Origin of the sequence: Pseudomonas sp. NPDC087803 (genome assembly GCF_044742995.1) — a bacterium.
Taxonomy (GTDB): Bacteria; Pseudomonadota; Gammaproteobacteria; order Pseudomonadales; family Pseudomonadaceae; genus Aquipseudomonas.
Genome location: NZ_JBIUVO010000011.1, coordinates 13,321 through 69,269 on the forward strand (window position 1 = coordinate 13,321; position 55,949 = coordinate 69,269).

The 55,949-nt window shown below is 61.9% G+C and carries 57 protein-coding genes and 1 pseudogene (1 of these 58 running past the window's edge); 29 read left to right on the plus strand and 29 right to left on the minus strand.

Annotated features, from left to right (window positions below):
* The 4 genes from ACIOUG_RS09460 to ACIOUG_RS09475 all read left to right on the plus strand — a co-directional run.
* A partial coding sequence (locus ACIOUG_RS09460) for an adenosylhomocysteinase (RefSeq protein WP_401064679.1) occupies positions 1-725 on the plus strand: 725 nt, incomplete at its 5' end.
* Positions 726-883: 158 nt separating this feature from the next.
* Entirely contained in the window at positions 884-1,729 is an 846-nt protein-coding gene (gene metF, locus ACIOUG_RS09465; protein ID WP_401064681.1) for a methylenetetrahydrofolate reductase [NAD(P)H], read from the plus strand.
* A gap of 168 nt (positions 1,730-1,897) precedes the next feature.
* On the plus strand, positions 1,898-2,710 hold the full coding sequence (locus ACIOUG_RS09470) for a substrate-binding periplasmic protein (protein WP_401064683.1): 813 nt from the start codon (positions 1,898-1,900) through the stop codon (positions 2,708-2,710).
* A gap of 221 nt (positions 2,711-2,931) precedes the next feature.
* Positions 2,932-4,803: a DEAD/DEAH box helicase gene (locus ACIOUG_RS09475; RefSeq protein WP_401064686.1), complete on the plus strand. Its 1,872-nt coding sequence runs from the start codon at positions 2,932-2,934 to the stop codon at positions 4,801-4,803.
* 234 nt (positions 4,804-5,037) lie between these two features.
* Here ACIOUG_RS09475 and ACIOUG_RS09480 read toward each other — a convergent pair whose 3' ends face one another.
* The gene (locus ACIOUG_RS09480; RefSeq protein WP_047596554.1) at positions 5,038-5,631 is read right to left on the minus strand and encodes a YceI family protein; all 594 of its coding nucleotides are present in this window, start codon (positions 5,629-5,631) and stop codon (positions 5,038-5,040) included.
* 31 nt (positions 5,632-5,662) lie between these two features.
* On the minus strand, positions 5,663-6,214 hold the full coding sequence (locus ACIOUG_RS09485; protein ID WP_401064688.1) for a cytochrome b: 552 nt from the start codon (positions 6,212-6,214) through the stop codon (positions 5,663-5,665).
* Between the two features lie 252 nt (positions 6,215-6,466).
* Between ACIOUG_RS09485 and ACIOUG_RS09490 the strand changes: the two genes are divergently transcribed.
* Positions 6,467-7,873, plus strand: a complete 1,407-nt coding sequence (locus ACIOUG_RS09490; RefSeq protein WP_401064691.1) for an adenosylmethionine--8-amino-7-oxononanoate transaminase — start codon at positions 6,467-6,469, stop codon at positions 7,871-7,873.
* A 213-nt stretch (positions 7,874-8,086) separates the two neighbouring features.
* Complete coding sequence (locus tag ACIOUG_RS09495) at positions 8,087-8,806, plus strand: 16S rRNA (uracil(1498)-N(3))-methyltransferase (protein ID WP_401064692.1); 720 nt, start codon at positions 8,087-8,089, stop codon at positions 8,804-8,806.
* A 182-nt stretch (positions 8,807-8,988) separates the two neighbouring features.
* Here the strand turns inward: ACIOUG_RS09495 and ACIOUG_RS09500 are convergent, their stop codons facing one another.
* Positions 8,989-9,606, minus strand: coding sequence for a hemolysin III family protein (locus ACIOUG_RS09500; RefSeq protein ID WP_007964065.1), 618 nt, complete (start codon positions 9,604-9,606; stop codon positions 8,989-8,991).
* Between the two features lie 211 nt (positions 9,607-9,817).
* On the opposite strand from ACIOUG_RS09500, the gene ACIOUG_RS09505 reads away from it, so the two are divergent.
* A complete protein-coding gene (locus ACIOUG_RS09505) occupies positions 9,818-10,732 on the plus strand; it encodes a LysR substrate-binding domain-containing protein (RefSeq protein WP_338800219.1) in 915 nt (304 codons plus the stop codon).
* A 137-nt stretch (positions 10,733-10,869) separates the two neighbouring features.
* Here the strand turns inward: ACIOUG_RS09505 and madM are convergent, their stop codons facing one another.
* From madM to pilG, 16 genes are all read right to left on the minus strand, one after another.
* Complete coding sequence (gene madM / locus ACIOUG_RS09510; protein ID WP_401064694.1) at positions 10,870-11,634, minus strand: malonate transporter subunit MadM; 765 nt, start codon at positions 11,632-11,634, stop codon at positions 10,870-10,872.
* Between the two features lies 1 nt (position 11,635).
* Positions 11,636-12,052: a malonate transporter subunit MadL gene (gene madL, locus ACIOUG_RS09515; RefSeq protein ID WP_003229065.1), complete on the minus strand. Its 417-nt coding sequence runs from the start codon at positions 12,050-12,052 to the stop codon at positions 11,636-11,638.
* 66 nt (positions 12,053-12,118) lie between these two features.
* The gene (gene mdcH / locus ACIOUG_RS09520) at positions 12,119-13,039 is read right to left on the minus strand and encodes a malonate decarboxylase subunit epsilon (RefSeq protein ID WP_401064696.1); all 921 of its coding nucleotides are present in this window, start codon (positions 13,037-13,039) and stop codon (positions 12,119-12,121) included.
* Entirely contained in the window at positions 13,036-13,656 is a 621-nt protein-coding gene (locus ACIOUG_RS09525) for a malonate decarboxylase holo-ACP synthase (protein ID WP_401064699.1), read from the minus strand. The genes mdcH and ACIOUG_RS09525 overlap by 4 nt, the downstream gene beginning before the upstream one ends.
* Positions 13,650-14,435 (minus strand): biotin-independent malonate decarboxylase subunit gamma, encoded by a 786-nt coding sequence (mdcE, locus tag ACIOUG_RS09530; protein ID WP_401064701.1) that lies wholly within the window; start codon positions 14,433-14,435, stop codon positions 13,650-13,652. The genes ACIOUG_RS09525 and mdcE overlap by 7 nt, the downstream gene beginning before the upstream one ends.
* Positions 14,432-15,283, minus strand: a complete 852-nt coding sequence (locus tag ACIOUG_RS09535) for a biotin-independent malonate decarboxylase subunit beta (RefSeq protein ID WP_401064704.1) — start codon at positions 15,281-15,283, stop codon at positions 14,432-14,434. Before ACIOUG_RS09535 ends, mdcE begins: the two co-directional genes overlap by 4 nt.
* Positions 15,276-15,575, minus strand: a complete 300-nt coding sequence (locus tag ACIOUG_RS09540; RefSeq protein ID WP_047297125.1) for a malonate decarboxylase subunit delta — start codon at positions 15,573-15,575, stop codon at positions 15,276-15,278. The genes ACIOUG_RS09535 and ACIOUG_RS09540 overlap by 8 nt, the downstream gene beginning before the upstream one ends.
* Positions 15,575-16,447, minus strand: coding sequence for a triphosphoribosyl-dephospho-CoA synthase (locus tag ACIOUG_RS09545; protein ID WP_401064707.1), 873 nt, complete (start codon positions 16,445-16,447; stop codon positions 15,575-15,577). Before ACIOUG_RS09545 ends, ACIOUG_RS09540 begins: the two co-directional genes overlap by 1 nt.
* Positions 16,447-18,117, minus strand: coding sequence for a malonate decarboxylase subunit alpha (gene mdcA, locus ACIOUG_RS09550; protein ID WP_400497374.1), 1,671 nt, complete (start codon positions 18,115-18,117; stop codon positions 16,447-16,449). Before mdcA ends, ACIOUG_RS09545 begins: the two co-directional genes overlap by 1 nt.
* Positions 18,118-18,347: 230 nt before the next feature.
* Positions 18,348-18,713 (minus strand): DUF6124 family protein, encoded by a 366-nt coding sequence (locus ACIOUG_RS09555; RefSeq protein WP_401064710.1) that lies wholly within the window; start codon positions 18,711-18,713, stop codon positions 18,348-18,350.
* Positions 18,714-19,221: 508 nt separating this feature from the next.
* Entirely contained in the window at positions 19,222-19,692 is a 471-nt protein-coding gene (locus ACIOUG_RS09560) for a chemotaxis protein CheW (RefSeq protein ID WP_003229084.1), read from the minus strand.
* The gene (locus ACIOUG_RS09565) at positions 19,685-25,585 is read right to left on the minus strand and encodes an Hpt domain-containing protein (RefSeq protein WP_401064714.1); all 5,901 of its coding nucleotides are present in this window, start codon (positions 25,583-25,585) and stop codon (positions 19,685-19,687) included. Before ACIOUG_RS09565 ends, ACIOUG_RS09560 begins: the two co-directional genes overlap by 8 nt.
* An 11-nt stretch (positions 25,586-25,596) precedes the next feature.
* Positions 25,597-27,651 carry a methyl-accepting chemotaxis protein gene (locus ACIOUG_RS09570; protein WP_401064717.1) on the minus strand — a complete coding sequence of 685 codons (2,055 nt, stop codon included), beginning with the start codon at positions 27,649-27,651 and terminating at the stop codon, positions 25,597-25,599.
* 219 nt (positions 27,652-27,870) lie between these two features.
* Positions 27,871-28,410 (minus strand): chemotaxis protein CheW, encoded by a 540-nt coding sequence (locus ACIOUG_RS09575; protein ID WP_401064719.1) that lies wholly within the window; start codon positions 28,408-28,410, stop codon positions 27,871-27,873.
* Between the two features lie 10 nt (positions 28,411-28,420).
* Positions 28,421-28,786 (minus strand): twitching motility response regulator PilH, encoded by a 366-nt coding sequence (gene pilH, locus ACIOUG_RS09580; RefSeq protein WP_007953328.1) that lies wholly within the window; start codon positions 28,784-28,786, stop codon positions 28,421-28,423.
* Between the two features lie 60 nt (positions 28,787-28,846).
* Positions 28,847-29,251: a twitching motility response regulator PilG gene (gene pilG / locus ACIOUG_RS09585; protein ID WP_003229093.1), complete on the minus strand. Its 405-nt coding sequence runs from the start codon at positions 29,249-29,251 to the stop codon at positions 28,847-28,849.
* A gap of 225 nt (positions 29,252-29,476) precedes the next feature.
* On the opposite strand from pilG, the gene gshB reads away from it, so the two are divergent.
* The 7 genes from gshB (at position 29,477) to ACIOUG_RS09620 (ending at position 35,567) form a co-directional block, all read left to right on the plus strand.
* Complete coding sequence (gshB, locus tag ACIOUG_RS09590; RefSeq protein ID WP_401064723.1) at positions 29,477-30,448, plus strand: glutathione synthase; 972 nt, start codon at positions 29,477-29,479, stop codon at positions 30,446-30,448.
* A gap of 107 nt (positions 30,449-30,555) precedes the next feature.
* A complete protein-coding gene (locus ACIOUG_RS09595; protein ID WP_007964106.1) occupies positions 30,556-31,455 on the plus strand; it encodes an energy transducer TonB in 900 nt (299 codons plus the stop codon).
* A gap of 213 nt (positions 31,456-31,668) precedes the next feature.
* The gene (locus tag ACIOUG_RS09600; RefSeq protein WP_401064725.1) at positions 31,669-32,241 is read left to right on the plus strand and encodes a YqgE/AlgH family protein; all 573 of its coding nucleotides are present in this window, start codon (positions 31,669-31,671) and stop codon (positions 32,239-32,241) included.
* A complete protein-coding gene (ruvX, locus tag ACIOUG_RS09605; protein ID WP_064589634.1) occupies positions 32,241-32,678 on the plus strand; it encodes a Holliday junction resolvase RuvX in 438 nt (145 codons plus the stop codon). Before ACIOUG_RS09600 ends, ruvX begins: the two co-directional genes overlap by 1 nt.
* 81 nt (positions 32,679-32,759) lie before the next feature.
* Positions 32,760-33,266: a bifunctional pyr operon transcriptional regulator/uracil phosphoribosyltransferase PyrR gene (gene pyrR / locus ACIOUG_RS09610; protein ID WP_401064727.1), complete on the plus strand. Its 507-nt coding sequence runs from the start codon at positions 32,760-32,762 to the stop codon at positions 33,264-33,266.
* Between the two features lie 28 nt (positions 33,267-33,294).
* On the plus strand, positions 33,295-34,299 hold the full coding sequence (locus ACIOUG_RS09615; RefSeq protein ID WP_401064729.1) for an aspartate carbamoyltransferase catalytic subunit: 1,005 nt from the start codon (positions 33,295-33,297) through the stop codon (positions 34,297-34,299).
* Entirely contained in the window at positions 34,296-35,567 is a 1,272-nt protein-coding gene (locus ACIOUG_RS09620; protein ID WP_401064731.1) for a dihydroorotase, read from the plus strand. Before ACIOUG_RS09615 ends, ACIOUG_RS09620 begins: the two co-directional genes overlap by 4 nt.
* A 112-nt stretch (positions 35,568-35,679) precedes the next feature.
* Here ACIOUG_RS09620 and ACIOUG_RS09625 read toward each other — a convergent pair whose 3' ends face one another.
* A complete protein-coding gene (locus ACIOUG_RS09625; protein ID WP_401064732.1) occupies positions 35,680-36,111 on the minus strand; it encodes an NINE protein in 432 nt (143 codons plus the stop codon).
* A gap of 248 nt (positions 36,112-36,359) precedes the next feature.
* Between ACIOUG_RS09625 and ACIOUG_RS09630 the strand changes: the two genes are divergently transcribed.
* Positions 36,360-36,986, plus strand: coding sequence for a C40 family peptidase (locus tag ACIOUG_RS09630; protein ID WP_003229112.1), 627 nt, complete (start codon positions 36,360-36,362; stop codon positions 36,984-36,986).
* Between the two features lie 121 nt (positions 36,987-37,107).
* Here the strand turns inward: ACIOUG_RS09630 and ACIOUG_RS09635 are convergent, their stop codons facing one another.
* Positions 37,108-38,142, minus strand: coding sequence for a type IV pilus twitching motility protein PilT (locus ACIOUG_RS09635; protein ID WP_041063525.1), 1,035 nt, complete (start codon positions 38,140-38,142; stop codon positions 37,108-37,110).
* Between the two features lie 56 nt (positions 38,143-38,198).
* On the opposite strand from ACIOUG_RS09635, the gene ACIOUG_RS09640 reads away from it, so the two are divergent.
* The 10 genes from ACIOUG_RS09640 to ACIOUG_RS09685 all read left to right on the plus strand — a co-directional run bounded on the left by ACIOUG_RS09640 (position 38,199) and on the right by ACIOUG_RS09685 (position 45,229).
* On the plus strand, positions 38,199-38,885 hold the full coding sequence (locus ACIOUG_RS09640) for a YggS family pyridoxal phosphate-dependent enzyme (RefSeq protein WP_401064735.1): 687 nt from the start codon (positions 38,199-38,201) through the stop codon (positions 38,883-38,885).
* A gap of 28 nt (positions 38,886-38,913) precedes the next feature.
* A complete protein-coding gene (gene proC / locus ACIOUG_RS09645) occupies positions 38,914-39,732 on the plus strand; it encodes a pyrroline-5-carboxylate reductase (protein ID WP_401064737.1) in 819 nt (272 codons plus the stop codon).
* 10 nt (positions 39,733-39,742) lie between these two features.
* Entirely contained in the window at positions 39,743-40,333 is a 591-nt protein-coding gene (locus ACIOUG_RS09650) for a YggT family protein (RefSeq protein ID WP_027610578.1), read from the plus strand.
* On the plus strand, positions 40,330-40,623 hold the full coding sequence (locus ACIOUG_RS09655; RefSeq protein ID WP_401064739.1) for a DUF167 domain-containing protein: 294 nt from the start codon (positions 40,330-40,332) through the stop codon (positions 40,621-40,623). Before ACIOUG_RS09650 ends, ACIOUG_RS09655 begins: the two co-directional genes overlap by 4 nt.
* A gap of 230 nt (positions 40,624-40,853) precedes the next feature.
* Entirely contained in the window at positions 40,854-41,993 is a 1,140-nt protein-coding gene (locus ACIOUG_RS09660; RefSeq protein ID WP_258676957.1) for a homoserine O-acetyltransferase, read from the plus strand.
* Positions 41,994-42,000: 7 nt separating this feature from the next.
* Complete coding sequence (gene metW / locus ACIOUG_RS09665) at positions 42,001-42,621, plus strand: methionine biosynthesis protein MetW (protein ID WP_003229126.1); 621 nt, start codon at positions 42,001-42,003, stop codon at positions 42,619-42,621.
* Between the two features lie 26 nt (positions 42,622-42,647).
* Entirely contained in the window at positions 42,648-43,082 is a 435-nt protein-coding gene (locus tag ACIOUG_RS09670) for a DUF4426 domain-containing protein (protein WP_401064741.1), read from the plus strand.
* Positions 43,079-43,675 (plus strand): RdgB/HAM1 family non-canonical purine NTP pyrophosphatase, encoded by a 597-nt coding sequence (gene rdgB, locus ACIOUG_RS09675; RefSeq protein WP_401064743.1) that lies wholly within the window; start codon positions 43,079-43,081, stop codon positions 43,673-43,675. Before ACIOUG_RS09670 ends, rdgB begins: the two co-directional genes overlap by 4 nt.
* Entirely contained in the window at positions 43,672-44,877 is a 1,206-nt protein-coding gene (gene hemW, locus ACIOUG_RS09680) for a radical SAM family heme chaperone HemW (protein ID WP_401064746.1), read from the plus strand. The genes rdgB and hemW overlap by 4 nt, the downstream gene beginning before the upstream one ends.
* 28 nt (positions 44,878-44,905) lie before the next feature.
* Positions 44,906-45,229, plus strand: a complete 324-nt coding sequence (locus tag ACIOUG_RS09685) for a DUF3392 domain-containing protein (RefSeq protein WP_003229134.1) — start codon at positions 44,906-44,908, stop codon at positions 45,227-45,229.
* A 220-nt stretch (positions 45,230-45,449) separates the two neighbouring features.
* On the opposite strand, the gene trmB is transcribed toward ACIOUG_RS09685, so the two are convergent.
* From trmB to ACIOUG_RS09705, 4 genes are all read right to left on the minus strand, one after another.
* Complete coding sequence (gene trmB, locus ACIOUG_RS09690) at positions 45,450-46,175, minus strand: tRNA (guanosine(46)-N7)-methyltransferase TrmB (protein WP_047297147.1); 726 nt, start codon at positions 46,173-46,175, stop codon at positions 45,450-45,452.
* A gap of 9 nt (positions 46,176-46,184) precedes the next feature.
* On the minus strand, positions 46,185-46,979 hold the full coding sequence (locus ACIOUG_RS09695; RefSeq protein ID WP_007964131.1) for a thiazole synthase: 795 nt from the start codon (positions 46,977-46,979) through the stop codon (positions 46,185-46,187).
* Between the two features lie 189 nt (positions 46,980-47,168).
* Positions 47,169-47,369 (minus strand): sulfur carrier protein ThiS, encoded by a 201-nt coding sequence (gene thiS, locus ACIOUG_RS09700; RefSeq protein WP_401064750.1) that lies wholly within the window; start codon positions 47,367-47,369, stop codon positions 47,169-47,171.
* 196 nt (positions 47,370-47,565) lie between these two features.
* Positions 47,566-47,943, minus strand: a complete 378-nt coding sequence (locus ACIOUG_RS09705; protein ID WP_401064753.1) for a DUF423 domain-containing protein — start codon at positions 47,941-47,943, stop codon at positions 47,566-47,568.
* Between the two features lie 74 nt (positions 47,944-48,017).
* Between ACIOUG_RS09705 and mtgA the strand changes: the two genes are divergently transcribed.
* Entirely contained in the window at positions 48,018-48,740 is a 723-nt protein-coding gene (gene mtgA / locus ACIOUG_RS09710) for a monofunctional biosynthetic peptidoglycan transglycosylase (protein WP_025109130.1), read from the plus strand.
* A 198-nt stretch (positions 48,741-48,938) separates the two neighbouring features.
* Here the strand turns inward: mtgA and rpoH are convergent.
* The 4 genes and pseudogenes from rpoH to ftsY form a co-directional block, all read right to left on the minus strand.
* Positions 48,939-49,793, minus strand: a pseudogene (rpoH, locus tag ACIOUG_RS09715) (RNA polymerase sigma factor RpoH).
* Between the two features lie 115 nt (positions 49,794-49,908).
* Positions 49,909-50,934, minus strand: a complete 1,026-nt coding sequence (gene ftsX, locus ACIOUG_RS09720) for a permease-like cell division protein FtsX (RefSeq protein ID WP_401064756.1) — start codon at positions 50,932-50,934, stop codon at positions 49,909-49,911.
* A complete protein-coding gene (ftsE, locus tag ACIOUG_RS09725; protein ID WP_003229148.1) occupies positions 50,931-51,602 on the minus strand; it encodes a cell division ATP-binding protein FtsE in 672 nt (223 codons plus the stop codon). The genes ftsX and ftsE overlap by 4 nt, the downstream gene beginning before the upstream one ends.
* The gene (gene ftsY / locus ACIOUG_RS09730; protein ID WP_401064758.1) at positions 51,599-53,137 is read right to left on the minus strand and encodes a signal recognition particle-docking protein FtsY; all 1,539 of its coding nucleotides are present in this window, start codon (positions 53,135-53,137) and stop codon (positions 51,599-51,601) included. The genes ftsE and ftsY overlap by 4 nt, the downstream gene beginning before the upstream one ends.
* On the opposite strand from ftsY, the gene ACIOUG_RS09735 reads away from it, so the two are divergent.
* The 3 genes from ACIOUG_RS09735 to ACIOUG_RS09745 form a co-directional block, all read left to right on the plus strand.
* Entirely contained in the window at positions 53,136-53,330 is a 195-nt protein-coding gene (locus tag ACIOUG_RS09735; protein WP_204894107.1) for a hypothetical protein, read from the plus strand. The genes ftsY and ACIOUG_RS09735 overlap by 2 nt on opposite strands.
* Positions 53,331-53,482: 152 nt before the next feature.
* A complete protein-coding gene (locus ACIOUG_RS09740; RefSeq protein ID WP_401064760.1) occupies positions 53,483-54,838 on the plus strand; it encodes a M16 family metallopeptidase in 1,356 nt (451 codons plus the stop codon).
* Positions 54,831-55,949: the 5' portion of a M16 family metallopeptidase gene (locus ACIOUG_RS09745; protein ID WP_401064762.1), read on the plus strand. 369 nt of this gene lie beyond the right edge of the window; 1,119 of the gene's 1,488 nt are visible here — the first part of the coding sequence; the start codon lies at positions 54,831-54,833; its stop codon lies off the right edge, out of view. The genes ACIOUG_RS09740 and ACIOUG_RS09745 overlap by 8 nt, the downstream gene beginning before the upstream one ends.

Genomic DNA, 55,949 nt, shown 5'->3' on the forward strand with positions numbered 1-55,949 from the left:
ACGGTGACGTGGGCAAGGGTTCGGCCCAGTCCCTGCGTCAGGAAGGCATGATCGTCAAGGTTTCCGAAGTTGACCCGATCTGCGCCATGCAGGCCTGCATGGACGGTTTCGAACTGGTTTCGCCGTTCATCGACGGCATCAACGATGGCACCGAAGCGAGCATCGACAAAGCGCTGCTGGGCAAGATCGACCTGATCGTGACCACCACCGGTAATGTCAATGTTTGCGACGCGAACATGCTCAAAGCCCTGAAGAAGCGCGCTGTTGTCTGCAACATCGGCCACTTCGACAACGAAATCGACACCGCTTTCATGCGCAAGAACTGGGCATGGGAAGAAGTGAAGCCGCAGGTTCACAAGATCCACCGTACCGGCCCGGGCGCTTTCGACGCACAGAACGACGACTACCTGATCCTGCTGGCCGAAGGCCGTCTGGTGAACCTGGGCAACGCCACCGGTCACCCGAGCCGCATCATGGACGGTTCGTTCGCCAACCAGGTGCTGGCGCAGATCTTCCTGTTCGGCCAGAAGTACGCCGACCTGTCGCCAGCCGAGAAAGCCAAGCGTCTAACCGTTGAAGTACTGCCGAAGAAACTCGACGAAGAAGTGGCCCTGGAAATGGTGCGCGGCTTCGGCGGCGTGGTCACTCAACTGACCAAGCAACAGGCTGACTACATCGGCGTCACCGTCGAAGGCCCGTTCAAGCCGCACGCTTACCGCTACTGATTGACGCGGCGGCCTGCTCTCCCTGTGGGAGCGGGCTTGCTCGCGAAAGCGGTCTGTCATTCAGCATTGATGTTGCCTGACCCGCCGCTTTCGCGAGCAAGCCCGCTCCCACATGGGATTGCAGCGCCTCGAAGGTTCTTGTTTCCAAGGGTATGACCATGTCCCAAGACCGTCGCTACAGCTTCGAGTTCTTCCCGACCAAGACCGATGCTGGGCATGAAAAGCTGCTCAACGTTGCCCGTCAGTTGGCAACGTACAATCCCGATTTCTTCTCCTGCACCTATGGCGCTGGTGGTTCGACCCGTGATCGCACCCTCAACACCGTTCTGCAGCTGGAAAGCGAAGTCAAAGTACCGGCCGCGCCGCACCTGTCGTGCGTCGGCGACAGCAAGGACGACCTGCGCGGCCTGCTGAACGAGTACAAAGCGGCCGGCATCAAGCGCATCGTGGCCCTGCGCGGTGACCTGCCGTCCGGCATGGGCATGACCAGCGGCGAGCTGCGTCACGCCAATGAACTGGTGGAATTCATTCGTGAAGAAACCGGCGATCATTTCCACATCGAAGTTGCCGCTTACCCGGAGATGCATCCGCAAGCACGCAATTACGAAGACGATCTCGCCAACTTCGTGCGCAAGGCCCATGCCGGCGCTGACAGCGCGATCACCCAGTACTTCTTCAACGCCGACAGCTACTTCTACTTCGTCGACCGCTTGCAGGCGCTGGGTGTGGACATTCCGGTGGTGCCGGGGATCATGCCGATCACCAACTACAGCAAGCTGGCGCGGTTCTCCGATGCCTGCGGCGCGGAAATCCCGCGCTGGATCCGCAAGCAACTGGAAGCCTACGGCGATGACAGCCAGAGCATTCAGCGTTTTGGCGAGCAAGTTGTCAGCGAAATGTGCGAACGCCTGCTGCAGGGTGGCGCACCGGGGCTGCACTTCTATTCCATGAACCAGGCTGAGCCTAGTCTGGCGATCTGGAATAACCTGAAGTTGCCGCGCTAAGCACTAAAAGCAAGATCAAAAGATCGCAGCCTTCGGCAGCTCCTACAGGTGTAATTAATGCCCATGTAGAGCTGCCGAAGGCTGCGATCTTTTGCTTTTAAATGCCCGAAACAGAGCTTGTGCAGGCACTTTCTGGCTCTTTCGCGTTTCTCGTCGTAATCTCAAGCCATGCCTTTGATCGCGCAATTTTTCACGGTGCTGGTTTTTGCTTGCCTGAGCTTTGCCGCTCGGGGCGAGAAGCTGCGTATTGTCACCGAGCCGTGGGCGCCTTATGTCTACGAGGAGGGCGGCAAGAACCTCGGGCTGGACTACGAAACCACTGCCATTGTGTTCAAGCGCCTGGGGATTGAGGTCGAATGGCAGTTCCTGCCGTGGAAGCGCTGCCTGTCGATGCTCGAGACCGGCCAGGCCGACGGCGCACTGGACATCTTTCACAGCGACGAGCGCGATGCCACCCTGCTCTATCCCGTTGAACCGCTGTCGGACGTCGAATTCGTGATGTTCTACGCCAACGATCGACCACACCCGTTCCGCCAGCTCGAAGACCTCAAGGGCCTGACCATCGGCACCTCGCCAGGTTATCTGTACAGCCCGGACTTCAGCGAATCGACCCTGTTCACCCGCGAACCGGCGCCGACCCACGAAGCCAACTTCGGCAAGCTGCTGCGCGGGCGTATCGACTTGCTGATCACAGATCGGCGTGTCGGTCAGCATTTGCTCGATCAACTGAATATCCGCGATCAAATCACCGAAAACCCTACGGTCATCAGCCGTCAGAGCCAATATCTGGCCGTTCGCCGCAATGCCGGCATGGATCTGCTGGTGCAGCGTTTCGGCGCCGAACTCAAGCGTTTCAAGCGCGAACCGGCCTACGCCGAGCTCAGCGCTCGCTATGGCGCGGCCCCGGCCGATACCGCGCCGCTGGGCAACGCCTCGGCCAGCAGCCAAACCGTTGAGCAGCAGGAAAGCAGCGCGCAGTGATTGCTCTGTTATACTCCGGCGTTCCCGCCAGGCTCACGCCCGGACGCCCGGAACCGTAACAGGCCTCTCGACCCGCTACAGCGCAGCTTTCAGCCCGCGCGAGCGCTCCTGACGTGCCTTCGAGACCGCAGCTGGACCGGACGGGATCGCGTCCTCTTAAACGCGATTCGCGCCAGGCAAGACTCCCATTGGGCCAAGCCCTAACTAAAACAGGATTACTCATGTCCTTTGCTTCCCTCGGTCTCTCCGAGGCTTTAGTCCGTGCCATCGAAGATGCGGGCTATACCGAGCCTACTCCGGTGCAACAGCGGGCCATTCCCGCCGTGTTGCAAGGTCGCGACCTGATGGTTGCGGCACAGACAGGTACCGGTAAAACCGGCGGTTTCGCCCTTCCGATCCTGGAGCGGTTGTTCCCCAACGGTCACCCGGACAAATCCCAGCGTCATGGCCCGCGCCAACCGCGCGTACTGGTCCTGACCCCGACCCGCGAACTCGCGGCCCAGGTTCACGAGAGCTTCAAGATCTACGCCCGTGACCTGAAATTCGTCAGCGCCTGCATCTTCGGCGGCGTCGGCATGAACCCACAGGTCCAGGCCATGTCCCGTGGCGTTGACGTGTTGGTGGCCTGCCCGGGTCGTCTGCTCGACCTCGCCGGCCAAGGCAGCGTCGATCTGTCCCACGTCGAAATCCTCGTCCTCGACGAAGCCGACCGCATGCTCGACATGGGCTTCGTCCACGACGTGAAGAAAGTCCTCGCACGTCTGCCGGCCAAGCGGCAGAACCTGCTGTTCTCGGCGACGTTCTCCAAAGACATCACCGATCTTGCCGGCAAGCTGCTGCACAACCCGGAACGCATCGAAGTCACGCCGCCGAACACCACGGTCGAGCGCATCGAACAACGCGTGTTCCGTCTTCCGGCCAGCCACAAGCGTGCCCTGCTGGCGCACCTGATCACCGCCGGCGCCTGGGAACAGGTACTGGTGTTCACCCGTACCAAGCACGGCGCCAACCGTCTGGCCGAGTACCTGGACAAACACGGCCTGCCGGCTGTGGCGATCCACGGCAACAAGAGCCAGAACGCCCGCACCAAAGCCCTGGCCGATTTCAAGGCCGGTGAAGTGCGCATTCTGGTAGCGACCGACATCGCCGCGCGCGGTCTGGACATCGACCAGTTGCCACACGTGGTCAACTTCGAACTGCCGAACGTCGATGAAGACTACGTGCACCGTATCGGCCGTACTGGCCGTGCCGGTCGTTCGGGCGAAGCGATCTCGCTGGTGGCCCCGGACGAAGAAAAGCTGCTGAAAAGCATCGAACGCATGACCAAGCAGAAAATCGCCGACGGCGACCTGATGGGCTTCGATGCCAGCACCATCGAGGCCGAGAAGCCTGAAGTGCGTGAGCGTCCGGACATGCGCAACCCGCGCAATTCCCGTGGCCCGCGTGGCGACGGTCCGAATGGCGGCGGTGGTGGCGGCGGTCGCAAGGACAAAGGCAAAGACAAGGGCAAGGAAAAACCCGCCGGCGAACGCGGCGAGCGCCCTGCTCGTCAGCAGAAACCACGTGAAGGCACCCCGGCCCGCGAACAGCGTCCGAGCCAGCCACCACGCGCCGCGGCTGATCGCGCACCGGACGAGTTCCTTGACGACGATATCGACAACTTCGGTAACCGCGTTGACTACGTGCCGAAAGCGGCCCCTGCCGGTGGCCGTGGCCGTCGTCCGGGGGCTCCGGCACAAGGTGCAGGCGCTGGCGCTCCACGTGGCGGTCAGCCGCAAGGTCGCCAGAACGGTCCGCGCAACAGCAACGGTTCGAGCACCGGTACTCCGCCGGCCAAACGCAACGGCCCACGCAATGGTGCGCCGCGTGATGGCCAGCAGGGCCGTCGTGACGAGTCCGCGTCGCGCAACCGCCGCCCGGCACGCGACGATCAGCAACGCGCTGAACCGGCCGTGCAGAACCCGCGCAGCAACGGGCCGAAGATCATGCACAAGGAATCGAAAGCCGACCGCTTCCCGACGCCTGAGCAGCTTGATCAACTGCCGACCCGTCCGCGTGGCGAAAAACCAGCACTGCTGACCCGCAATCGCTGAGTTATCGCTGCAATGAAAAATGCCCCGGTTCGAAAGAGCCGGGGCATTTTTTATGAATGTCCCAGAACCCGCTTTCTGTAGGAGCTGCCGAAGGCTGCGATCTTTTGACCCTGGAAAAACCAACCTCAAAAGATCGCAGCCTTCGGCAGCTCCTACAGGGGATCCGGGTTGTGACGGGCAATAAAAAACGCCCCCGATCTTGCGACCGGGGGCGTTTTTGCATGGCGGCGAAAATTACTTCGCTTTCACACCTTCAAACGAGATGTACAGATCGACGTTGTCGGACTGTGGACCCAGATCCATCATCTTGCCGAAATCAGAGCGCTTGATGCTGGTGGTGCCTTCGAAGCCGGCACGGTAGCCGCCCCATGGATCCTTGCCTTCGCCCAGGAACACAGCCTTGACCACGATTGGCTTGGTCACGCCGTGCAGGGTCAGGTCGCCGGTCACGTCAGCAGTGTCTTTGCCAGCGGCATTCTTGCCGGTGGATTTGACGCTGGTTGAGACGAACTTGGCGTCAGCGTATTTGCCCACGTCCAGGAAGTCTTTGCTGGAGATGTGCTTGTCGCGCTCGGCGTGGTTGGTGAACACGCTGGCGGTTTTCACGTTGAATTCGATTTTGCTGTCTTCAGGCTTGGCGGCGTCAAAGCTGAACTTGCCGTCGATGTCCTTGAAGGTACCGGTGATGTAGCTGTAGCCCAGGTGGCTGATCTTGAAGTCGACGAAGGCGTGCTGGCCTTCCTTGTCGACAGTGTAATCAGCAGCCATCACGTTCGCGGACAGTACGGCAGAACCGATTGCCAGAGCGGCCAGAGTCTTTTTCAACATGCTTTCTTTTCCTTTGAGTCGAGGTTGAATTTCAGGCTTTGCGACCGAGCATTCGTGTCAGGGTCACATCACGATCAATAAAGTGGTGCTTCAATGCTGCCAACGCATGGAGGCCGGAAAAAATTACCAGCGCCCATGCCAGCCAGAGATGAATCACCCCGGCGGTATCTGCCTGATCCGGTAGCCCGGAAACCAGTGCAGGAACTTCAAACAGGCCAAACACCGGGATCCCGACACCGTCTGCGGTGGAAATCAGGTAACCGGCAAGCATCACAGCGAACAGCCCGACGTACAGAAACCCGTGGCCGAATTTGGCGCCGAGGCGGGTCATTCGGCTGTAGCTCTGCAGCGTTGGCGGCGGCGGGCTGATAAAACGCCAGAGCACTCGCAACACCATCACGCCCAGCAACACCAGGCCGATGCTCTTGTGCAGATCCGGCGCGTCTTTGCGCCAGCTGCTGTAGTAATCCAGCCCCACCATCCACAGACCCAGCGCGAACAGCCCGAAGACTGCCAGCGCCACGCCCCAGTGCATGAAGATGCTGACCCAACCATAGCGAGAAGCAGAGTTACGTAGCTGCATTGCCCAAATCCTGTGAGAACTGCGAACCAAGACTAGCGAGTTATCTATCGAATTAAAGCGGAAAATTTTGCTTTGAAATATCGAGAAATACGATCAAGAGTCTTGAGCATAGTGGTTAAGGAAAGATTAACGGGGCAAGTCGAGGCAAGAGGCGTGAAATCGACGCAATGGGTTGTCCCGGCGCGATGCATTGCATAGGCTTGCGCGATTGTTTGCCCGCGCCTGACGCGAGCCGCCTCGAGGAGACTGTAAATGGGCCTGAATAACCAGTGGATGCAACGCGACCTCGCGGTGCTGTGGCATCCCTGCACCCAGATGAAAGACCACGAACAGCTGCCGCTGATCCCGATCAAACGCGGTGAAGGCGTCTGGCTCGAAGACTTCGAAGGCAAGCGCTACCTCGACGCCGTCAGTTCCTGGTGGGTCAACGTGTTCGGCCACGCCAACCCGCGCATCAACCAGCGCATCAAGGATCAGGTCGATCAGCTGGAGCACGTGATCCTCGCCGGCTTCAGCCATCAACCGGTGATCGAGCTGTCCGAGCGCCTGGTGAAGATGACCCCGGAAGGTCTGAATCGGGTGTTCTACGCCGATAACGGTTCGTCCTGCATCGAAGTCGCGCTGAAAATGAGCTTTCACTACTGGCTCAATCGCGGTCAGCCGAACAAGAAGCGCTTCGTCACCCTGACCAACAGCTACCACGGTGAAACCATGGCGGCGATGGCGGTCGGCGACGTGCCGCTGTTCACCGAAACCTACAAAGCCCTGCTGATGGACACCATCAAGGTGCCAAGCCCGGACTGCTACCTGCGCCCCGAAGGCATGAGCTGGGAAGAACATTCGCGCAATATGTTTGCGGCCATGGAACAGACACTGGCCGAGCATCATGACAGCGTTGCGGCCGTGATCGTCGAACCGTTGATTCAGGGCGCCGGCGGCATGCGCATGTACCATCCGGTGTACCTCAAGCTGCTGCGCGAGGCCTGCGACCGCTATGGCGTGCACCTGATCCACGACGAAATCGCCGTTGGCTTTGGCCGCACCGGCACCATGTTCGCCTGTGAACAGGCCGGCATCCGCCCGGACTTCCTCTGCCTGTCCAAAGCCCTGACCGGCGGCTACCTGCCGCTGGCGGCGTGCCTGACCACCGATGAGGTCTACAGCGCGTTCTACGACGACTACCCGACTCTGCGCGCCTTCCTCCATTCGCACAGCTACACCGGCAACCCGCTGGCCTGTGCGGCGGCGCTGGCGACGCTGGATATCTTCGAGCAGGACAACGTCATCGAGAACAACCAGGCGCTGGCCCGGCGCATGGCCTCGGCCACTGCGCACCTGGTCGATCACCCGAACGTCTCGGAAGTGCGCCAGACCGGCATGGTGCTGGCCATCGAGATGGTCAAGGATAAAGCCACGAAAGAGGCCTACCCTTGGCAGGAACGCCGTGGCCTGAAGGTGTTCCAGCATGCGCTGGAGCGCGGCGCGCTGCTGCGGCCGCTGGGCAGCGTGGTGTATTTCCTGCCGCCGTACGTGATCACCCCGGAGCAGATCGACTTCCTCGCCGAAGTCGCCAGCGAAGGCATCGACATCGCCACCCGTGACAGCGTCAGCGTGGCGGTGCCGAAGGATTTCCACCCGGGCTTTCGCGATCCGGGCTGATTGTCCGACTGTTTCAAACATCACCCCTGTGGCGAGGGAGCTTGCTCCCGCTGGAGGCCGAAGGACTCCCAAAACCGGCCAATGCAATGCAGCAGAAATACCGCGTCGACCGGTTTTACGACTGCTGCGCAGCCGAGCGGGAGCAAGCTCCCTCGCCACAAAAGCAAGACACCAGTAAGCCGCAACTCTGAGCCAATTTTCTAGAGACCCGAAATGAGACTGTCCCGCTTCTTTATCGACGCCCCCCTGAGCACTGGCGAACACGAACTGCCGGAAGCCCAGGCGCATTACATCAGCCGCGTGCTGCGCATGGCCGAGGGCGATGCGGTGCAGTTGTTCGACGGTTCCGGCCATGAGTTTCGCGGCGCGCTGGTGGAAGTCGGCAAGAAACGCGTCGTCGTGCAGATCGACGAGCAACTGGCCGGGCAGATCGAATCGCCGCTGCAGATCCACCTCGGCCAGGGCCTGTCCCGGGGCGAACGGATGGACTGGGCGATCCAGAAAGCCACCGAACTCGGCGTGACGGAAATCACCCCGATCTTCAGCGACCGCTGCGAAGTGCGCCTGAAGGACGAACGCGCCGACAAACGCCTGCTGCACTGGCGTCAGGTGGCGATCAGCGCCTGCGAGCAATGCGGTCGTTCGCGGGTGCCGGTGATTCATCCGCCGCTGCTGCTGGCCGACTGGCTGAAGCAGACCAAGGCCGAATTGAAACTGGTGCTGCACCCGGTGGCCGAGCCGCTGGTGAGTCATGCCAAACCGGCGACGCTGGCGTTTCTGATCGGGCCGGAGGGTGGCTTGTCGGATGCCGAGGTCGAGCAGGCCAAGGGCAACGGCTTCCATGCGGCACGCCTCGGGCCACGGGTGTTGCGCACCGAGACCGCGCCGGTGGTGGCGCTGGCGGTGGCCCAGCAGTTGTGGGGTGACTTCTAGGGCCTCTTCGCGAGCAAGCCCGCTCCCACGGTAGTTCTTGGGTGTACACAGCATTTGTGTTCACTGCAAATCCACTGTGGGAGCGGGCTTGCTCGCGAATGCGGTGTGTCATTCAACAAAGATGTTGGCTGACTTGACGCCATCGCGAGCAGGCTCACTCCTACAGGGGGACGGTGGCGTGTCTAGAGGACATAAAACAGAATCGCCACAAAGTGCAGCAGGCTCCCGGCGATCACGAACAGATGCCAGATCCCGTGCGCATGCCGCAACCGGTGATCCAGGGCAAAGAAGATGATGCCCACGGTGTACAAGACCCCACCCGACGCCAGCCAGGCAAAGCCAGCCGTGCCCAGCGCCGCAATCAACGGCTTGACCGCCACCAGTACGATCCAGCCCATCACCGCATAGATCACGATCGACAGGATCCGTGCCTCCGAGCGTGGCTTGATCTCCTGCAAGATGCCGATCAGCGCCAGCCCCCAGACAATCCCGAACAGCGTCCAGCCCCAAGGCCCGCGCAGCGTCACCAGACAGAACGGCGTGTAGCTGCCGGCGATCAGCAGGTAGATCGAAAAGTGATCGACCTTCTTCATGATCGCTTTCTTGCGCCCGCGCACGCTGTGGTACACGGTCGAGGCGCTGTAGAGCACCAGCAAGGTAAAGGCGTAGATCGCCACGCTGACAATCTTCCACGGACTGCCGTCGAGGCTGGCAATCACCAGCATCCACACGCCGCCGATAAACGCTGCCACTGCCCCGACCAAGTGCGTCCAGGCGTTGAGTTTTTCCCCGTGATACATGTGTCACTCACCTCGTTATTCGTTACCGCAACGCGCAAGGCTCGGGCCTTGAGCGTAAAAGCGCAATGTTTCCATTCAAAGCCAGGATCAAAAGATCGCAGCCTGCGGCAGCTTCTACAGGAGAATCGCATTCCAAAGGTAGGAGCTGCCGAAGGCTGCGATCTTTTGCTCTTCAAGGCACAATCGACGCATTCGAAAAAGAGTCCGCGCCATGCTGATCGACGAAGAATTGACCCTGAAAAAACTCGAGGTGTTCCTCGCCTTCATGCGCACCGGCAATCTGGCGCGCGCCGCTGCCGAGTTGCAGACCAGCAATGTCAGCGTGCACCGGGCGATCCATTCGCTGGAAAGCGCCCTGCGCTGCCCGCTGTTCAAGCACGAAGGCCGCAACCTGACGCCACTGGAAAGCGCCTACGTGCTCGAAGAACGCGCGCAGAAGCTGATCCAGGACGTGGTCGAAAGCGTACGCCTGACTCGCGAGGCTGCCGGATTCTCCGCTGAACGCTTCAAACTCGGCTCGCTGTATTCGCTGACGGTGAAAACCGTACCGCAACTGATCATGGGCCTGAAGATCCGCCGTAGCGAACTCAACATCGACCTGATCCTCGGCTCGAACATCGACCTGCTGTACAAGCTGAAGAACATGGAAGTCGACGCGATTCTGGTGTCGCTGGACGACACGGTCAGCGACCCGGACTGCGAGCAGATCCCGCTGTTCTCCGACGACATTTTCCTCGCCACGCCGGCAGATTCAAGATTCGCCCAGCGTCAGGAAGTCGATCTGGCGGAAGTGCGCGACGAAACCTTCATCACCCTGACCCAAGGCTTCGCCACCCATCAGGACGGCATCCGGGTGTTCAAGCAGGCGGGGTTCGAGCCGAAGGTGGCGATGCAGGTCAACGACATCTTCACCCTGCTGAGCATGGTCAGCTCGGGGGTCGGTTATGCGTTGCTGCCTGGGCGGATTGCGGCGGTGTACGAGAACCGCGTGAAGCTGATTGCGTTGCAGGAGAAGTACCGCTTGCAGCAGCACATTGGCGTGGTGTTTCTCAAGGCCAAGGAGCGCGATCCGAATCTGCTGGCGTTGCTGGCGGAATGTCGGATGTATGCCAATCGCCAGACTTGAGACCGAGTCGCCTGCATCGCTGGCAAGCCAGCTCCCACAGGGTTTTGTGCTGATTCGGAAATCTTCTTACAACACAAAACCTGTGGGAGCTGGCTTGCCAGCGATGGCGTTAGACCCGACAACACAGAATCCGAAAGTCAGCCCACAATCCCGCGAACAATAAAGAACAACAGTGAAGGCCCGAGCAAACAGCCAAGCCCAGTATGGAACGTAGCGGTCAACGCCCCATAAGGCACCAACCGCCGATCCGTCGCCGCCAGCCCCGCGGTCACCCCGCTCACCGTCCCGGCCAGACCTCCGAACACCATCGCCGAACGAGGGTTATCCAGGCCCATCCAGCGCGCCGCGACCGGCGTGCCGACCATCACCAGAATCGCCTTGATCAATCCGGTGGCAATCGACAACGCCATCACATCCGAGGTCGCACCAATCGCCGCGCCGGTCACCGGCCCGACGATGTAGGTCACCGCACCGGCGCCGATGGTGGTCATGCTCACCGCATCGCGATAGCCGAAGGCCCAGGCCATGCACGCGCCGACAATGAACGGCAGGATGGTCCCGAGCAGCAGCGCGATCACGCCGATCAACCCGGCCTTCTTCGCCTCGGTCGCCTGCACTTCGAACGCCGTCGCCACAATCGCGAAATCACGCAGCATCGCGCCGCCCATCAAGCCGATGCCGGAGAACAACGTCAGATCCGCCAGGCCTTTCTGGCCGCCCGTCATAGTGCCACCAACCCAGGCCAGCACCAGACCGATGACGATGGCAATCGCCGAGCCGTGAATGCGCCCGAACGTCAGGCGTTTCGAGAGAACCACCGAGACCCACATGATCACGCCGACGAAAGCGAAGGCAGTGACCAGACCGTTGTGTTCCAGACCGTTTTCAATGAGTGCCCACATGTCAGCGGCCTCCTACCGGGGTGCCGACCGGAGTGACTTCCACCGGTTCGTCGGGCAACGGTTCGCCTTTATGGGTGCGGCTGATCAAGGCAATCGTGCAACCACACACCACCACCGAACCGATTGCCGCCAGCACCGCCACCGGGCCACCGTGCAGGGCGGTGACGACGTTCTGTTGCGCGGCCATCGCCACCACCACCGGAATGTACATCGCGCCCCAGAAGCCGACGCCCATTTCGCAATCCTTGGTCATGCCGCCGCGTTTCTGCATCCACAACCGCGCGCAGATCAACAGGATCATGGCGATGCCGACCCCGCCGACGTTGGATTTGACGCCCAGCAACACGCCGAGCATGTCACCCATGATCACCCCTGCCAGCGTACAGATCGCCAGCAGCGCCACACCGTAAATAATCATTGTTGTAGTCCTCAAAGTGCATCGTCGAATGTTGTTTTTGTTGTTCGAAGCCTGAGTCGCGGCGGTTTATGGTCGGCGGCCACCCTCCTCTCGCAACAGCGCCTGCAAGGTGTCCAGACGCGCACTGTCGAAGGCAGTGACCGTGCCCGATTCAAACACCCGGCGCGCCAGCCCGGTCAGCACCGCACCGGGCGGCAGTTCGATCTGTAGCCGCACGCCGCGTTCGTAAGCGCTTTGCACGGTGCCACGCCAGTCCACCACGCGGCACATGTTGAAGGCGAGGTCGTCACGCAGAGCATCAGGCTTGATCAGCGGACGCGCGCGACTGCCGCTCAGGTAAGCGATTTTCGGGGCCTTCAGTGCAACCTTGGCGAAGGCTTCGGCGAGGGTTTGCGCAGGTTTTTCCAGCAACGGACAGTGCGACGGCACGCTCACCGCCAGGCGTTTCGCCAGACCGGCACCTCGACTGCGCGCCAGTTCCGCCACCGCGTGCATCGCCGCGTCGCTGCCGGCAATCACCACTTGGTTATCGGCGTTGATGTTGGCCAGGTACACCGGCGACTCCGCGCCGTGCACCTGCGCCAGCAGCGTTTCGACTGTGGATAATTGCAGACCGATGATGGCGGTCATGCCATAGCCCTGTGGATAAGCCTGCTGCATCAACTTGCCACGCAGGCTGACCAGATGCAGCGCATCGCTGAAGCTCAGCGCCCCGGCGACCACTGCTGCCGGGTATGCGCCGATGGACAGGCCGGCGACGTAATCCGCTTCCAATTCGTCTTGCAGCAACTGCCGCGAGGCAGCGACCCCGGCGATCAACAGGCACAGCTGAACCGCCCGGGTGCTGCGCAACGCATCGGCAGAATCGAGCAGCGCGACATCTTCACCGAGCACATCGCTGGCCTCGGTCAGGGTTGCTCGAGGCAAACGCTGAAGCATGCCCGGTTGCTGCGCGCCCTGGCCGGGGAACACCAACAGACTGCTCACGCTGCCTGCTCCTGGGGGTTCCACGGGTCAGCGACCAGACAGGCTTGATGGGCGTTTTTCAGCAGCACCCGTGCAGACCCGCTGGCCCATTCGCGCAAGGCGACTGCACCGAACGGCGTCTGCAATTGCATGTCCACTCGGCACACGGTTTGATCAAAGAGTTCGACCAGTTTGCGTGCCTGATTACGCGTGATCAGCTGCGGGGTACGCAGAATCAGATCGAGATCGCTGGCCGCGTGCATCGCGGTAAAACCACTGGCCAACTCAAACCCGACACTGCCGCTGACACCCCAGACCCAACCGCAGTCATCAAGCATTGGCCGTAGTTGTATGAGCGCCTGCATCACTGGCAGATCGCGCTCGCAATCGACATGACCAAGCGCTTCGGGGCTGACCCGACAGGCAATTGAATCGAGCGCCATGAACGCCGCCAGCCGCTGCTCACGCACCACACCGCGCACGCCCACCGCGACCCAACCTTCAGCGCTCAGCGCGCGCCGCACCACCACCGGTTGCCCGACAGCCAGCGACTCGATTGCCCACTGCGGCGCATCCGCCGGTAGCTGCGCCGGGGTCATGCCCCACAGCAGGTCGTGGGCCAGTGGCAGGTTCACCACTGCGCCCTCAGCAGTTCACGCACGCGGCTGGAGGCTTGGCGATTTTTCGCGCCGAGACGCTTGCTCAAGTCAGTGCTAACGACGTCGCTGATGGCCTGTTTCAGGCACTCGGTCACCCGCGCCAGATCCTCCGCCGTCGGCTGCTCGATCTGCTGCACCGACAAGGTTTCCCAGAGCAATCCAAGGCTGGCGTAGCTGTCGATGTCATAGGCCATCGGCGGCACGCTGGCGGCCAGCGCTTCCAGTTCCTCGACACTGCGCAGCGTCACCCGCGCCGCCGAGGCCTTGCCCATCGCATGCACCATCACGCCGGGATCGCGCAGGGCAATCAAACGGTTGGCCTGATAACCGTGGGCGAGAAACGCCCCGGACATCGCCTTGCCCACCAGCAGCGCAATCACCGCATGCCCGGCCAGACGGGCGCGGGCATAACTGTCCGCCGCACCGGCCAGGGCCTGATGAATGCCGAGGGCTTCTTCGCGACGACCGTAAGCCTGGCTCGGGACGTCGACGATGGCGATGATCGGGCGCTTCTGCGCTTTGTCGCGATCAGCCGTGATCACCTCATCCACAGCCTTGGCCAGACCCCAGCCTTCGAGCAAACCGACTTCGCCGTTGCGAGCCCGTGGGAAGCGGTTGTCCGGGTCAGCAACCACCGCAATAAAGCGCCCAAGTTCGCCGTCGGCGACCTTTAACGATGGCGGCAAACCTTCGACCGCTTTCGCCCCACCGGTCAGGGCATTGAACCAGTTCAAACCGCGCACGGAATAACCACTCATGAGCGCTCTCCTTGATACAGATCGCGAACCACCGAAGGCTCGATTTGCTTATCGGTGTCCAAGCTCGCCAGACGTTGCAGGAACCAATCAGCGCGCTGACTGCGCGGTTGTGCTGGCAAACCTTGCTGCAACAGTTCACCGATCTGCTGGCGAATCTGCGCCACATCATCGGCGACATAACGATCCACCAACCCACTGGCGAAACGCTGCTCGCCACCGGTCAGGCTCCAGATGAAGGGCCGGTCGCGGGAGTCGTACTCTTCGATCCCGGCTTCCTGCTCGATCACCTGTGGCCCGTTGAGGCCGAGGCGCGCTTCCTGGGTCACCAGCAAATAGCTGCACAGTGCGGCGGCAATCGACATGCCGCCGAAGCAACCGACGCTGCCCGCCACCACACCTACCACCGGTTGGTACTGCTGCAAATCGACAATCGCCGCGTGAATATCGGCAATCGCCGCCAGCCCGAGGTTGGCTTCCTGCAAACGCACGCCACCGGTTTCCAGCAGCAACACGGCGCGGGTCGGGATGCCTTTGCGGTTGTCTTCGGCGGCCAGTTCCAGCGCGCCGGCAATCTTCGCCCCGCCTACTTCGCCGAGGCTGCCGCCCTGGAACGCGCCTTCGATGGCGGCGATCACCACCGGCAAACCGTCGAGGCTGCCCTTGGCGATCACTACGCCGTCATCGGCTTGCGGCACCACGCCCTGGCGTTCGAGCCATGGCGACATGACGCGTTGAAACGGGTCGAGCAATTCGCGGAAGGTCCCGGCGTCGAGCAATGCTCTCGCCCGTTGCCGCGCACCGAGTTCGACGAAGCTGTGCTTGCGCAACAGCGCTGCGCTGTCAGTCATGGCCGATCTCCTCGAAACCTTGTTCCAGGCGCAAACGCACCACACCCGGCGTGGCGCCAAAATCGTGGATGTCGATGGCCATCGCCGGCGGTGTGGTGCCGTCAAACATCCGCGCAAACAGATGTTGCCAGCGCTGCTGCGCTCCGTTGACCGAGGTCTGCACATTGATCGTCAGCTTGCCGGCCAGCCCCGGTTCGATCAGCACTTCCAGATCGCCCGAGCCGACACAACCGACCAGCGCCCGCCCGCGTGGCGGCTGCCCGGCGGGGAATTCAAAGGATAAGATTTCCATCAAAACGCTCCCTGAAGGATGCCGTTGCGCTCGATACGGTCGAGCAGCAGCGTGGCGGCGAGCAAGTCGGCGGCGCCACCGGGCGAGGCATTCAATGCGATGAGTTGTTGATCCAGTTCGTGCAGGCGCCGACGTCCGCTGAGGCTGGCGCTGCCGCCAGCGTCGAGCACTGCTTGCGCACCTTGCTGCATAGCGTGCAGGCCCTGTTCACCGGCGCGGTAGAGCACGCAGGTGTCGGCCAGATCGGTCATGATCGCCAGCAGCGCATCGAGCCGGGCGTTCTGTTCGCCGTGGCCATTGGCGCGGCTGCGCTTGAGCTGCGGCAAGCCACGTTGCAGCACCGAAGGGAAGCCGAGTTGCGCTTCTTCGCGGGCACCGCGTGCGCCGTAGCGCAGGGCGACTTGCGCGCCGTGGCTCAATGGCTTCGGCGCGTAACGGTCCTCCAGCAACGCCAGACGCGCAGCGCGCAGGGTCACGGCATTGGCGCTGGAGGATTGCGGTTCCAGTGCAGCAGCCGTCACCAATAATCCCAGCGCCCAAATGGCACCGCGATGGGTATTCACCCCGTTGGTGGTCGTGAGCATGGCTTGCTCGCCTTCGCGACCGATGCGGCCAATCGCTTCGCGCAAGGGCAAACCGACTTCGCCTGTCGCGCTGGCGGCCTCGGCCATCTCCTTGAACGCCGGCCACAACGACAAAGCCGAAGCGTGCATCAGGCCCAGGTGCAGATCGGTGTGCGCGCCATTGCCACGCCGGTCGACCAGCGCCGGTTTCGGCGACAGATCGGCTTCGTCGATCAGCGCATCCACCGCCAGATCGGCCAGGCGTTCGCTCAGGCTCAGGGGTTTCGCTTGCAGGTTGAGTGCGTGCATCACCAACTCCTGAACTTGGCGGGCGGGTTGTACAGGCCGCCGGACCACTCGACCAGATCGGCCACGCTTTTCGCCGCCAGCAGTTCGCGGGTGGCGTCGGTGCGGCGGATGCCGAGGTCTTCGGGCAAGGCGATCAGGCCTTCGCGGCGCATGCGTTCGGTGTCTTTCGGGTTGTGGCGCAGACCGATGGCGGTGACGCCGGCCACCGCTGCGATCATCGCCTGACGCTCTTCCAGCGAGCGCGCCTTGTACAGGTAGGCGATGCCCTCTTCGGTGAGCAGATGAGTGACGTCGTCGCCGTAGATCATGATCGGCGCCAGCGGCATGCCGCTTTTCTTCGCCACTTCCACTGCGTCGAGGGTTTCGACGAAGGTTGGTTTGCCGCCCTCCTGGAAGGTCTCGACCATTTGCACCACGAGTTTCTTGCCGCGTTCGAGCATCGGTTGCTGCGCGTCGTCGTGGCGCATGTCGAGCCACGCCGGGGTGCCGTGACGCCGACCGCGCGGGTCGTGGCCCATGTTCGGCGCACCGCCGAAACCGGCGAGGCGGCCACGGGTCACGGTCGAGGAATGGCCGTCGCCATCGACCTGCAATGTCGCGCCGATAAACAGATCCACCGCGTACTGCCCGGCGAGTTGGCAGAACATCCGGTTGGAACGCAGCGAGCCGTCGCGGCCGGTGAAGAACACGTCCGGGCGCGCGGCGATGTAGTTTTCCATACCGAGTTCGGTGCCGAAGCAGTGCACGCTTTCGACCCAGCCGCTTTCGATCGCCGGGATCAGGGTCGGGTGCGGGTTGAGCGTCCAGTTACGGCAGATCTTGCCTTTGAGGCCGAGGGATTCGCCGTAGGTCGGCAGGATCAATTCGATGGCGGCGGTGTTGAAACCGATGCCGTGGTTGAGCGACTGCACGTTGTGTTTTTCGTAGATCCCGCGAATCGCCATCATCGCCATCAACACGTGCACCGGTTTGATGTGCCGTGGGTCGCGGGTGAACAGCGGTTCGATGTAGAACGGCTTGTCGGCCACCACGACGAAATCCACCCACGAGGCCGGGATATCCACGCGCGGCAATTCGCTGACGTCGTCCACCAACTGATTGACCTGAACGATGACGATGCCGTCGCTGAAGGCCGCCGGTTCAATCAGTGCCGGGGTGTCTTCGGTGCTGGGGCCGGTGTAGATATTGCCGGCGCGGTCGGCCATGAACCCGGCCGAGAGCACGACGTTGGGGATCAGGTCCACCACCAGCCGCGCGTAGAGTTCGATGTAAGTGTGGATCGCGCCGATTTCCAGCAAGCCGTCTTCAAGCAGCTGGCTGATGCGCAGGCTCTGGGTGCCGGCGAAGGAGAAATCGAGCTTGCGGGCGATGCCGCGTTCGAACAGATCAAGGTGCTCGGAGCGACCAACGCTGGGCATGATCATGTGCAAATCATGCAGCTTGGCCGGGTCAGCCTTGGCCAGCGAACGGGAAAGGAAATCCGCCTGCTTCTGGTTATTGCCCTCCAGCACCACCCGGTCGCCGGGATGGATCAGCGCTTCAAGCGCGGCGACGATCTTGTCGCTGGGCAACACCACACCGTCGGCCAGCCCGCGCACCTTGTCGAGACGCCGCTGCTTCTCGTCACGCCGCCGCGTCCAGCGCGAGTCGGGGGAAATTGTTGTTGTCATGCTCACTCCACGGGGTTCGCTGTCGTGGAGCCAAGGTAGGCGTGTGAGCGGGGCGCATCAATCAAGCGCAGCGGTGAATCATTACGCTGAGCGTAATGTTCACTGGCCTCATCGCTGGCAAGCCAGCTCCCACAGGTTTTTGGGTAATTATCAGAATCCGAAAACAACTCGGACACTGTGGGAGCTGGCTTGCCAGCGATAGGGCCGGTCAACACACCGCAACGGCTGGATCAGTCTGCGGGCACCAATTTGTCCAACACCCGATTCACCGCCAACTCCGCCACCATCACCACTTGGGCAATGCCTTGCAGGGTCTTGCGGTGCGTGCCTTCGACCAGCGCGGCATGGTTGTTGAGCATGACCGTGGCCGAGCCGAGCGATTCACTGGCGTCGGCCAGCAGGGATTCGCTGTCGGCGTCGGGGTTGGTCATGTACAGCGTGTTGGGGGTGTAGGGCGTGGCCATGAGGTCGGGTTTTGGCGGGCCGAGGTAATGATCGAGGGCGCGCTCGGCGGCTTCGTGGAATTTCTTCGATTCGGGGGTTTCGTAGGGGGAGGCCGTGTCTGTGGACGGCGGGTTTGGTGTTGGTTTGAACATGGTGACTAACCTCGGTGAGGCCGCAATCCTTTCGCCGCTAAGCAAAAGGGTGGCGGCTATGCGCAAGTTAGCGGACCGGTAGTCACCAAAAACCCGGCGCACCCGAAGGTGCCATGCGCACAGCCACCATCAAGTGCAGGCGAATGCCTGACTGGATGAGACATGTGCAACCGTAGGGACTAGCCGAGCCGCTAAGCTCGATCACTGGAAATCAGTGACGGAATCAAGTTACGCAGCCAGCCCAAGGCGCACAAGCCGGCGGATTCTGGTGCATGCGTAGGCAGCGGCGCAAGGATTTGTAGGCTGTTGAGGCGTAACACTGGGTGTCTTTAAACAACGATGCTGAATAGTGTTTATTGCACTGAAGGGATTGAGATTTGTCTGTCGGATTTTGGGTGATTCCGCAGGCGCTATCGCGAGCAGGCTCACTCCTACAGGGGGAACGCATTCCAATTGTAGGAGTGAGCCTGCTCGCGATGAGGCCAGTCAGGCCACTGAAGACTCCGAATCAGTGAATAAGTCCGGCATCCACCAACAACTGCTCCAACCCCAACAAATCCGGCACCTTCGCCACCTGCTCCCCGACCTGCACCGCCGCCTGCTCCAGCGCACACAACGGCACATCGACATAACTCAACTGGCTGTCGAGCTTGTACGAACGCGGGATCCCCTGCACCAGCAGCGCAATGAATTTCAGCTGCGGCAAGCCGCCAAGTGCGTTGAGGATGACGATCCGCGCGCGTTCGCCGATGACGATTTTCTGCCCGCAGGCTGACTCGAAACTCAGCAGCGGAATCTGCCGTTCACGCCAGCTCACCCGCCCCAGGTACCACGGTGGGGTGTCGAGGTCGAAGGCGCTGGCCTGGTAGTCGATCAGCTCGGCGACAGCGACGTTGGGCAGGATCAGGTTGCGGTCGGCCAGCGGCAGCAGCAGGCCGGTGAGTTGGCTGGTGCGCGCGTTGTGGCGGCGCTCATGCATGTTTCTTGCTCCAGTGGGCAATGCTTTCGAGCAGCACCGATTCCTGATACGGCTTGCCGAGGTAGTCGTTGACGCCGATGGCCATCGCGCGGTCGCGGTGTTTCTGCCCGGTGCGCGAGGTGATCATGATGATCGGCAGGTGTTGCAGACGTTCATCGTTACGCACCTGGGTGGCGACTTCGAAACCGTCCATGCGCGGCATTTCGATGTCGAGCAGCATCAGGTCAGGCATGTGTTCTTCCAGCAGCAGCATCGCGTCGACGCCGTCCTTGGCGGTCAGCACGTTCATGCCGTGGCGTTCGAGCAAACGGCTGGTGACCTTGCGCACGGTCACCGAGTCGTCGACAACCAGCACCAGCAGGGGTTTCTGCGGTTCACTGTCGATCTCCGCATGGGCCGGACGCTGTGCAACCCGCGCCTGCATCGCGCGGATCGGTGCGAGCAGATCCAGAATCAGCACCACCCGGCCATCGCCGAGAATCGTCGCCCCGGACACGCCCTGCACCGCCGCGAACTGCGGGCCGAGGCTCTTGACCACGATCTCGCGAGTGCCGGCCATGGCGTCCACTTGCACCGCGATGTGCCGGTCATTGCACTGCACCAGCAGCACCGGCAATGGCAGGCTCTGGCCGAGCAGTTTGGGCCGTGGCGCGGTTTTCAGCAGCTCGCCCAGATAACACAATTCATAGCGCTGAGCGGCGTAGTGGTAGCTCGGCGGATCGTTGCGGTAATGCCCTTCCAGATCATTCGGCAACACCCGGACGATGCCTTCGATGGTGTTCAGCGGAATCGCGTATTGATCCTCGCCGCACTGCACCATCAGCGCGCGGTTGACCGACACGGTGAACGGCAGACGAATGCGGAAGTGCACGCCCTGCCCCGGCACGGAGTCGATGCTCATGGTGCCGCCGAGCTGGCGGACTTCCTCATGAACCACGTCCATGCCAACGCCGCGCCCGGAAATCTGGGTGATCTTTTCCGCCGTGGAGAAGCCTGGCTGCAGGATGAACTGCAGCACGTCGCGGTCGCTGATCTCGGCGTCCGGTGCCAGCAGGCCACGCTTGATCGCCTTGCGCCGCACCGCTTCCAGCGGCACCCCGGCGCCATCGTCACGAATATCGAAAACGATGTCGCCGCCCTCGCGGGTCAGGTCGAGGGTGATCGTACCCTGCGCCGGTTTGCCCGCCGCCAGCCGCACTTCGGCCGACTCCAGGCCATGGTCGACGGCGTTGCGCAGCATGTGCTCCAACGGCGCGGCCATGCGCTCCAGCACGTTGCGATCCATCTCGCCTTCGGCGTTGCCGATGATGAACGCGACGTCCTTGTTCAGCTCTTCGGCGACCTGCCGCACGATGCGTTTGAGGCGCGGCAGCATCCGTTCGAACGGCACCATGCGCGTGCGCATCAGGCCTTCCTGCAACTCGGTGTTGATCCGCCCCTGTTGCTGCAACAGGTTCTCGGCGTCGTGGTTGCGGCGCTCGAGGGTTTCCTTGAGATCGAGCAAGTCGGAAGCGGATTCGAACAGCGCCCGCGACAGTTGCTGCAACTGCGAATGGCGGTCCATTTCCAGCGGATCGAATTCTTCGTAGCCGAGGCGTTCGGCATCGACTTGCTGACGGCTGAGAATCCGTCCCTGGGTTTCAGTGTCGAGTCGGCGCAACTGATCGCGCATGCGCTCGATGGTGGTTTCCATCTCGTTCAGCGCGGTTTGCGCATCGCTGACTTGCTGCTCGATACGTCCACGGAAAATCGAGGTTTCGCCGGCCAGATTGACCAGTTCATCGAGCAGTTCGGCGGAGACCTTGACCATGTCCGCACCGGCATCGGCGGCGGGGGCTGCTGGCTCGGTCTTGGCCGGAATCGGCAGCAGCGGTGGCGTGTCGAGAGTCACCGGGTGGCTGAAATTCTGGATCGCATTGATCAGCCGATCCGCCGGTGGGCACGGCTGACCGGCGCGTACGCCATCAAGCATTTGCGCCAGCCGGTCATGCCCGCGCTGCACCAGCGCGAACAGTTCGGCGGACGGTTGCAGCACGCCGGTGGCGAGGCTTTCGTAAAGGTACTCGAGCTCATGGGCGAGGTCGCCGATCGGGCCGATCTCGACCATCCGCGCGCCGCCCTTGAGGGTGTGCAGATCGCGCAGCAGGGTTTCCACTTCCTGGCGATTGCCTGGCTCGGCCTGCCAGCGCTGGAGTGCCGCACCGGAGTTTTCGATGATGTCGAAACCTTCTTCGAGGAAGATTTCCAGCAGCTCCGGATCCTGCGCGGCGCTGTCGTTGCTGACCGCTGGCTCGGCGGATTCCGCGCTGGCAGACGGGCCTTGGCGGAATTGGCGGATCGCTTCGATCAGGTCCTGCGCCGGAGTCAGCGGCTGATGGTTCTGCAACTGTTCGAGCAGCAGCGCCAAGCGGTCGTGGCTCTTGTGCAGCAAGCGCCCAAGCAGCTCGCTGTAACTGTGGCGACGATCCACCAGACCTGCGTAAAGACTTTCCAGCTCATGGGCCAGATCGCCGATGGCGTCGACCTCGGCCATCCGCGCGCCGCCCTTTAGGGTGTGCAAATCACGCTGCAACGACGACAGCGGCGCAGCGTTGTCCGGGTCGTTCAACCAGCGTTGCAGGGCCTGGCCAGCGCTGTCGAGAATATCCACCGCCTCTTCGAGGAAGATCTCGACGATCTCGTCGTCGGGCGCGGACTCGGTATTGGCGTGGGCGAGCTCGGCGGTCGCGGCGCCCAGTTCGCTGATGCTCAAGGTGCGGCTGCCATCGCTGCGAATCAGCCCCATGGCTGTCGGATCGAGGCTTTCATCGAGCAGTTCGTGCAGGGCACGAATGCGTTGTGGCTGCGGGGTGACTTCCTGGCCGGCGGCCAGTTCGTCGAGCATGTTGATCAGCGCTTCATGGGCGTTCTGCGCTTCGTGGAAAAACCTGTCACTGACCGCCAGGCTGCTTTCTTCGACGGCGCCATAGAGGTCGAGCAAGGCTTCGCAGAGCACGTCCACCGGCAGCAGATCGGCGAGGTGTGCGCCTTCGCCGAGTGTCGTGAGTTCGTCCAGCAGCGCGCTGAGTTCCTGACGCTCGCCGGGGTGTTGCTGCCAGCGTTGCAACAGGCTTTCGGCGTCGAGCAGGATGTCCATGCCCTGGGCGAGGAAGTTGTTGATCAGTTGCGGATCGCGCTTGATCCGCAGGCCGGTGTTCGGCGCGTTGAGGATCGCTTCCAGGCGTTCGGCGAGCAGCGTTTCGGTGCGTTTGATCAGCGACTGCGCACCGACAATCGGCGCCAGCGGATCGTGCTTGAGCTGACGCAGACCGACGCGGAACAGGCCTTCGGCTTCGAGGAGCAATTCCACTTCGTCGAGGTCCAGCGGCAGTTGATGCGCCTTGAACTCGCGCGCCAGCTTATCCAGCGGCGCCGCCAGTTCGGCAATCGGCAACACGCCGGCCATCGACGCACTGCCCTTGAGCGTGTGCAAGGCGCGCTGCAATTCGTCGCTGGCCGGCAACGGCACATGCTCGGCGGCCTGATCGAGGAAGCGATTGAGGCTGGCAAGGTGGGTTTCGGCCTCGTTGCGGAAAATCTCCAGCAACAGCGGATCGAGGGCCGCCACGTCGTCGACGTCTTCGGCTGCCAGCGGCTCGACGCCTTTGGCCAACGCATGCGCGCGGGCCGCGAGGTGATCGACATCGCTGCGCTGACGCTGGCGCTGAGTGGCAAATTCGCTGATCAGCTCCGGCAGCAGCAACAGCGTATCAGTGAGCAACTGCTGCACCTGCGTGCCGGGTTCTACGCTGTGCTCCAGCACGCGATTGAGCAGGTTTTCCACGGCCCAGGCCAGCTCGCCAAGGATCAACGCGCGAACCATGCGCCCGCTGCCCTTCAAGGTGTGAAAGGCCCGACGCAGTTCGGTCAGGGCGGCGCGGTCGTGAGTGTCGGCCGTCCAGCGCGGCAGGTATTCGTGCAGAACCTCAAGCACCTCGTCGGTCTCTTCGAGGAACACTTCGCGCAGTTCATCGTCCACCGGTTCTTCATCGACCGGCGGCGGCATCAGGCTGCCGGGCGTGATCAAGGCCGGCGGGTTGACTGCCGACATCGGGCTGGCCAGCACCTCGGCCAGCGACTGCACAGTCTCGGGGTCATCCAGCACTTGCAGGTCCTGCATGACCAGCGCTTCGCTGGGGCTGAGCACATCGTCGAGCAGCGGCACGTGCTGCTCATGTGGAAAGAAACCCAGACTGGCGAGGCTGTTCTGCGCGACATCCAGCAGTTGTTCATTGGGCGCTTGCGGATCGTCGCTCAAGCGTTCGAGGTAATACTCGAGGCTGGTGATGACGTCGGCGAGGTGATCCAGTTGCTGCCAGCCCGGCTCATGCGGATCCAGCAGCAAGTGTTCGCGAATGAAGCTGTTGCAGGCCTCGACCAGACTCGCCGCGCGGCTCAGCGGAATCATCGCCAGCGCACCGCGCACCTGGGTCAGCAACTCCGGCAGCGGTTGCAGTTGCTGGCGATCCCAATCGGCGTCGATGTAATCGACGATCATGTCCTTGGCCTGTTGCAGGCAGATGCGCGCTTCCTTGATCACGATCTGATGAATCTGCGTCAGGTCGGTGGTCGGCAGGCGCGCATCTTCGGGGCTTTCCGGCTCTACGGTGCCGACCATTCCGGCGAGGTTCGCTTCGACGTAAAGCAGCGCGCCGGCCACGTCCATCAGGGTCGCGTCATTCGGTTCGCGCTGGCCCTGAGCGAGGCTGAGCACCACCGCCGTTTGGTCGATGATGACTTTGCGCGGCTGGCCGAAACCGAGCACCGCGAGGGTGTCGGCGATCTGCCGCAGCGGCGCCAGCAGGCTCTCCAGATCCGAGGTGTGCTGACGGTCGCTACGGACGAACAGGTCGAGGCGTTCCTTGACCCGCACCAGTTCTTCGCACAGTGCCGCCAGCACCGAGCGCATCGCATCGCGGTCGGGGCCGGCCAGACGTGCACGTTCTTCGTCGACCATCGCGCTGTCGGGCAACGCGTCGTCCAGGGAGTAGCGATCTTTCATGGTCAGCATCTGCCCGGTGGGATGTTCGGCTTTGGCAATATAGAACAGCAGGCTTTTCAGCAGCTCCGGCGGGGGCGGCTGGTTGAGGCCGCGCAGGCCTTGTTCGAGCAGGCGCTTGAGTTCCTTGTCGGCGTCCTTGAACAGGCTGCGCAGCGCCGGACTGTTGGCGATGGCACCTTCGCGCATGCCTTCGACCAGCGCTGAAGCGACCTGCCACAGCGGACTCAACGGCGCATCGGCGCTGAGCGCTTCGAGGCGCTGGAAGACTTTCGCCAGGTATTCGAGGTGGGTCTGGTCATCCTGCTCGCGCAGCAAACCGACCAGCGCCATTTGCAGCATCTGGCGCAATTTGCGCAGCACGTTGGGCCACTCGGCCGGCTCCAGCGCGGCCAAGGCTTGTGCGCTCAACGGCGGCAAGTCCGGCAAGGGCGGGCTGAACAGGCTGGTTTCCGAGAGCAGGCTGTCGCCGCGCGCACTGCGCAGATCGTTGATCAGCGGCAGCACCACCAGCGGCAAGTCGCGGCGGGCGCTCTGCACCCGATCGAGGTAGATCGGCAATTGTCCGAGGGCTTGCAGCAATAGGTGCAAGGCTTCATCGCGGTGGCTGACGCGCTCCTGCTGCAAGGCTTCGACCAGATGTTCCATCTCTTCGGCCAGCAACGCCGCGCCGTAGAACTCGACTATCTGCAAACTGCCGTGCACCTGATGAATATAGGCCAGACACTCATCCAGCCCCGGCGCGGCCTGCGGGTCATCGAGCACAGCTTCAATCGCCTGATGCGCCTGCCTCAGCGTTTCGGCAATTTCACCCTTGACCCATTCGAGAGCCACGTAGTCGTGCCGGTCACCCATAACCACTCCACTCACGCCTTGTCCGTCGCGGACGCCGACGGCAAGGTGAAACCGGATACCGAACGGCGCAGCTGACTGGCCATTTTCGCCAGGTTGCCGATGCTCTCGGCGGTGGCGGTGGAGCCTGACGAAGTCTGCGTGGTGATCTGCTGGATCACGTTCATCGTCAGGGAGATCTGCCCGGCCGACGAGGTCTGCTGCTGCGCCGCGTTGGAGATGCTTTGAATCAGCGCGGCAAGGGTCTTCGATACGCCTTCGATTTCTTCCAGAGCCACACCGGCATCCTGCGCCAGCCGCGCGCCGCGCACCACTTCGGTGGTGGTCTGTTCCATGGAAATCACCGCTTCGTTGGTGTCGGTCTGAATCGCCCGCACCAGGGTTTCGATCTGCCGGGTGGCCGCGGACGAGCGCTCGGCCAGCCGCTGCACTTCATCGGCAACCACGGCAAACCCGCGTCCGGCATCTCCGGCCATCGACGCCTGAATCGCCGCGTTGAGCGCGAGGATGTTGGTCTGGTCGGCGATGTCGTCGATCAGGCTGACGATGTCGCCGATTTCCTGCGACGACTCGCCAAGGCGCTTGATGCGCTTGGCGGTGTCCTGAATCTGCTCGCGAATATTGTCCATGCCGTGGATGGTGTTGTGCACCACCTCGTTGCCCTTGTTGGCGATTTCCACCGAACGCTCGGCCACCGCCGAGGATTCAGCGGCGTTGGCCGAAACCTGGTCGATCGACTGGGCCATGTCGTTGATCGCGGTCGAGGCTTCGGAAATCTGCTGCGCCTGATGTTCCGAGGCTTGCGCCAGGTGCATGGCAGTGGCCTGGGTTTCCTGCACGGCGGCAGCGACCTGGCCGGCGGTGAGGTTGATGGTGGCGACCAGATCGCGCAGTTGGTCGACCGAGTAGTTGATCGAATCGGCGATGGTCCCGGTGAAGTCTTCGGTCACCGAGGCGGTCACTGTCAGGTCGCCGTCGGCGAGGTCTTCGATCTCATCGAGCAGGCGCATGATCGCGTTCTGGTTGCGCTCGTTCTTCTCGGCGGTCTCGCGCAACTGGCGATTGGTTTCACGGACCATGACCATGCCGATCAGGATGATCGAGGCCAGCGCCAGCAAGCCCAGCACGTAGCCGCCAATGGTGTCGGTGGTGCGCCCGCCGGCAAGGTTTTCGAAGCCGCTGGCGAGGTGCGAGGCTTCGTCGAGCAGGGTCTGCGACAGGCTGAAGATGTTGCTCGCCGATTCACGGACCTTGAACAGCTCCGGCGAGGTTTCGAGGATTTCATCCACCGAGCCGGAGACGAACTGGAACAGCTCGGAAATTTCACTCAGGCGTGCGCGGGCATCGCGGTCTTCGACCTGGCTGATTTTCAGGGTCGGGTTGCCTTGCAGCATGCCGTTGAGCACCTGGCCGAAACGCGTGGCATCACGGCCAAACGCGTCGGCAGCCTGCTGCGAATTTTCGTCGCCAGCCAGCACGGTGTTGACCGCGCCGAGGATGCGTTCGGCCAGCAGCGATTGGCGCTGGGCCATCGCCACTTGCGCGGCCGGGGCGCCGCGTTGCAGGAGGATTTCGACGACTTTTTCGTATTCGATCTGCAACTGCGGCACGGTTTCGGCCAGGGTCGCGGCGACCTGATGCAGCGAGAGCACGGTCTGTTCGCTGGAGAGAATCGCGTCGGTGTTTTTCAGCAGGCGTTCCCAGTCCAGCTGCACCGCGCGCATTTCCGGACGCACGGCGGCGGGCGCGGGTGGCAGGCCGGTGGCCGGGTCGCCCTTCTTCAGGTAACCCCAGCGCTGGGCAAAATCGTTGCGCGCATCGCTCAGCAGCTTGAACGCGGCGGCCTTGCCGGCGGCGGCTTCGGTGGCGTTCTTGGCGATGCGTTGCGACAGCACGCGCAACTCGCCGGCGTGGCCGATGTACTGCTTGTCGTAGTTGGCCTGGGTGTTGAGGTAGGCGAAGTTGGCGAACAGCAGCATGATGAACACGATCAGTGCGATGAACAGCACAATGATCTGCGAACGACTGCGCGACCCTTCCGCCGATTTGCCTGTTTTTGCTTTTGTCATCGGTCCTCGCCTATGAAACCTGTCACGGTCCAATGTGGGATTTGTGGTGAGGGGATTTATCCCCGATGGGTCGCGCAGCGGACCCAAAAACTGAGATGTATCTGGCACATCGCGAATGCAGGTTTTGGGCTGGCTTCGCCAACCATCGGGGATAAATCCCCTCACCACAAATCCCACCAACACATGACCCATTCCCACATGGGATCTTTGTCGCTACGGCTATATCGCGACGCTCATGAACACCGGGGATTTGGCCAGCGCAAACAGGCTGAACACCCGCCAGTTCTGCTCGCGCCGGAAATAGCCTTTGACGAACTCGGCCTTGGAACCCTGGCGCTTGCTGATCGAGATCGGTTCGAAGCTGTTCTGCTCGAAGTGCTGCAGGCCGAACACCTCATCCACCAGCAGCCCGGCGAACACGTCGTTGTGCTCCACCACCAATACCCGCCGCTGTTTGCGCAGCGGTGACAGCTCATGTCCGAAGAAGCCGCACAGGTCCATGATCGGCAGCAACCGCCCACGCAGGTTAGCCACCCCTTTGACCCACGGCTTGACCCCGGGCAACTGAGTGCAGAGCGGTTCGTGCAGCACTTCGCTGACCTCGCCCATTGGCGTCACGTACCAGTGCTCGCCGAGGCGAAAGCCGATACCGCTCCAGCGATCCTGACGGCCGGCTTGCGACGGCAGGTCCGCCGCCAGCAGGCGGCAGCGCTGGTCGATCTGGCACAGCAGCTCAAACGCGGTCAGCGACTGGTTCATGGCGGCGCGATCAACCGGCCAGCACGTTGTTCAGGGTCTTGATCAGGGTGTCTTCGTCGACCGGTTTGGTCAGGTAATCCTTCGCGCCCTGGCGCGTGCCCCAGACCTTGTCGGTTTCCTGATCCTTGGTGGTGATGATGATCACCGGAATATGGCTGGTCTCGGCATCCTTGGTCAGCTGCCGGGTGGCCTGAAAACCGTTGAGGCCGGGCATGACGATGTCCATCAATACCGCGTCGGGCTTTTCCTGGCGGGCCAGGGCCACGCCGTCGGCGCCGTTTTCGGCCTTGAGCACTTCATGGCCGTGCTTTTCCAGCATGCCGGTGAGTTTGTACATTTCAGTCGGCGAATCATCGACGATCAGGATACGTGCCATGGTTTTCCCCATTTTTCTTGTCGACACCCGGCCCGCTGGCCGAGCGTCACTGTACGTGTCTTACTGCGGCAAAACAGCGGCGAAGCCCGGAACATGGGCCTGAATCGCGTCGAGCAGTTCTTCCTTGCTGAACGGCTTGGTCAAAAATTGATCAGACCCGACAATCCGCCCCTTGGCCTTGTCGAACAGCCCGTCGCGCGACGACAGCATGATCACCGGCGTGGCCTTGAAAGCACTGTTGTTCTTGATTAAAGCGCAGGTCTGATAACCATCCAGACGCGGCATCATGATGTCGACAAAAATGATCCCGGGGTGGTGATCGGCGATCTTCGCCAGGGCGTCGAAACCGTCGATCGCCGTGATGACCTCGCAGCCCACATTTTTCAACAGCGTTTCGGCGGTACGACGAATCGTTTTCGAGTCGTCGATGACCATGACCTTCAAGGCGCTGGACTGCTGTTCCATAAGGGGGCTCTACCGTCGCCTTTGCGAATCAAATTGTCCGTTTTGCGATGAGTAATGGCTGGAAACCCTTGATGTTCAAGGGCCAGCAATGCATGGCAGCCTTTTTAGCACAGTCTCCCGGTCCAATCTATCGACGGGTTTTTCCTTGACCGAAAACCCGCCCGGCGCCACTCTGGCGGCACTTTTTCAATACCGATCCGGTAGCCAATTTTCGAGGAAAACCCAATGAGCGTTCGCGTCGGGATTGTCATGGACCCTATCGCCAGCATTTCCTATAAAAAGGATAGCTCGCTGGCCATGCTGCTGGCCGCGCAGAAGCGTGGCTGGGAACTGTTCTACATGGAACAGCGCGACCTGTATCAGGCCGAAGGTCAGGCGCGGGCGCGCATGAAGCCGCTGAAAGTCTTCGCCAATCCGGAAAAATGGTTCGAACTGGACGCCGAGCAGGACAACCTGCTGAGTGATCTGGACGTGATCCTGATGCGCAAGGATCCGCCGTTCGACATGGAGTTCGTCTACTCCACCTACCTGCTGGAACAGGCCGAAACCGCCGGCGTGCTGGTGGTCAACAAGCCGCAGAGCCTGCGCGACTGCAACGAAAAACTGTTCGCCACGCTGTTCCCGCAGTGCACCCCGCCAACCGTGGTCAGCCGCCGCGCTGACGTGCTGCGTGAATTCGCCGCCAAGCATGGCGACGTGATCCTCAAGCCGCTGGACGGCATGGGCGGCACTTCGATTTTCCGTCACCGCGCGGGCGATCCGAACCTGTCGGTGATTCTGGAAACCCTGACCGCCCTCGGCAATCAGCAGATCATGGGCCAGGCCTACCTGCCGGCGATTAAGGACGGCGACAAGCGCATCCTGATGATCGACGGCGAGCCGGTGGATTACTGCCTGGCGCGGATCCCGGCGCAGGGTGAAACCCGTGGCAACCTCGCGGCCGGTGGTCGTGGTGAAGCGCGGCCGCTGACCGACAAGGATCGCTGGATCGCCGCTCAGGTCGGCCCGACGCTGCGCGAGAAAGGCCTGCTGTTCGTCGGTCTGGACGTGATCGGTGAAAGCCTCACCGAAATCAACGTCACCAGCCCGACCTGCATCCGCGAAATCGACAACGCTTTCGGCACCGACATCGGCGGCATGCTGATGGACGCGATCGACAAGAAGCTGCAAGCCGCCGGCAAAAAGCCGCAAGCTTGACGTGTGTCACATGCAGCTTGTCGCTTGAAGCGTGAAGCCCAAGGCGTGAAACCAACATTGCGTTATCATGCGCAGCCTCTGAAAAACGCGATGTTGGTTTTCTTGTCATGACCCTCCCGTCCGATCTGCCCGCAGAACTCGCCCATCGTGGCGTGCGCCCGGCCGATCGCCTCGGATTTACCCTGTTTCTCGCGGCGCTGATTCATTTGGCGCTGCTGCTTGGCGTCGGCTTCACCATGGTCGAGCCCAAGCAGATCAGCAAAACCCTGGAAATCACCCTCGCCACGTTCAAGAGTGAGACCAAGCCGAAAAAGGCTGATTTCCTCGCTCAGGAAAACCAGGAAGGCAGCGGCACCCTCGACAAGAAGGCGATCCCCAAGACCACCGAGGTCGCGCCGTTCCAGGACAATCAGGTCAAGAAGGTCACCCCGCCACCGGCCGCCAAACCGGAAGTCCGCGAAGCGGCGCCCAAGGCTGCGGTGACCACGGTGGCGCCGAAACAGCAAAAGGCGCCGACCAAGAAAGAAGAAACCAAGACCGAGACCAAACCTGCGGTCAACGCGCCGACGTTCGACAGTTCGCAGCTGTCCAGCGACATCGCCAGCCTTGAAGCGGAACTGGCCAACGAACAACAGCTGTACGCCAAGCGCCCGCGGATCCACCGCTTGAGCGCGGCCTCGACCATGCGCGACAAGGGCGCCTGGTACAAAGATGACTGGCGCAAGAAAGTCGAGCGCATCGGCAACCTCAATTACCCCGAAGAAGCGCGGCGCAAGCAGATCTACGGCAACCTGCGGCTGATGGTCTCGATCAACCGCGACGGTTCGCTGTATGAAGTGCTGGTGCTGGAATCCTCCGGCCAGCCGCTGCTGGATCAGGCGGCGCAGCGCATCGTCCGACTGGCGGCACCGTTCGCGCCGTTTACCGGCGATCTGTCGGATATCGACCGACTGGAAATCATCCGCACCTGGAAATTCGCCCGGGGCGACAAGCTTTCCAGTAACTGACCAGTGCCAAGCGAGCTTTTGTGGCGAGGGAGCTTGCTCCCGCTGGGCTGCGAAGCGGCCCCCTGCATTTATTCAGATACACCCAGATATCAGGATTTACGACTGCTGCGCAGCCGAGCGGGAGCAAGCTCCCTCGCCACAGGGGGGCGGGAAGACCCTTCGCAACGCATCCTCAGCTTGTCAGTTCGCCCCTTGAACGCCACACTATCGCTCATGAAAAACGTCAGCCCCAGCTACCTCAAGCATCACTTCCTGATCGCCATGCCACACATGGCCGACCCGAACTTTGCCCACACCTTGACCTACATCGTCGAGCACACGGCCAATGGCGCCATGGGGCTGGTGGTCAATCGACCGCAAGAGCTGAATCTGGCTGACATTCTTGAACAACTGCGCCCGGACATTGATCCGCCAGCGCTGTGCCAGCATGTGCCGATCTTCATCGGCGGCCCGGTGCAGACCGATCGCGGTTTTGTTCTGCACCCGGCAGGCAAGACCTTTCAGGCTACCGTTGAGCTTGACGGTGATCTGGCGCTGTCCACCTCGCAGGACGTGCTGTTCGCCATCGCCGACGGTGTGGGCCCGGCGAAAAGCCTGATTGCCCTCGGTTACGCCGGTTGGGAAGCCGGGCAATTGGAGGCCGAACTGGCCGACAACGCCTGGCTGACCTGCCCGTACGACGCCGACATCCTGTTCAACACCAGCAGCGAACTGCGGCTTGAGGCAGCGGCCCGGCACCTGGGGATCAACCTCAGCCTGCTGACCAGCCAGGCGGGGCACGCCTGATGGCCCTGCGCCTGATTCTCGGCTTCGACTACGGCACCAAACAGATCGGCGTTGCGGTCGGCCAGGTGATTACCGGCCAGGCCCGCGAGCTGTGCACCCTCAAAGCGCAGAACGGCGTGCCCGACTGGAACCAGGTCGAAGCCCTTATCAAGGAATGGAAACCCGACGCCGTCGTCGTCGGCCTGCCGCTGAACATGGACGGCACGCCCAGTGACATGTGCGTACGCGCGGAGAAATTCGCCCGCCGCCTCAATGGCCGCTTCAATCTGCCCTTCTATACCCATGACGAACGCCTGACCACGTTCGAAGCCAAGGGCGAGCGACTGGCCCGTGGCGGGCAGAAAGGCAGTTACCGCGACAACCCGGTGGACGCCATCGCCGCCGCTCTGCTGTTGCAGGGCTGGCTCGATGAAAACACTGCATTGTTTGAATCCTGACAAGCGCTTCGGCGCTTTTCTTTTGGTTATAACCCGAGCCACGTCCGGCAGGACGCAGCTCGGACTCAAGAAGGAGCAACCATGAGCCTGCCCAATCCCGCCGATCTGATCAGCCAGATGGCGACCCGCCTCAAGGCGCACCTGGCCCAGCGTGATATCCGCGAACCGCGTTACATCGGCATTCGCACCGGTGGTATCTGGGTCGCGCAGGCCCTGCTCAAGGAATTGGCCAGCGATGCGCCGCTGGGCACGCTGGATGTTTCCTTCTACCGCGACGACTTCAGCCAGAACGGCCTGCACCCGCAAGTGCGCCCCTCGGCCCTGCCCTTCGAGATCGAAGGCCAGCATCTGGTGCTGATCGATGACGTACTGATGAGCGGCCGGACCATCCGCGCCGCCATGAACGAGCTGTTCGACTACGGCCGCCCGGCCAGCGTGACCCTGGTCTGCCTGCTCGACCTGGACGCCGGCGAACTGCCGATCCGCCCGAACGTGGTCGGCGCGACCCTGTCGCTGGCCGCCAACGAGCGGGTCAAGCTGTCCGGCCCGGAGCCGCTGACGCTCGAACTGCAAGACCTGAATTCCTAACCCGCCCTTATTGAGAGTCCCCCTCGCGATGACGCCTCTAGATACCAAGCGCCCGCTGCAGCTCAATGATCAGGGCCAGCTGCGCCACTTCCTCTCGCTCGACGGCCTGCGCCGTGAGTTGCTGACGGAAATCCTCGACACTGCCGACTCGTTCCACGAAGTCGGTGCCCGGGCGGTGAAGAAGGTCCCGTTGCTGCGCGGCAAGACCGTGTGCAACGTGTTCTTCGAAAACTCCACCCGCACCCGCACCACCTTCGAACTGGCGGCCCAGCGGCTGTCGGCGGACGTGATCACCTTGAACGTGTCGACCTCGTCGGCCAGCAAAGGTGAAACCCTGCTCGACACCCTGCGCAACCTCGAAGCCATGGCCGCCGACATGTTCGTCGTGCGCCACGGTGATTCCGGTGCCGCACACTTCATCGCCGAACACGTCTGCCCGCAGGTGGCGATCATCAACGGCGGCGACGGCCGTCACGCGCACCCGACCCAGGGCATGCTCGACATGCTCACCATCCGTCGGCACAAGGGCGGTTTCGAAAACCTCTCGGTGGCGATCGTCGGCGACATCCTGCACTCGCGGGTGGCGCGCTCGAACATGCTCGCGCTGAAGACCCTCGGCTGCCCGGACATCCGCGTGATCGCGCCGAAGACTCTGCTGCCGATCGGCATCGAGCAGTACGGCGTCAAGGTCTACACCGACATGAACGAAGGCCTGAAGGACGTCGACGTGGTGATCATGCTGCGCCTGCAACGTGAGCGCATGACCGGCGGCCTGTTGCCGAGCGAAGGCGAGTTCTATCGCCTGTTCGGTCTGACGACCGCGCGTCTGGCCGGGGCCAAACCCGATTGCATCGTCATGCACCCGGGGCCGATCAACCGTGGCGTGGAGATCGAGTCGGCGGTGGCCGACGGCCCGCACTCGGTGATCCTCAATCAAGTCACCTACGGCATCGCCATCCGCATGGCCGTGCTGTCGATGGCCATGAGCGGGCAAGCAGCGCAACGTCAATTCGAGCAGGAGAACGCCCAGTGAAGCTCAGCATTCTCGGCGCCCGCGTCATCGATCCAAGCAGCGGCCTGGATCAAATCACCGACATCCACGTTGAAGCCTGCAAGATCGTCGCCCTCGGCGCCGCACCGGCCGGTTTCACCGCAGTAGAAACCATCGACGCCAGCGGGCTGGCCGCCGCACCGGGGCTGGTCGACCTGAACGTCGCCCTGCGCGAGCCGGGTTACAGCCGCAAAGGCAGCATCGCCAGCGAAACCCGCGCGGCGGCGGCCGGCGGTGTGACCAGCCTGTGCTGCCCACCGAAAACCAAACCGGTGCTCGACACCTCGGCCGTGGCCGAACTGATCCTCGACCGCGCCCGCGAAGCCGGCAACACCAAGGTGTTCCCGATTGGCGCGCTGAGCAAAGGCCTGGACGGCGAACAATTGGCCGAACTGGTGGCCCTGCGCGACGCCGGTTGTGTGGCGTTCGGCAACGGTCTGGAGAGTTTCCGCAACACCCGCACCCTGTGCCGGGCGCTGGACTACGCGGCCACCTTCGACCTGACGGTGATTTTCAATTCGCAGGATCACGATCTGGCGGATGGCGGTCTGGCCCATGAAGGCGCGGTCGCCAGTTTCCTCGGCTTGCCGGGCATCCCGGAAACTGCGGAAACCGTGGCCCTCGCTCGCGATCTGCTGCTGGTCGAGCAGACCGGCGTGCGCGCGCACTTCAGCCAACTGACCAGCGCGCGCGGCGTGGCCCTGATCGCCCAGGCGCAGGCCCGTGGCTTGAAGGTCACGGCGGATGTCGCCCTGTATCAGCTGATCCTCACCGATGAAGCGCTGATCGACTTCAGCAGCCTGTATCACGTGCAACCGCCGCTGCGCACCCGCGCCGACCGCGATGGCCTGCGCGAAGCGGTGAAGTCCGGGGTGATTTCGGCGATCTCCAGCCATCACCAGCCGCATGAGCGCGACGCCAAACTGGCACCGTTCGGCGCGACCGAGCCGGGCATCAGCAGTGTTGAATTGCTGCTGCCGCTGGCGATGACGCTGGTTGCGGATGGTCTGCTGGATCTGCCGACCCTGCTCTCGCGCTTGAGTGCCGGGCCTGCGGACGCGCTGCGTCTGCCGGCGGGCAAACTGGCGGTGGGCGGTGCGGCGGATATCGTGCTGTTCGATCCGAAAGCGTCCACCGTGGCCGGTGAACGCTGGCTGTCGAAGGGCGAGAACTGCCCGTTCCTTGGTCACACCCTGCCGGGCGTGGTGCGCTACACCTTGGTGGATGGGCGGATCAGTCACCAGGCGTGATACCGCGCTGCCTGTATTCGCGAGCAAGCCCGCTCCCACACTGGATCGCCGATCGACACAAACTCTGTGTTCACTGGAGATCTAATGTGGGAGCGGGCTTGCTCGCGAAGGCTTACTGGAAGGCGCCTCTGCCCTCGGCGTTGCGTACCGACACCTGATCATTCAGCGTCCAGAAGTCATACAGCACCCCGACAAAGAACAACCCGCCGGTCAGCAGATACAGCAAACCGCTGATCCACTTGCCCTGGTACATCCGGTGCACGCCGAACACGCCCAGGAACGTCAGCAGAATCCACGCCACGTTGTATTCGATCGGCCCTGCGACAAAGCGCAGATCCGCCTGGCGATCCATTGCCGGAATCAGGAACAGGTCGATCAGCCAGCCAATACCCAGCAATCCGAAGGTGAGGAACCAGATCGTCCCGGTCACCGGCTTGCCGTAATAGAAGCGGTGAGCGCCGGTGAAACCAAAAATCCACAGCAGATAACCGATGATTTTGCTGTGTGTATCCTGCGGTGCAGCGACCTGCTGATAGCGGTTCATGAAGACCTCGATTCACACGATAGATAAATTTTCTTTAATTCTTTGTGACTTTTTTACATGTAGCCGACGTACGGCAAATGTTACCGTGTCGTCCGTCAAAGCCTTATGGCACCGGACTTCTGTCCGACAATTGCGTCCGTTTGCCGCTTAATTGGTTCCGTTGCCCTCTGATGGAATCGACCAACGGCCTCGGAAGGGACAAAAAAGCTGTTATAAAGTTGCGCGCTAACACATAAGAGCCACGCCTAATGCGACCATTTTTCAAGACATGGCTAACCATCTGCCTATTAATGCCACTGGCCGCCCACGCCACCAATCGTGAGCAACGTCTTCCCAACGTCAACGGTTTCACCCCTAAATCCCATGCTTCGGCTCCTTCGAGCAAGAGCAGCAAACAAACGAAACACACCACCCTCGCCAGCAAGAATCACGGCAAGCTGGTGCCGCCGATGGCCAACAAGGAAAGCAGCAACGTCCTGAGCCGTGCGGTGAACGTCCTCGGTACTCCATACCGTTGGGGCGGCAGCAGCCCAAGTAAAGGCTTCGACTGCAGCGGACTGGTGAAATATGCGTTCAACGACGCCACGTTCGACCTGCCACGCACTTCCAACGCGATGGCCAGCGGGCATGGCGAGAAAGTCGAACGCAAGGATCTGAAACCGGGCGACCTGATTTTCTTCAACATCAAGAGCCGTCGGGTCAACCACGTTGCCATCTATCTGGGCAACGACCGCTTCATCCACGCACCACGCCGTGGCAAAGCGGTAAGCATCGACACGCTGAACAAGCCGTACTGGGAACAGCATTACGTGGTTGCCAAGCGTGTGCTGCCAAAAGAACCGGCCGGCAAGCAGATGCGCGTCGTTCAACGCTGAAACACGATCAACTGTGGCGAGGGAGCTTGCTCCCGCTGGGCTGCGCAGCAGCCCCAAAATCTTGTGAGCGCTACGCGCTCAAGCGGGAGCAAGCTCCCTCGCCACAGGTGCATTCCAGCCTTTAGAAATTATCCGGCGTCCGCGCCTTCTCCCGCGCATGCTCGCGACTGATCAAGCCCTTGGTCACCAGTTCCTTCAGGCACATGTCGAGTGTCTGCATCCCCAACGACCCGCCGGTCTGAATCGCCGAATACATCTGCGCCACCTTGTCCTCGCGGATCAGGTTCCGGATCGCCGACGTTCCCAGCATGATCTCGTGCGCCGCCACCCGCCCGCCGCCGATCTTCTTGATCAGGGTCTGCGACACCACCGCCAGCAATGACTCGGAAAGCATCGAGCGGACCATCGACTTCTCATCACCGGGGAACACATCCACCACGCGGTCGATGGTTTTCGCCGCCGAAGTGGTGTGCAGCGTGCCGAACACCAGATGCCCGGTTTCCGCAGCCGTCAGGGCCAGGCGAATGGTTTCCAGGTCACGCATCTCGCCCACCAGAATCACATCCGGGTCTTCGCGCAAGGCCGAGCGCAGCGCGGTGGCGAAGCTGCGGGTATCGCGATGGACTTCGCGCTGATTGATCAGGCATTTGCGCGATTCGTGGACGAACTCGATCGGGTCTTCGATGGTGAGGATGTGGTGGTGACGATGGGTGTTGAGGTAGTCGATCATCGCCGCCAGCGTGGTCGATTTGCCGGAACCGGTTGGTCCGGTCACCAGCACCAGCCCGCGCGGCGCATCGGTGATCTTGCGAAACACATCGCCCATGGCGAGGTCTTCCATGCTCAGCACTTTCGACGGAATGGTGCGGAACACCGCGCCGGCGCCACGGTTCTGGTTGAACGCATTGACCCGAAAGCGCGCGACGCCGGGGACTTCGAACGAGAAATCCGTTTCCAGGTGTTTCTCGAAGTCGACGCGCTGGGTGTCGTTCATGATGTCGTAGATCAGTTCGTGCACTTGCTTGTGATCCAGCGCCGGCAGATTGATCCGCCGCACATCGCCATCAACGCGGATCATCGGTGGCAGACCGGCCGACAGATGCAGGTCGGAAGCGCCCTGTTTGGCGCTGAACGCCAGCAGTTCAGTGATATCCATAGCGTCCCTCAATTCCAGTAGAATGCCGCGAACCTTCAGACCGCCGGCGCCTCTTGATGTCCACGATAGCAGACAACATTCTTCAGGTTAGTTCGCGTATCCAGGCAGCGGCCAAAGCTGCAAACCGTGATGAACACAGCATCCAGTTGCTGGCCGTGAGCAAGACCAAACCGGCGCAGGCCCTGCGTGAAGCCTACGCCGCCGGCCTGCGTGACTTTGGCGAGAACTATCTGCAGGAAGCCTTGGGCAAACAGCTCGAACTGGCCGACCTGCCCTTGATCTGGCACTTCATCGGCCCCATTCAATCGAACAAGACTCGCGCCATCGCCGAGCATTTCGACTGGGTGCACTCCGTGGATCGCCTGAAAATCGCCCAACGCCTGTCCGAACAGCGCCCGGCCGAGCTGCCGCCGCTGAACATCTGCATTCAGGTCAACGTCAGTGGTGAGGCCAGCAAATCCGGCTGCACCCCGGCCGACCTGCCGGCGCTGGCCGAGGCCATCAGCGCCCTGCCCCGGCTGAAACTGCGCGGGCTGATGGCGATTCCCGAGCCGACCGAAGATCGCGCCGAACAAGATGCCGCTTTTGCGGCCGTGCAACGTTTGCAGACCAGCCTGAATCTGCCGCTCGACACACTTTCCATGGGCATGAGCCACGACCTCGAGTCGGCCATCGCCCAAGGCGCCACGTGGGTGCGGATCGGTACCGCGCTGTTTGGCGCCAGAGATTACGGTCAGCAATGACCGACAGCCATCTGAAAAAGGACCTGACATGAGCAACACGCGTATTGCCTTTATCGGTGCCGGCAACATGGCCGCCAGCCTGATCGGCGGCCTGCGGGCCAAGGGTCTGCAAGCCAGCCACATTCGCGCCAGTGATCCGGGTGAAGAGACCCGCCAACGCGTCAGCGCCGAACACGGCATCGAAACCTTTGCCGACAACGCCCAGGCCATCGACGGCGTCGACGTTATCGTGCTGGCGGTCAAGCCACAGGCGATGAAAGCCGTGTGCGAAGCCATCCGCCCCAGCCTGCAACCACAGCAACTGGTGGTGTCGATCGCCGCCGGCATCACCTGCGCGAGCATGACTGCGTGGCTCGGCGAGCAGCCGATCGTGCGCTGCATGCCGAACACCCCGGCGCTGCTGCGTCAGGGCGTCAGCGGCCTGTACGCCACCAGCGAAGTGAGTGCCGAGCAGCGTCAGCAGGCTGAAGAGCTGCTGTCCGCCGTGGGTATCGCGCTGTGGCTGAACGAAGAGCAGCAACTCGATGCGGTCACCGCCGTTTCCGGCTCCGGCCCGGCGTACTTCTTCCTGCTGATCGAAGCGATGACCGCCGCTGGCGTAAAACTCGGCCTGCCTAAGGAAATCGCCGAGCAACTGACCCTGCAAACGGCTCTGGGCGCCGCGCACATGGCGGTATCCAGCGATGTCGACGCTGGCGAACTGCGCCGCCGCGTGACCTCGCCAAATGGCACCACAGAGGCCGCGATCAAATCATTCCAGGCTGATGGCTTCGAAGCCCTGGTAGAAAAAGCACTCGGCGCCGCCGCGCACCGCTCGGCCGAAATGGCCGAACAACTGGGCAAATAAGGAGCCTTACATGATTGGATTGAACACTGCAGCGGTTTACGTGCTGCAAACCCTCGGCAGTCTGTACCTGCTGATCGTGCTGCTGCGCTTCGTCCTGCAACTGGTGCGCGCGAACTTCTACAACCCGCTGTGCCAGTTCGTGGTCAAGGCTACCCAGCCGCTGCTCAAGCCACTGCGCCGGATCATCCCGAGCATCTTCGGCCTCGATATGTCCTCGCTGGTGCTGGCGATTCTGGTGCAGCTGGCACTGATGGCCCTGACCCTGCTGCTGACCTACGGCACCACCGGCAACCCGCTGCAGCTGTTTATCTGGTCGATCATTGGCGTGACCGCGCTGTTCCTGAAGATTTTCTTCTTCGCCCTGATCATCAGCGTGATCCTGTCGTGGGTCGCGCCGGGCAGCCACAATCCGGGCGCTGAACTGGTGAACCAGATCTGCGAGCCGGCGCTGGCACCGTTCCGCAAGATTCTGCCGAACCTCGGCGGCCTGGACCTGTCGCCGATCTTCGCCTTTCTGGCGCTGAAGCTGATCGACATGCTGGTGATCAACAATCTGGCGGCAATGACCATGATGCCGGAAATCCTGCGCCTGCTGATGTGAGCTGGTTTCGCTGGGACGGCGACGATCTGATCCTCGAATGTCACCTGCAACCGGCAGCCCGCAGCGATGATTTCGCCGGGCTGCACGGTGACCGTCTGAAGATCCGCCTCACCGCGCCGCCGGTCGAGGGCAAGGCCAATGCGTATCTGATGGGCTTTCTGGCCAAGGCGTTTGGGGTCTCCAAGAGCCAGGTCAGTCTGCTCAGCGGCGAGTTGAACCGGCAGAAACGGCTGAAGATCTGTGCGCCGAAGAAGCTGCCGGATTTGCCTGATCTGACGCGTCCGGTCTGATCCACTGTGGTGAGGGGATTTATCCCCGATGGGGCGCGCAGCGGCCCCCTTGTTGTTGCCCACCCCATTCCTTCGGCACGGCCAAAGATTACAGGGCTGCTACGCAGCCATCGGGGATAAATCCCCTCACCACAAGGACTTCGCTCAATCAACGATCAGGCCCGATCGTTGCTTGCCGCTAACCCCCATGCTCTTTAGACTTACGCCTCATTTCAACGAGAGCAGGGTCGATGCCAGCTGCCTTTCCCCCCGATTCTGTTGGTCTGGTGACGCCGCAAACGGCGCACTTCAGTGAACCTCTGGCTCTGGCCTGTGGCCGTTCGCTGCCTGCCTACGACCTGATCTACGAAACCTACGGCACGCTGAACGCACAGGCGAGCAACGCCGTGCTGATCTGCCACGCCTTGTCCGGGCATCATCATGCCGCCGGCTATCACAGCGTCGACGACCGCAAGCCCGGTTGGTGGGACAGCTGCATCGGCCCCGGCAAACCGATCGACACCAACAAGTTCTTCGTGGTCAGCCTGAACAATCTAGGCGGCTGCAACGGCTCCACCGGCCCGAGCAGTATCAACCCGGAGACCGGCAAGCCATTCGGCGCAGATTTCCCGGTGCTCACCGTGGAAGACTGGGTGCACAGTCAGGCGCGTCTGGCCGACCTGCTCGGCATTCGTCAGTTCGCCGCCGTCATCGGCGGCAGCCTTGGCGGCATGCAGGCGTTGCAGTGGACCATCACTTACCCGGATCGCGTGCGTCACTGCCTGGCGATCGCCTCGGCCCCCAAGCTGTCGGCGCAGAACATCGCCTTCAACGAAGTGGCGCGCCAGGCGATCCTTACCGACCCGGAGTTCCACGGCGGTTCGTTCCAGGAAGCGGGCGTGATCCCCAAGCGCGGGCTGATGCTGGCGCGGATGGTCGGGCACATCACCTACCTGTCCGACGACTCGATGGGCGAGAAATTCGGCCGTGGCCTGAAGAGCGAAAAACTCAACTACGACTTCCACAGCGTCGAGTTTCAGGTCGAAAGCTACCTGCGCTATCAGGGTGAAGAGTTCTCCGGGCGTTTCGACGCCAATACCTATCTGCTGATGACCAAGGCACTGGACTACTTCGACCCGGCGGCGAACTTCGACGATAACCTGGCGAAAACTTTCGAAAACGCCACCGCCAAGTTCTGCGTGATGTCGTTCACCACCGACTGGCGTTTCTCCCCGGCCCGCTCGCGGGAGCTGGTGGATGCACTGATGGCGGCACGCAAAGACGTCAGCTATCTGGAAATCGATGCGCCACAGGGCCACGACGCCTTCCTGATTCCGATCCCGCGCTATCTGCAGGCGTTCGGCAATTACATGAACCGAATTACGGTGTGAACAAGCCATGAGAGCTGATCTGGAAATCATCCAGGAATGGATCCCCGCCGGCAGCCGCGTGCTCGACCTCGGTTGCGGCGACGGCGAGCTGCTGACCTGGCTGCGCGACAACAAGAACGTCACCGGTTATGGCCTGGAAAACGACGCCGACAACATCGCCGAGTGCGTGGCCAAGGGTATCAACGTCATCGAGCAGGACCTGGACAAGGGGCTGGGCAACTTCGCCAGCAACAGTTTCGACATCGTCGTCATGACCCAGGCCCTGCAAGCCGTGCACTACCCGGACAAGATCCTCGACGAGATGCTGCGGGTCGGTCGTCAATGCATCATCACCTTCCCCAACTTCGGTCACTGGCGCTGCCGCTGGTACCTGGCAAGCAAGGGCCGGATGCCGGTGTCGGAATTTCTGCCTTACACCTGGTACAACACGCCGAACATCCACTTCTGCACCTTCGAAGACTTTGAAGAACTTTGTCGCGAACGTGATGCGAAGGTCATTGATCGGCTTGCCGTGGATCAACAGCACCGCCACGGGTGGGCCAGTAAGCTATGGCCTAATCTGTTAGGTGAGATTGGTATCTACCGCGTCAGCAGCCCGGTGCTTGCAGATCATCGGGTCGCGGTCTGAACCACGACATTTCGAGGAGAACGATCATGGGTCGTCTAGCCCTGTTGTTACTGACCGCCTGCCTGAGCGCCAGCGCCATGGCGGCGGATGTCATCAAAGGCGAGCGCCAGGAAACCTTCGGCGACGTGACGGTGCACTACAACACCTTCAACTCCACGTACTTGCAGCCGGACATCGCCAAGGCAGCCGAGCTGATCCGCAGCAAGAACCAGGGCGTGATCAACGTCTCGCTGATCAAGGACGGCAAACCGCTGAGCGCCAACGTCACCGGCACGGTCAAAGACCTGACCAGCCAGAGCGTGCCGCTGAACTTCCGCCAGGTCACCGAACAGGGCGCGATCTACTACATCGCCCAGTACCCGGTGGAACAACAGGAAACCCGCACCTTTGAAATCAAGGTGCAGACGGGCGACAAGATCAACACCATCAACTTCAACCAAGAACTCTTTCCCGGCGAATGATGAACCTCAAGCAGCTCGTACTGGCCAGCCATAACGCCGGCAAACTCAAGGAACTCCAGGCCATGCTCGGCGACTCGGTGCAACTGCGCTCGATCGGCGAATGGAGCAAGGTCGAGCCGGAAGAAACCGGCCTGTCGTTCGTCGAGAACGCAATCCTCAAGGCGCGCAATGCCGCGCGCATCTCCGGGCTGCCGGCGCTGGCCGATGATTCCGGTCTGGCGGTGGACTTCCTCGGCGGCGCGCCGGGCATCTACTCGGCACGCTACGCCGATGGCAAGGGCGATGCGGCGAACAACGCCAAACTGCTCGACGCCTTGAAGGACGTGCCTGAAGCCGAGCGCGGCGCGCAGTTTGTCTGCGTGCTGGCACTGGTGCGGCATGCCGATGATCCGCTGCCGATTCTCTGCGAAGGCTTGTGGCACGGACGGATTCTGACCGCCGCCAGCGGTGAGCACGGTTTCGGCTACGACCCGCTGTTCTGGGTGCCGGAGCGTGACGTATCCAGCGCCGAACTGAGCCCGGCCGACAAGAACCAGATCAGCCACCGCGCCCGTGCAATGGATCTGCTGCGCCAGCGTCTGGACCTGAAATGACCGACAGCCCCTCCGCGTCGTCGCTGATCATCGGTGGCGCCGCCTCCTCGCCTCGGGCGCCGCTGCCTACGCTGCCGCCCCTGGCGCTGTACATCCACATCCCGTGGTGTGTGCGCAAATGCCCGTATTGCGATTTCAACTCGCACACCGCCAGCCCGGTGCTGCCGGAAGAGGATTACGTCGACGCGCTGCTGGCCGATCTCGATCAGGATCTGCACGCGGTGTATGGCCGTGAAATCAGTTCGATCTTCTTCGGTGGCGGTACGCCGAGTTTGTTCAGCGCCGAGGCGCTTGGGCGCTTGCTCAAAGGCGTCGAGCAGCGCATCCCGTTTGCGCACGACATCGAGATCACCCTGGAAGCCAATCCCGGCACCTTCGAGCAAGAGAAGTTCGTCGCCTACCGCAAGCTGGGGATCAATCGCCTGTCGATCGGCATCCAGAGCTTCCAGCAGCAGAAACTCGAAGCGCTCGGGCGCATCCACAACGGCGATGAAGCGGTGCGCGCGGCGGGCATGGCGCGGCAGGCCGGGTTCGATAACTTCAACCTCGACTTGATGCACGGCCTGCCCGATCAGTCGCTGGACGATGCCTTGAGCGATCTGCGCCAGGCGATTGAGCTGAAACCGACGCACATCTCCTGGTATCAGCTGACACTGGAGCCGAACACGGTGTTCTGGAACCAGCCGCCGGTGCTGCCGGAGGACGACACGCTGTGGGACATTCAGGAAGCCGGGCAAGCGCTGCTGGCCGAGCACGGTTACGCGCAATACGAAGTCTCGGCCTATGCCCAGCCCGGGCGTCCGGCGCGGCATAACCTCAATTACTGGAGTTTCGGCGACTTCATCGGCATCGGCGCCGGCGCCCACGGCAAGCTCAGCCACCCGGACGGGCGCATCGTGCGCACCTGGAAGACACGCCTGCCGAAGGACTATCTCAACCCGGCCAAGAGCTTCCAGGCTGGCGAAAAAGCCCTGAGCAACGACGAGATGCCGTTCGAGTTCCTGATGAACGCCCTGCGCCTGACCGCTGGTGTGGAATCGCGCCTGTATCCCGAGCGCACCGGCCTGGCGCTGGAAAGTCTCGCCGAGCACCGCCGCGAGGCCGAACAAAGCGGCCTGATGCAGGTCGAACCGTCACGTCTGGCGGCCACCGAGCGCGGACAACTGTTCCTCAACGACTTGCTGCAGAACTTTCTGAGCTGAGCCCCACGGCCGCCCCAAGGAAAAACCCATGGATTTGATACTCGATCTGCTCGCCACCGTGTCCCGCTGGAGCCGCAGCAACCTTTCGGAAATCGCCCTGGCGCTGGTGGGCTGCCTGTTGGTGCTGTTCGGCGCCGACTTCAAGGGCTGGGTCGAGCAGCGTCTGGGCAGCATCGCCGGCGCCCTGCGCGTACCGCTGATGGCCCTGCTGTGCGTGATCGGCAGCGGCGCCGCACTGATCTACGCCACGCCGTGGGTGGTCAAAGGCCTGAGCCAGTTCAACAACTACAGCCTGGCGCCGGTGTTGCTGGTGGTCCTCGTCCTGATCGGCGTCGTCGCTGACCGCCGCTGAATTTCGACACACATGACATCTGTAGGAGCTGCGGCACGCTGCGATCTTTTGATCTGCTGTTTCAAGATCAACAGATCGCAGCGTGCCGCAGCTCCTACAACGCACAAACAACTGTGGGAGCGGGCTTGCTCGCGAAGGCGTCGGATCAGTCAACATCAACATTGAATGATCCACCGCTTTCGCGAGCAAGCCCGCTCCCACATTGGGTTTTGCGTGATGCTTAGGAGATTTTCTCGAACTTCAGATCCCACACGCCATGCCCAAGACGTTCGCCGCGGCGCTCGAACTTGGTGATCGGGCGCTCGGCCGGGCGCGGTACGCATTTGCCGTCTTCGGCGAGGTTGCGGTAGCCCGGGGCGACGTTCATCACTTCCAGCATGTACTCGGCGTACGGTTCCCAGTCGGTGGCCATGTGCAGGATGCCGCCAACCTTCAGCTTGCTGCGTACCAGTTCAGCGAAGGACGCCTGAACGATGCGACGCTTGTGGTGACGGCTCTTGTGCCATGGGTCCGGGAAGAACAGCATCAGGCGATCGAGGCTGTTGTCGGCGATGCAGCGGTTGAGCACTTCGATCGCGTCGCAATCGTAGACCCGCAGGTTGGTCAGGCCCTGAGTCAGCACGCCGTTGAGCAGCGCGCCGACACCCGGACGGTGCACTTCAACACCGATGAAGTCCTGATCCGGTGCCGCCGCGGCCATTTCCAGCAGCGAGTGGCCCATGCCGAAACCGATCTCCAGCGAGCGCGGCGCCGAACGGCCGAACACCTGATCGTAATCCACCGGCGCGTCGGCCAGCGGCAGCACGTACAGCGGCGCGCCCTGGTCCAGACCGCGCTGCTGGCCTTCGGTCATGCGCCCGGCGCGCATCACGAAACTCTTGATGCGGCGGTGTTGGCGCTCGTCGCCCTCTTCCGTCTGGATAGGCGTGTCGTTCGATTCAGTCATCAATGGCTCTTACTTGATCAGACCATCCAGCGGCGAAGAGGCGCTGGCATAGAGTTTTTTCGGCATGCGGCCGGCGAGGTAGGCCAGGCGGCCCGCGACGATCGCGTGTTGCATGGCTTGGGCCATCATCACCGGTTGCTGGGCGTGGGCGATGGCCGAGTTCATCAGCACCGCGTCACAGCCCAGTTCCATGGCGATGGTGGCGTCGGAAGCGGTACCGACGCCGGCATCCACCAGCACCGGAATTTTCGCTTCTTCGAGAATGATCTGCAGGTTGTACGGGTTGCAGATCCCCAGACCGGAACCGATCAGACCGGCCAGCGGCATGACCGCGATGCAGCCGATTTCCGCCAGTTGCCGGGCGATGATCGGGTCATCACTGGTGTAGACCATCACGTCGAAGCCTTCCTTGACCAGCGTTTCCGCGGCCTTGAGGGTTTCGATCACGTTGGGGAACAGGGTTTTCTGGTCGGCCAGCACTTCCAGCTTCACCAGGTTGTGACCATCAAGCAGCTCACGGGCCAGGCGGCAGGTGCGCACGGCCTCGATGGCGTCATAGCAACCGGCGGTGTTCGGCAGGAAGGTGTAGCGATCCGGCGACAGCACTTCGAGCAGGTTCGGCTCGCCTTCGATCTGGCCGAGGTTGGTACGGCGCACGGCGAACGTGACGATCTCGGCACCCGAGGCTTCGATGGCCTGGCGGGTTTCTTCCATGTCACGGTACTTGCCGGTACCGACCAGCAAACGCGACTGGTAAGTACGACCGGCCAGAACAAAAGGCTTGTCGCTGCGAACGATGCTCATGGGGAATCCTCTTTAGGGGTGAGGGTCTTGCAGAATCCTTATTGGCCAAACGCTGTGAAAACGTCGCGAGCGAAGGAAAGACAAGGCAAAAACAGGCGAGGAAGCGGAGTTTACTGGTTGTAAATGAGCATTCCGAGCCTGTTTTTAACGCAGTATTTCCGAGCGCAGCAGTTTTCACAGTGTTTGGGGCTAGCCGCCGCCGATGGCGTGTACCACTTCGACGTTATCGCCGTCGTTGAGGACGGTGTCGGCATGCTGGCTGCGCGGGACGATATCCAGATTGAGTTCGACTGCCACCCGGCGACCGGTCAGGTCCAGACGAGTGATCAGGGCCGCAACGGTTTCACCGTCGGGCAGTTCAAAGGATTCGCCGTTCAACTGAATGCGCATGCGCAAGGCCGCCATCATTTTTAGGGGGTGGCATTCTAGCCCGATCACGCGGGGTGACCCAAGCCATTCGTCTTGAAACCCTTTACCCCGCTGAAATGGCCATACCCCCGTAGGAGCTGCCGCAGGCTGCGATCTTTTGATCTTCAAAAGCAAAATCAAAAGATCGCAGCCTGCGGCGGCTCCTACAGGGATCGGGTCAGGTCAGTTGCAGGCGCCAGGCGGCAAGCCCGAGGCATACCCAGCCGATCAGGAAGGCCAAGCCGCCGAACGGGGTGATGATGCCGAGCTTGCTGATGCCGGTGGTGGTCAGCACGTACAAACTGCCGGAGAACAGCAGGATGCCGACGGCGAACGAAATACCGGCCCAGGTCACCAGCCGCCCCTGGATCTGAGTGGCCAGCAGTGCGACGCCGAACAGCGCCAGGGTGTGCACCAGTTGATAGGTCACGCCCGTGTGGAAAATCGCCAGATACTCGGGGGTCAGGCGGCTTTTCAGGCCATGAGCAGCGAAAGCACCCAGGCCCACACCGGTAAAACCAAAGAAAGCGGCCAGCATCAGAAAGCCACGCAGCATGTGGAACTCCAGTCAGACTCGTTCGGCAGGGTCTGTATAATGGCCCGCTCTATCGGTTCGGCCAAGCCATCTCTATGCTGCGTTCACTTTTGCGTCGTCTCACGAAGGCCCTGCTCTGGTTCGCGGGCGGCAGTGTATTGCTGGTGTTGTTGTTTCGCTTCGTGCCGCCGCCGGGCACGGCGCTGATGGTCGAGCGCAAGGTCGAATCCTGGGTCGACGGCGAGCCTATTGACCTACAGCGCACCTGGAAACCGTGGGACGAGATCTCCGACGATCTCAAGGTCGCGGTCATGGCCGGCGAAGACCAGAAGTTTCCCGAGCATTGGGGTTTTGACTTCGGCGCGATCCAGGCTGCGTTGGCCCACAACGAACTCGGCGGCTCGATTCGCGGTGCCAGTACCTTGAGTCAGCAAGTGTCGAAGAACCTGTTTCTGTGGTCAGGTCGCAGTTATCTGCGCAAAGGCCTGGAAGCGTGGTTTACCGCGCTGATCGAGGTGCTCTGGCCCAAGCAGCGGATTCTTGAGGTGTATCTGAACAGCGTCGAGTGGGACGACGGGGTGTTTGGTGCCGAAGCGGCGGCACGCCATCACTTTGGCGTGAGCGCTAAATCCTTGTCCCGCCAGCAGGCGAGCTACCTGGCCGCAGTGCTGCCTAACCCTCGAGTGTGGAGTGCCAGCCATCCGACGGCTTATGTGTCGCGCCGGGCCGGGTGGATTCGGCAGCAGATGAGCCAATTGGGCGGGACCAGTTATCTGCTGGGGCTCAACGACTCGCGCCGGGCGCCTTGGGCCGAATAACCACATTCAATCATTCAGACCCCATCAACCACTGTGGGAGCGGGCTTGCTCGCGAAAGCGGAGTGTCAGTCACCGCCACTGCTGAATGACACTCCGCCTTCGCGAGCAAGCCCGCTCCCACAGGGGTTTTGTGTAAAACCGGAAATGAAAACGCCCCGATCATCGCTGATCGGGGCGTTTTTGTTTGCCAAGCGCCGGTTATGCGGCGATCGACAACTTGAGCTTGTTCATCGCGCTCTTCTCGAGCTGACGGATCCGCTCGGCCGACACGTTGTACTTCTGCGCCAGGTCGTGCAGCGTGGCTTTCTCTTCTGCCAGCCAGCGCTGGTAGAGGATGTCGCGGCTACGTTCGTCAAGCACTTACAGCGCATCGTGCAGGTTGTGGTTGGAGTTGTCGCTCCAGTCGGCATCTTCCAGTTGACGCGCCGGGTCGTACCGGTGGTCTTCCAGGTAGTTGGCCGGCGACTGGAATGCACTGTCGTCGTCAGCTTCGGCAGCCGGGTCGAAGGCCATGTCATGACCGGTCAGGCGGCTTTCCATCTCGCGCACTTCACGTGGTTCGACGCCAAGGCTTTCCGCCACACGGTGGACTTCCTCGTTGTTCAGCCACGCCAGACGTTTCTTCTGGCTGCGCAGGTTGAAGAACAGCTTGCGCTGGGCCTTGGTGGTCGCGACTTTCACAATGCGCCAGTTGCGCAGGATGAACTCGTGAATTTCCGCCTTGATCCAGTGCACGGCGAACGACACCAGACGCACACCCATTTCCGGGTTGAAGCGCTTCACGGCCTTCATCAGGCCGACGTTACCTTCCTGGATCAGGTCAGCCTGAGCCAGACCGTAGCCGGAATAGCTACGGGCAATGTGTACGACAAATCGCAGGTGGGCGAGCACCATCTGCCGAGCCGCCCCCAAATCCTGCTCATAGTAGAGACTCTCGGCCAGTTCACGCTCCTGCTCCGGCGTCAGCAATGGAATGCTGTTGACGGTGTGCACATAGGCTTCCAGGTTCGCACCCGGAACCAACGCATACGCAGGTTGCAAAGAATTGGTCATGCGAAAAAACCTCCCACTTACATACTCGTGCCTCTCGGCACTGCGAAAAATTGACCGGGAATTCAAGTACAAGTTCCCAAAAAAACCGCGAGGTCAATCACGCGCAAAAAAGATTCTACTTCGGCGCCAGCTCCCTGAGATGACGTGCGACTGCAATCCATGCACCGATATAACCCAACAGCACCGCGCCAAGCAAGAGCGACAGACCGTCGGCAACTGGCACTCCGGCCAGTGCAAAATCACTACCGTACAAGCCGGCCAGTCCAACCACCGCGTCGTTCAGCCAGTTCAGGCCGAACGCCAGCACACCCCAGGACAGAACACCCGCACCAAAGCCATACAACGCGCCCATATACAGAAAGGGACGCCGCACATAGCTGTCAGTGCCGCCGACGAGTTTAATCACTTCTATCTCGGTGCGGCGGTTTTCAATATGAAGACGAATGGTATTGCCTATCACCAAAAGTAATGCAGAAACCAGCAGCACCGTCAGACCGAAGACAAAACGATCACCGAGCTTGAGGATGGCGGCCAGACGCTCGACCCAGACTAGATCAAGTTGCGCCTGTTGTACCTTGGGCAGCTCGGAAAGTTTTTGTCTTAATGCTTCCAGAGTCGGCTTGTCGACCTCGTTCGGGGTTACCAGCACCACGCCCGGCAGCGGGTTCTCCGGCAGCTCGCGCAGGGCCTCGCCCAGGCCGGACTGCTGCTGAAACTCTTCCAGCGCCTGATCACGGCCGACATATTCGGCATCAGCGACGCCCGGCATACCTTTGATCTGCTCGCGCAACGCCTCGCCCTGCTCCGGACTCGCATCCAGCTGCAGGTACAGCGAAATCTGCGCCGCACGCTGCCACGAACCACCCAGTCGCTCGACGTTGTTGATCAGCAGCGACAGACCCATCGGCAGGCTCAGCGCCACGGCCATCACCATGCAGGTGAAGAAGCTGCCGATCGGCTGCTTGCCGAGGCGACGCAGGCTATCGAGCAGGCTGGCGCGGTGACTTTCGATCCACGAACGCAACAGCGTGGAAAAGTCCGGGCCATCGTCATCGTCGTGTTTTTTCTTCTTCGGCGGCTGCGGATCGGCGGCTTTCGGGGCCACGCGCTCGGAAACCTTCGGACTGCGTGTCGCACTCATACCCCGGCCTCCCCGTCGCCGATCAGTCGGCCGCGTTGCAGGGTCAGCATCCGGTGCCGCATGCGCGCAATCAGCGCCAGGTCGTGACTGGCGATCAGCACGCTGGTGCCCAGGCGGTTGATGTCTTCGAACACGCCCATGATCTCGGCCGCCAGACGCGGGTCGAGGTTACCGGTCGGTTCGTCCGCCAGCAGCAAGGCCGGGCGGTGGACGATGGCGCGGGCGATGCCGACGCGCTGTTGCTGACCGGTGGACAGGTCGCCCGGATACAGATCGGTTTTATCCGACAGCGCCACGCGCTCCAGCGCCGAATCGACGCGCTTGGCGATCTCTGCCTTGGACAGCCCGAGAATCTGCAACGGCAGCGCGACGTTGTTGAACACCGTGCGATCAAACAGCAACTGGTGATTCTGGAACACCACGCCGATCTGCCGTCGCAGGAACGGAATCTGCGCGTTGCTGATGGTGCTCAGGTCTTGCCCGGCCAGCAGCAATTTGCCGCTGGTCGGACGCTCCATCGCCAGCAACAGGCGCAACAGCGTGGATTTACCGGCACCGGAGTGACCGGTGACAAACAGAAACTCGCCACGACGGACTCGAAAGCTCAGCTCATGCAAGCCGACGTGACCGTTCGGGTAGCGTTTACCGACCTGTTCGAAACGAATCATGAACGCTCCCGCTCGGCAAACAGTGCCTGGACAAAGGGTTCGGCTTCAAAGGTACGCAGATCGTCGATGCCTTCACCGACGCCGATGTAGCGGATCGGCAGGCCAAACTGCTTGGCCAGGGCGAAAATCACCCCGCCCTTGGCGGTACCGTCGAGCTTGGTCAGCGCCAGGCCGGTCAGTTCGACGGTCTGGTTGAATTGCTTGGCCTGATTGATCGCGTTCTGCCCGGTACCGGCGTCGAGCACCAGCAGCACTTCGTGCGGCGCGTCGGCGTCGAGCTTGCCGATCACCCGGCGAACTTTCTTCAGTTCTTCCATCAGGTTGTCTTTGGTGTGCAGACGACCGGCGGTGTCGGCGATCAGCACGTCGATGCCACGGGCCTTGGCGGCCTGCACGGCGTCGAAGATCACCGACGCGGAGTCGGCACCGGTGTGCTGGGCGATCACCGGGATCTTGTTGCGCTCGCCCCAGACCTGCAGTTGCTCAACGGCGGCGGCGCGGAAAGTGTCACCGGCGGCGAGCATGACTTTCTTGCCTTCCAGCTGCAGCTTCTTCGCCAGTTTGCCGATGGTGGTGGTCTTGCCGGCGCCGTTGACGCCGACCACCAGAATCACGAACGGCTTGTGCTGCGAGGCGATTTTCAGCGGCTGCTCGACCGGTTTGAGCATCGCGGCCAGCTCGGCCTGCAACGACTTGTACAGCGCATCGGCGTCGGCCAATTCTTTGCGGGCGACCTTCTGGGTCAGGCGCTGGATGATCTGGGTGGTGGCTTCGACCCCCACGTCGGCGGTCAGCAGACGGGTTTCGAGGTCATCGAGCAGATCGTCGTCGATAGTTTTGCGACCGAGGAACAGGCTGGCCATGCCTTCGCCGATGCTGGCGCTGGTCTTGGACAAGCCTTGTTTCAGACGGGCAAAGAAACCGGCCTTGGTTTCTTCGGTGCGCGGGGCTTCGACCGGCGTTTCAGCCACCACTTCCACAGGCGTAACCGGAGCAACGGCAACCGGTGCAGGTGCAGGTGCAGGTGCAGGTGCAGGTGCAGGTGCAGGCTCGGGATGCTGAATGACCGGTGCAACAGGGGCAACGAACACCGGGGCCGCTGGCTCGGAAACAACCGGCGCAGGCTCGCGCACTGGCTCAACCACTGGCGCCGCAGCGACTTCAGGGACGAACGCAGCAGGTGCTGGAATCGCTGGGGTGATATGCGGCGCAGCCTCTTCAACCAATGCCACCGGCTCTTCCGCCACCGGCAAGGTCAGCCACGGCTCGGCCGCCGGAGTCAGTGGCAGCTCGGCCGCCACCGGGGTTTCAGGTTCTGGCTCCGGCTCAACCGGTTGCAGCACCGGCTCGGCAATCGGCAGCACGATCGGCGCCGGCTCTTCTTCTATTGCAGGCGCTGGCGTCGGAGCCGGCTCAGGAATCGCGGGCGGCTGTTCGACGACGGGTTCCTGCGGTTTCTTACGCAGCCATCCGAACAGGCTTTTCTTCTCGCCAGCCGCAGCTGGGGTCTTCTTGTCGTCGTTGGAACCAAACATGGAGGACGGCTATCTCACGGTAGCGACGCGCCATAAGGGCGCCCCGGCAAATAAATATTCGATGCAGAACAGACTGTGTTTCATCCAGCTTGTTCACGCGCAACATTTTGTCGAGGCGCCGCAGGCACCTCAAAGGTCGATTATTACGAAGGACTGGAACGGCATCGTCGGCGAAAACGCAGAGTTTAGCTGACAAACTCAAAGCTTCTGCCGGAAACCCATACAACCTATCGACCGATCAACGACCTGATAGGCGTGGCCGCCAGTAAAACGGATCAGTATCCTAGCACCCTCTCGCCCGCCGACGCTAAGACCAAGCGGGCAGCCCAACAGGTTAAAAAACGAATGAATGCTCTAGCCCGCCGCGCTGCAGGCCTGCTGCTCAGCACAGTCTGCCTGCCCCTTTCGGCCCTGGCGGCCGACCCGCAACCGACCCACGAATTCACCCTCGACAACGGCCTGAAGGTCGTCGTGCGCGAAGACCATCGCGCGCCAGTGGTGGTGTCGCAGGTCTGGTACAAGGTCGGTTCCAGCTACGAAACCCCGGGCCAGACCGGTCTGTCCCACGCGCTCGAGCACATGATGTTCAAGGGCAGCGAGAAAGTCGGCCCCGGCGAAGCCTCGTTGATCCTGCGCGACCTGGGCGCCGAAGAAAACGCCTTCACCAGTGACGATTTCACCGCTTATTACCAAGTGCTGGCCCGCGACCGTCTGGGTGTGGCCTTCGAACTGGAAGCCGACCGCATGGCCAATCTGCGCCTGCCGGCCGACGAGTTCGCCAAGGAAATCGAAGTCATCAAGGAAGAGCGTCGCCTGCGCACCGATGACAAGCCGATGTCCAAGGCTTACGAGCGTTACAAGGCGATGGCGTACCCCGCCAGCGGCTACCACACGCCGACCATCGGCTGGATGGCTGACCTGGACCGGATGAAAGTCGAGGAGCTGCGCCACTGGTATAAATCCTGGTATGTGCCGAACAACGCCACGCTGGTGGTGGTCGGCGACGTCACGCCTGATGAAGTGAAAACCCTCGCCCAGCGCTACTTCGGGCCGATTGCCAAACGCGATGTGCCACCCGCGAAGAAACCGCTGGAACTGGCCGAGCCGGGTGAGCGCCAGATCACCCTGCATGTGCAGACCCAATTGCCCAGCCTGATGCTCGGTTTCAACGTGCCAAGCATCGCCACCGCTGAAGACAAGCGCTCGGTCAACGCCCTGCGCCTGATCTCGGCGTTGCTTGACGGCGGCTACAGCGGGCGCATCCCGACGCAACTGGAGCGCGGCGAAGAGCTGGTCTCCGGCGGTTCGTCGAGCTACGACGCCTACACCCGTGGCGACAGCCTGTTCACTCTGTCGGCGACGCCGAACACCCAGAAGAAAAAGACCATGGCGCAAGCTGAAGCCGGCCTGTGGAAACTGCTGGAACAGCTGAAAACCACCGCACCTTCCGCCGAAGAACTGGCGCGCGTGCGGGCACAAGTGATCGCCGGTCTGGTGTTCGAACGTGATTCGATCACCAGCCAGGCCACCGCCATCGGCCAACTGGAAACGGTCGGGCTGTCGTGGAAACTGATGGACACCGAACTTGCTGATCTGGAAAGCGTGACCCCGCAAGACATCCAGAACGCCGCCAAGCTGTATTTCACCCGCGAACGTCTCAGCGTCGCCCATGTCCTGCCACTGGAGACGACTCATGAGTGAGCGTAGAACCCCACGCCTTTTGCTCGGCCTGATCGCCATCGCCGTGATCGGCTCGGCTGCGTTCTATCTGATGCCGGGCGTCAAAACCGACGCCAGCGAAGCGCTGGACAACGCCAAGACCAGCCAAAAGCTGCAATCGCTGGCCGAACTCGATGGCAAGGCCCCGGCCAGCCGCAAGCTCGACGTGCAGACCTGGAACACCGCCGAAGGCGCCAAGGTGCTGTTCGTCGAAGCCCATGAGTTGCCGATGTTCGACATGCGCCTGATTTTCGCCGCCGGCAGCAGCCAGGACGGCAATGCGCCGGGCCTGGCAGTGCTGACCAACGCCATGCTCAACGAAGGTGTGGCCGGCAAGGACGTCGGCGCCATCGCCCAGGGTTTCGAAAGCCTCGGTGCGGATTTCGGCAACGGTGCCTACAAGGACATGGCGCTGGCTTCGCTGCGCAGCCTGAGTGCCGCCGAGCAACGTGAACCGGCGCTGAAGCTGTTCTCCGAAGTGGTGGGCAAACCGACGTTCCCGGCCGACTCCTTCGCGCGCATCAAGAACCAGATGCTCGCCGGTTTCGAATACCAGAAACAGAACCCCGGCAAACTCGCCAGCCTTGAGCTGATGAAGCGTTTGTACGGCGACCACCCGTATGCGCATTCCAGCGACGGCAACGCGCAGAGCGTACCGAAGATCACTCTGGCGCAATTGCGTGAGTTCCACGCCAAGGCCTACGCGGCCGGCAACGTGGTGATCGCGCTGGTCGGTGACTTGTCTCGCGCCGAAGCCGAGGCGATTGCCAATCAGGTCTCCGGCGCCCTGCCCAAAGGCCCGGCACTGGCGAAGATCGCCCAGCCGCAGGAACCGAAGGCCAGCGTCAATCACATCGAGTTCCCGTCGAAGCAGACCAACCTGCTGCTCGCGCAACTGGGCATCGACCGTGACGATCCGGATTACGCGGCGCTGTCGATGGGCAACCAGATCCTCGGTGGCGGCGGTTTCGGCACCCGTCTGATGAGCGAAGTGCGCGAGAAGCGCGGCCTGACCTACGGCGTGTATTCCGGGTTCAGCCCGATGCAGGCTCGCGGCCCGTTCATGATCAACCTGCAGACCCGCGCGGAAATG

Coding starts and splice junctions, on each gene's coding strand:
- ACIOUG_RS09500 (WP_007964065.1), bottom strand. CDS start 9,606: ATGTATCACGGGGAAAAACTCAACGCCTGGACGCACTTGGTCGGGGCA.
- ACIOUG_RS09705 (WP_401064753.1), bottom strand. CDS start 47,943: ATGCTGCGTGGCTTTCTGATGCTGGCCGCTTTCTTTGGTTTTACCGGT.
- gshB (WP_401064723.1), top strand. CDS start 29,477: ATGAGCGTTCGCGTCGGGATTGTCATGGACCCTATCGCCAGCATTTCC.
- ACIOUG_RS09735 (WP_204894107.1), top strand. CDS start 53,136: ATGGAGGACGGCTATCTCACGGTAGCGACGCGCCATAAGGGCGCCCCG.
- rdgB (WP_401064743.1), top strand. CDS start 43,079: ATGATGAACCTCAAGCAGCTCGTACTGGCCAGCCATAACGCCGGCAAA.
- ACIOUG_RS09495 (WP_401064692.1), top strand. CDS start 8,087: ATGAGACTGTCCCGCTTCTTTATCGACGCCCCCCTGAGCACTGGCGAA.
- mdcA (WP_400497374.1), bottom strand. CDS start 18,117: ATGACAACAACAATTTCCCCCGACTCGCGCTGGACGCGGCGGCGTGAC.
- madM (WP_401064694.1), bottom strand. CDS start 11,634: ATGTGGGCACTCATTGAAAACGGTCTGGAACACAACGGTCTGGTCACT.
- ACIOUG_RS09695 (WP_007964131.1), bottom strand. CDS start 46,979: ATGAGCATCGTTCGCAGCGACAAGCCTTTTGTTCTGGCCGGTCGTACT.
- ACIOUG_RS09485 (WP_401064688.1), bottom strand. CDS start 6,214: ATGCAGCTACGTAACTCTGCTTCTCGCTATGGTTGGGTCAGCATCTTC.
- ACIOUG_RS09560 (WP_003229084.1), bottom strand. CDS start 19,692: ATGCATGAGCGCCGCCACAACGCGCGCACCAGCCAACTCACCGGCCTG.
- ACIOUG_RS09670 (WP_401064741.1), top strand. CDS start 42,648: ATGGGTCGTCTAGCCCTGTTGTTACTGACCGCCTGCCTGAGCGCCAGC.
- ACIOUG_RS09480 (WP_047596554.1), bottom strand. CDS start 5,631: ATGTTGAAAAAGACTCTGGCCGCTCTGGCAATCGGTTCTGCCGTACTG.
- pilH (WP_007953328.1), bottom strand. CDS start 28,786: ATGGCACGTATCCTGATCGTCGATGATTCGCCGACTGAAATGTACAAA.
- ACIOUG_RS09545 (WP_401064707.1), bottom strand. CDS start 16,447: ATGCACGCACTCAACCTGCAAGCGAAACCCCTGAGCCTGAGCGAACGC.
- ftsX (WP_401064756.1), bottom strand. CDS start 50,934: ATGAGTGCGACACGCAGTCCGAAGGTTTCCGAGCGCGTGGCCCCGAAA.
- ACIOUG_RS09650 (WP_027610578.1), top strand. CDS start 39,743: ATGATTGGATTGAACACTGCAGCGGTTTACGTGCTGCAAACCCTCGGC.
- ACIOUG_RS09555 (WP_401064710.1), bottom strand. CDS start 18,713: ATGTTCAAACCAACACCAAACCCGCCGTCCACAGACACGGCCTCCCCC.
- mdcE (WP_401064701.1), bottom strand. CDS start 14,435: ATGAGTGGTTATTCCGTGCGCGGTTTGAACTGGTTCAATGCCCTGACC.
- ACIOUG_RS09615 (WP_401064729.1), top strand. CDS start 33,295: ATGACGCCTCTAGATACCAAGCGCCCGCTGCAGCTCAATGATCAGGGC.
- trmB (WP_047297147.1), bottom strand. CDS start 46,175: ATGACTGAATCGAACGACACGCCTATCCAGACGGAAGAGGGCGACGAG.
- thiS (WP_401064750.1), bottom strand. CDS start 47,369: ATGCGCATTCAGTTGAACGGCGAATCCTTTGAACTGCCCGACGGTGAA.
- madL (WP_003229065.1), bottom strand. CDS start 12,052: ATGATTATTTACGGTGTGGCGCTGCTGGCGATCTGTACGCTGGCAGGG.
- ACIOUG_RS09470 (WP_401064683.1), top strand. CDS start 1,898: ATGCCTTTGATCGCGCAATTTTTCACGGTGCTGGTTTTTGCTTGCCTG.
- ACIOUG_RS09640 (WP_401064735.1), top strand. CDS start 38,199: ATGTCCACGATAGCAGACAACATTCTTCAGGTTAGTTCGCGTATCCAG.
- ACIOUG_RS09635 (WP_041063525.1), bottom strand. CDS start 38,142: ATGGATATCACTGAACTGCTGGCGTTCAGCGCCAAACAGGGCGCTTCC.
- ACIOUG_RS09570 (WP_401064717.1), bottom strand. CDS start 27,651: ATGACAAAAGCAAAAACAGGCAAATCGGCGGAAGGGTCGCGCAGTCGT.
- metF (WP_401064681.1), top strand. CDS start 884: ATGTCCCAAGACCGTCGCTACAGCTTCGAGTTCTTCCCGACCAAGACC.
- ACIOUG_RS09540 (WP_047297125.1), bottom strand. CDS start 15,575: ATGGAAATCTTATCCTTTGAATTCCCCGCCGGGCAGCCGCCACGCGGG.
- metW (WP_003229126.1), top strand. CDS start 42,001: ATGAGAGCTGATCTGGAAATCATCCAGGAATGGATCCCCGCCGGCAGC.
- ACIOUG_RS09660 (WP_258676957.1), top strand. CDS start 40,854: ATGCCAGCTGCCTTTCCCCCCGATTCTGTTGGTCTGGTGACGCCGCAA.
- ACIOUG_RS09565 (WP_401064714.1), bottom strand. CDS start 25,585: ATGGGTGACCGGCACGACTACGTGGCTCTCGAATGGGTCAAGGGTGAA.
- ACIOUG_RS09625 (WP_401064732.1), bottom strand. CDS start 36,111: ATGAACCGCTATCAGCAGGTCGCTGCACCGCAGGATACACACAGCAAA.
- ACIOUG_RS09630 (WP_003229112.1), top strand. CDS start 36,360: ATGCGACCATTTTTCAAGACATGGCTAACCATCTGCCTATTAATGCCA.
- ftsE (WP_003229148.1), bottom strand. CDS start 51,602: ATGATTCGTTTCGAACAGGTCGGTAAACGCTACCCGAACGGTCACGTC.
- ftsY (WP_401064758.1), bottom strand. CDS start 53,137: ATGTTTGGTTCCAACGACGACAAGAAGACCCCAGCTGCGGCTGGCGAG.
- ACIOUG_RS09505 (WP_338800219.1), top strand. CDS start 9,818: ATGCTGATCGACGAAGAATTGACCCTGAAAAAACTCGAGGTGTTCCTC.
- ACIOUG_RS09575 (WP_401064719.1), bottom strand. CDS start 28,410: ATGAACCAGTCGCTGACCGCGTTTGAGCTGCTGTGCCAGATCGACCAG.
- pyrR (WP_401064727.1), top strand. CDS start 32,760: ATGAGCCTGCCCAATCCCGCCGATCTGATCAGCCAGATGGCGACCCGC.
- ACIOUG_RS09490 (WP_401064691.1), top strand. CDS start 6,467: ATGGGCCTGAATAACCAGTGGATGCAACGCGACCTCGCGGTGCTGTGG.
- ACIOUG_RS09595 (WP_007964106.1), top strand. CDS start 30,556: ATGACCCTCCCGTCCGATCTGCCCGCAGAACTCGCCCATCGTGGCGTG.
- ACIOUG_RS09535 (WP_401064704.1), bottom strand. CDS start 15,283: ATGACTGACAGCGCAGCGCTGTTGCGCAAGCACAGCTTCGTCGAACTC.
- mtgA (WP_025109130.1), top strand. CDS start 48,018: ATGCTGCGTTCACTTTTGCGTCGTCTCACGAAGGCCCTGCTCTGGTTC.
- ACIOUG_RS09740 (WP_401064760.1), top strand. CDS start 53,483: ATGAATGCTCTAGCCCGCCGCGCTGCAGGCCTGCTGCTCAGCACAGTC.
- ACIOUG_RS09475 (WP_401064686.1), top strand. CDS start 2,932: ATGTCCTTTGCTTCCCTCGGTCTCTCCGAGGCTTTAGTCCGTGCCATC.
- ACIOUG_RS09685 (WP_003229134.1), top strand. CDS start 44,906: ATGGATTTGATACTCGATCTGCTCGCCACCGTGTCCCGCTGGAGCCGC.
- pilG (WP_003229093.1), bottom strand. CDS start 29,251: ATGGAACAGCAGTCCAGCGCCTTGAAGGTCATGGTCATCGACGACTCG.
- ACIOUG_RS09600 (WP_401064725.1), top strand. CDS start 31,669: ATGAAAAACGTCAGCCCCAGCTACCTCAAGCATCACTTCCTGATCGCC.
- ruvX (WP_064589634.1), top strand. CDS start 32,241: ATGGCCCTGCGCCTGATTCTCGGCTTCGACTACGGCACCAAACAGATC.
- proC (WP_401064737.1), top strand. CDS start 38,914: ATGAGCAACACGCGTATTGCCTTTATCGGTGCCGGCAACATGGCCGCC.
- hemW (WP_401064746.1), top strand. CDS start 43,672: ATGACCGACAGCCCCTCCGCGTCGTCGCTGATCATCGGTGGCGCCGCC.